Origin of the sequence: Nocardia sp. NPDC050799 (assembly GCF_040654015.1) — a bacterium.
Taxonomy (GTDB): Bacteria; Actinomycetota; Actinomycetes; order Mycobacteriales; family Mycobacteriaceae; genus Nocardia.
On sequence record NZ_JBFAHF010000001.1, the window covers coordinates 113,438 to 170,615 of the forward strand.

Annotated in this window: 54 protein-coding genes and 1 pseudogene (1 of these 55 only partly in view); 31 read left to right on the forward strand and 24 right to left on the reverse strand. The window is 67.8% G+C overall.

Going from position 1 to position 57,178, the window contains the following annotated elements; translation table 11 throughout:
* Positions 1-27: 27 nt before the first annotated feature.
* Together AB0H42_RS00565 and AB0H42_RS00570 are read right to left on the reverse strand one after the other, a co-directional pair.
* On the reverse strand, positions 28-1,596 hold the full coding sequence (locus AB0H42_RS00565) for an alkaline phosphatase D family protein (RefSeq protein ID WP_357048617.1): 1,569 nt from the start codon (positions 1,594-1,596) through the stop codon (positions 28-30).
* A gap of 127 nt (positions 1,597-1,723) precedes the next feature.
* Complete coding sequence (locus AB0H42_RS00570) at positions 1,724-1,909, reverse strand: hypothetical protein (protein ID WP_357047604.1); 186 nt, start codon at positions 1,907-1,909, stop codon at positions 1,724-1,726.
* 440 nt (positions 1,910-2,349) lie between these two features.
* On the opposite strand from AB0H42_RS00570, the gene AB0H42_RS00575 reads away from it, so the two are divergent.
* Positions 2,350-3,303 carry an ATP-dependent DNA ligase gene (locus tag AB0H42_RS00575; RefSeq protein ID WP_357047607.1) on the forward strand — a complete coding sequence of 318 codons (954 nt, stop codon included), beginning with the start codon at positions 2,350-2,352 and terminating at the stop codon, positions 3,301-3,303.
* 163 nt (positions 3,304-3,466) lie between these two features.
* Here the strand turns inward: AB0H42_RS00575 and AB0H42_RS00580 are convergent, their stop codons facing one another.
* Positions 3,467-4,813: an APC family permease gene (locus tag AB0H42_RS00580; RefSeq protein ID WP_357047610.1), complete on the reverse strand. Its 1,347-nt coding sequence runs from the start codon at positions 4,811-4,813 to the stop codon at positions 3,467-3,469.
* 250 nt (positions 4,814-5,063) lie between these two features.
* Between AB0H42_RS00580 and AB0H42_RS00585 the strand changes: the two genes are divergently transcribed.
* Positions 5,064-5,603: an ester cyclase gene (locus AB0H42_RS00585; protein ID WP_357047613.1), complete on the forward strand. Its 540-nt coding sequence runs from the start codon at positions 5,064-5,066 to the stop codon at positions 5,601-5,603.
* 145 nt (positions 5,604-5,748) lie between these two features.
* Here AB0H42_RS00585 and AB0H42_RS00590 read toward each other — a convergent pair whose 3' ends face one another.
* Positions 5,749-6,132, reverse strand: a complete 384-nt coding sequence (locus AB0H42_RS00590; protein ID WP_357047616.1) for a DUF5313 family protein — start codon at positions 6,130-6,132, stop codon at positions 5,749-5,751.
* Between the two features lie 157 nt (positions 6,133-6,289).
* Here AB0H42_RS00590 and AB0H42_RS00595 point away from each other — a divergent pair, with 157 nt between their 5' ends.
* The 4 genes from AB0H42_RS00595 (at position 6,290) to AB0H42_RS00610 (ending at position 7,895) form a co-directional block, all read left to right on the forward strand.
* On the forward strand, positions 6,290-6,730 hold the full coding sequence (locus AB0H42_RS00595) for a MarR family transcriptional regulator (protein ID WP_357047619.1): 441 nt from the start codon (positions 6,290-6,292) through the stop codon (positions 6,728-6,730).
* A gap of 99 nt (positions 6,731-6,829) precedes the next feature.
* Entirely contained in the window at positions 6,830-7,246 is a 417-nt protein-coding gene (locus AB0H42_RS00600; RefSeq protein WP_357047622.1) for a phage holin family protein, read from the forward strand.
* 2 nt (positions 7,247-7,248) lie between these two features.
* The gene (locus AB0H42_RS00605) at positions 7,249-7,641 is read left to right on the forward strand and encodes a DUF3618 domain-containing protein (RefSeq protein ID WP_357047626.1); all 393 of its coding nucleotides are present in this window, start codon (positions 7,249-7,251) and stop codon (positions 7,639-7,641) included.
* On the forward strand, positions 7,638-7,895 hold the full coding sequence (locus tag AB0H42_RS00610; protein WP_357047627.1) for a DUF4235 domain-containing protein: 258 nt from the start codon (positions 7,638-7,640) through the stop codon (positions 7,893-7,895). The genes AB0H42_RS00605 and AB0H42_RS00610 overlap by 4 nt, the downstream gene beginning before the upstream one ends.
* 114 nt (positions 7,896-8,009) lie before the next feature.
* Here AB0H42_RS00610 and AB0H42_RS00615 read toward each other — a convergent pair whose 3' ends face one another.
* The 4 genes from AB0H42_RS00615 to AB0H42_RS00630 all read right to left on the reverse strand — a co-directional run bounded on the left by AB0H42_RS00615 (position 8,010) and on the right by AB0H42_RS00630 (position 11,483).
* The gene (locus AB0H42_RS00615; protein WP_357047630.1) at positions 8,010-9,536 is read right to left on the reverse strand and encodes a sulfatase-like hydrolase/transferase; all 1,527 of its coding nucleotides are present in this window, start codon (positions 9,534-9,536) and stop codon (positions 8,010-8,012) included.
* A gap of 357 nt (positions 9,537-9,893) precedes the next feature.
* Positions 9,894-10,268: a hypothetical protein gene (locus AB0H42_RS00620; protein ID WP_357047633.1), complete on the reverse strand. Its 375-nt coding sequence runs from the start codon at positions 10,266-10,268 to the stop codon at positions 9,894-9,896.
* Positions 10,255-10,710 carry an OB-fold domain-containing protein gene (locus AB0H42_RS00625; RefSeq protein ID WP_357047636.1) on the reverse strand — a complete coding sequence of 152 codons (456 nt, stop codon included), beginning with the start codon at positions 10,708-10,710 and terminating at the stop codon, positions 10,255-10,257. Before AB0H42_RS00625 ends, AB0H42_RS00620 begins: the two co-directional genes overlap by 14 nt.
* Positions 10,711-10,877: 167 nt before the next feature.
* The gene (locus AB0H42_RS00630; RefSeq protein ID WP_357047639.1) at positions 10,878-11,483 is read right to left on the reverse strand and encodes a TetR family transcriptional regulator; all 606 of its coding nucleotides are present in this window, start codon (positions 11,481-11,483) and stop codon (positions 10,878-10,880) included.
* Between the two features lie 169 nt (positions 11,484-11,652).
* On the opposite strand from AB0H42_RS00630, the gene AB0H42_RS00635 reads away from it, so the two are divergent.
* From AB0H42_RS00635 to AB0H42_RS00645, 3 genes are read left to right on the forward strand one after another with little or no spacing between them, the layout of a single operon-like run.
* The gene (locus AB0H42_RS00635; protein WP_357047642.1) at positions 11,653-12,876 is read left to right on the forward strand and encodes an alkane 1-monooxygenase; all 1,224 of its coding nucleotides are present in this window, start codon (positions 11,653-11,655) and stop codon (positions 12,874-12,876) included.
* Entirely contained in the window at positions 12,876-13,055 is a 180-nt protein-coding gene (locus AB0H42_RS00640; RefSeq protein ID WP_357047645.1) for a rubredoxin, read from the forward strand. The genes AB0H42_RS00635 and AB0H42_RS00640 overlap by 1 nt, the downstream gene beginning before the upstream one ends.
* 1 nt (position 13,056) lies before the next feature.
* Positions 13,057-13,242 carry a rubredoxin gene (locus AB0H42_RS00645; protein WP_030525002.1) on the forward strand — a complete coding sequence of 62 codons (186 nt, stop codon included), beginning with the start codon at positions 13,057-13,059 and terminating at the stop codon, positions 13,240-13,242.
* On the opposite strand, the gene AB0H42_RS00650 is transcribed toward AB0H42_RS00645, so the two are convergent.
* Entirely contained in the window at positions 13,217-14,542 is a 1,326-nt protein-coding gene (locus AB0H42_RS00650; RefSeq protein ID WP_357047648.1) for a helix-turn-helix domain-containing protein, read from the reverse strand. The two genes, AB0H42_RS00645 and AB0H42_RS00650, sit on opposite strands and share 26 nt — an antisense overlap.
* Before the next feature lie 166 nt (positions 14,543-14,708).
* Here AB0H42_RS00650 and AB0H42_RS00655 point away from each other — a divergent pair, with 166 nt between their 5' ends.
* The 7 genes and pseudogenes from AB0H42_RS00655 (at position 14,709) to AB0H42_RS00685 (ending at position 20,024) form a co-directional block, all read left to right on the forward strand.
* Positions 14,709-15,707, forward strand: a complete 999-nt coding sequence (locus tag AB0H42_RS00655) for an AMP-binding protein (RefSeq protein ID WP_357047651.1) — start codon at positions 14,709-14,711, stop codon at positions 15,705-15,707.
* Between the two features lie 238 nt (positions 15,708-15,945).
* On the forward strand, positions 15,946-16,836 hold the full coding sequence (locus AB0H42_RS00660; RefSeq protein ID WP_357047654.1) for a manganese catalase family protein: 891 nt from the start codon (positions 15,946-15,948) through the stop codon (positions 16,834-16,836).
* 290 nt (positions 16,837-17,126) lie between these two features.
* On the forward strand, positions 17,127-17,660 hold the full coding sequence (locus AB0H42_RS00665) for an MBL fold metallo-hydrolase (RefSeq protein ID WP_357047657.1): 534 nt from the start codon (positions 17,127-17,129) through the stop codon (positions 17,658-17,660).
* The gene (locus AB0H42_RS00670) at positions 17,657-17,878 is read left to right on the forward strand and encodes a hypothetical protein (protein ID WP_357047660.1); all 222 of its coding nucleotides are present in this window, start codon (positions 17,657-17,659) and stop codon (positions 17,876-17,878) included. Before AB0H42_RS00665 ends, AB0H42_RS00670 begins: the two co-directional genes overlap by 4 nt.
* Positions 17,879-18,091: 213 nt before the next feature.
* On the forward strand, positions 18,092-18,610 hold the full coding sequence (locus AB0H42_RS00675; protein WP_357047663.1) for a hypothetical protein: 519 nt from the start codon (positions 18,092-18,094) through the stop codon (positions 18,608-18,610).
* A gap of 160 nt (positions 18,611-18,770) precedes the next feature.
* A pseudogene (locus AB0H42_RS00680) lies at positions 18,771-19,130 on the forward strand (LLM class F420-dependent oxidoreductase); the annotation flags it as partial.
* Positions 19,131-19,229: 99 nt separating this feature from the next.
* Positions 19,230-20,024 (forward strand): inositol monophosphatase family protein, encoded by a 795-nt coding sequence (locus AB0H42_RS00685; protein ID WP_357047666.1) that lies wholly within the window; start codon positions 19,230-19,232, stop codon positions 20,022-20,024.
* A 67-nt stretch (positions 20,025-20,091) separates the two neighbouring features.
* Here the strand turns inward: AB0H42_RS00685 and AB0H42_RS00690 are convergent, their stop codons facing one another.
* Together AB0H42_RS00690 and AB0H42_RS00695 are read right to left on the reverse strand one after the other, a co-directional pair.
* Complete coding sequence (locus AB0H42_RS00690; RefSeq protein WP_357047669.1) at positions 20,092-20,826, reverse strand: cache domain-containing protein; 735 nt, start codon at positions 20,824-20,826, stop codon at positions 20,092-20,094.
* A complete protein-coding gene (locus AB0H42_RS00695; protein ID WP_357047674.1) occupies positions 20,823-21,575 on the reverse strand; it encodes a GntR family transcriptional regulator in 753 nt (250 codons plus the stop codon). Before AB0H42_RS00695 ends, AB0H42_RS00690 begins: the two co-directional genes overlap by 4 nt.
* 357 nt (positions 21,576-21,932) lie before the next feature.
* Between AB0H42_RS00695 and AB0H42_RS00700 the strand changes: the two genes are divergently transcribed.
* Complete coding sequence (locus AB0H42_RS00700) at positions 21,933-22,190, forward strand: hypothetical protein (RefSeq protein WP_357047677.1); 258 nt, start codon at positions 21,933-21,935, stop codon at positions 22,188-22,190.
* Between the two features lie 60 nt (positions 22,191-22,250).
* On the opposite strand, the gene AB0H42_RS00705 is transcribed toward AB0H42_RS00700, so the two are convergent.
* The gene (locus AB0H42_RS00705; protein WP_357047680.1) at positions 22,251-24,032 is read right to left on the reverse strand and encodes a thiamine pyrophosphate-requiring protein; all 1,782 of its coding nucleotides are present in this window, start codon (positions 24,030-24,032) and stop codon (positions 22,251-22,253) included.
* A 232-nt stretch (positions 24,033-24,264) separates the two neighbouring features.
* Here AB0H42_RS00705 and AB0H42_RS00710 point away from each other — a divergent pair, with 232 nt between their 5' ends.
* Together AB0H42_RS00710 and AB0H42_RS00715 are read left to right on the forward strand one after the other, a co-directional pair.
* Positions 24,265-27,558: a protein kinase gene (locus AB0H42_RS00710; protein WP_357047683.1), complete on the forward strand. Its 3,294-nt coding sequence runs from the start codon at positions 24,265-24,267 to the stop codon at positions 27,556-27,558.
* A gap of 231 nt (positions 27,559-27,789) precedes the next feature.
* The gene (locus AB0H42_RS00715) at positions 27,790-28,494 is read left to right on the forward strand and encodes a hypothetical protein (RefSeq protein ID WP_265807517.1); all 705 of its coding nucleotides are present in this window, start codon (positions 27,790-27,792) and stop codon (positions 28,492-28,494) included.
* A 204-nt stretch (positions 28,495-28,698) separates the two neighbouring features.
* On the opposite strand, the gene ctaD is transcribed toward AB0H42_RS00715, so the two are convergent.
* Positions 28,699-30,468, reverse strand: coding sequence for a cytochrome c oxidase subunit I (ctaD, locus tag AB0H42_RS00720; protein ID WP_357047687.1), 1,770 nt, complete (start codon positions 30,466-30,468; stop codon positions 28,699-28,701).
* A gap of 285 nt (positions 30,469-30,753) precedes the next feature.
* Here ctaD and AB0H42_RS00725 point away from each other — a divergent pair, with 285 nt between their 5' ends.
* A complete protein-coding gene (locus tag AB0H42_RS00725; RefSeq protein WP_357047690.1) occupies positions 30,754-34,026 on the forward strand; it encodes a protein kinase in 3,273 nt (1,090 codons plus the stop codon).
* Positions 34,027-34,506: 480 nt separating this feature from the next.
* Here AB0H42_RS00725 and AB0H42_RS00730 read toward each other — a convergent pair whose 3' ends face one another.
* Positions 34,507-35,025: a helix-turn-helix domain-containing protein gene (locus tag AB0H42_RS00730; protein ID WP_357047692.1), complete on the reverse strand. Its 519-nt coding sequence runs from the start codon at positions 35,023-35,025 to the stop codon at positions 34,507-34,509.
* Between the two features lie 292 nt (positions 35,026-35,317).
* On the opposite strand from AB0H42_RS00730, the gene AB0H42_RS00735 reads away from it, so the two are divergent.
* Positions 35,318-35,986 carry an isochorismatase family cysteine hydrolase gene (locus AB0H42_RS00735; protein ID WP_357047695.1) on the forward strand — a complete coding sequence of 223 codons (669 nt, stop codon included), beginning with the start codon at positions 35,318-35,320 and terminating at the stop codon, positions 35,984-35,986.
* Between the two features lie 92 nt (positions 35,987-36,078).
* Here AB0H42_RS00735 and AB0H42_RS00740 read toward each other — a convergent pair whose 3' ends face one another.
* Entirely contained in the window at positions 36,079-36,204 is a 126-nt protein-coding gene (locus AB0H42_RS00740; protein WP_357047697.1) for a hypothetical protein, read from the reverse strand.
* Positions 36,205-36,400: 196 nt separating this feature from the next.
* On the opposite strand from AB0H42_RS00740, the gene AB0H42_RS00745 reads away from it, so the two are divergent.
* Positions 36,401-37,489: a cytochrome P450 gene (locus AB0H42_RS00745; protein ID WP_357047700.1), complete on the forward strand. Its 1,089-nt coding sequence runs from the start codon at positions 36,401-36,403 to the stop codon at positions 37,487-37,489.
* A 359-nt stretch (positions 37,490-37,848) separates the two neighbouring features.
* Here AB0H42_RS00745 and AB0H42_RS00750 read toward each other — a convergent pair whose 3' ends face one another.
* The 7 genes from AB0H42_RS00750 to AB0H42_RS00780 form a co-directional block, all read right to left on the reverse strand.
* The gene (locus tag AB0H42_RS00750; RefSeq protein WP_357047703.1) at positions 37,849-38,760 is read right to left on the reverse strand and encodes a manganese catalase family protein; all 912 of its coding nucleotides are present in this window, start codon (positions 38,758-38,760) and stop codon (positions 37,849-37,851) included.
* Between the two features lie 136 nt (positions 38,761-38,896).
* Positions 38,897-39,601 carry a hemerythrin domain-containing protein gene (locus tag AB0H42_RS00755; RefSeq protein ID WP_357047706.1) on the reverse strand — a complete coding sequence of 235 codons (705 nt, stop codon included), beginning with the start codon at positions 39,599-39,601 and terminating at the stop codon, positions 38,897-38,899.
* A 335-nt stretch (positions 39,602-39,936) separates the two neighbouring features.
* Positions 39,937-40,500 carry a hypothetical protein gene (locus AB0H42_RS00760; protein ID WP_357047709.1) on the reverse strand — a complete coding sequence of 188 codons (564 nt, stop codon included), beginning with the start codon at positions 40,498-40,500 and terminating at the stop codon, positions 39,937-39,939.
* Between the two features lie 13 nt (positions 40,501-40,513).
* On the reverse strand, positions 40,514-41,662 hold the full coding sequence (locus AB0H42_RS00765) for a zinc-dependent alcohol dehydrogenase (RefSeq protein ID WP_357047712.1): 1,149 nt from the start codon (positions 41,660-41,662) through the stop codon (positions 40,514-40,516).
* Positions 41,663-41,753: 91 nt separating this feature from the next.
* Positions 41,754-42,788 (reverse strand): cytochrome d ubiquinol oxidase subunit II, encoded by a 1,035-nt coding sequence (locus tag AB0H42_RS00770; RefSeq protein WP_357047715.1) that lies wholly within the window; start codon positions 42,786-42,788, stop codon positions 41,754-41,756.
* Between the two features lie 3 nt (positions 42,789-42,791).
* Positions 42,792-44,213 (reverse strand): cytochrome ubiquinol oxidase subunit I, encoded by a 1,422-nt coding sequence (locus AB0H42_RS00775; RefSeq protein ID WP_357047718.1) that lies wholly within the window; start codon positions 44,211-44,213, stop codon positions 42,792-42,794.
* A 377-nt stretch (positions 44,214-44,590) separates the two neighbouring features.
* Positions 44,591-45,037, reverse strand: a complete 447-nt coding sequence (locus AB0H42_RS00780) for a MarR family transcriptional regulator (protein ID WP_357047721.1) — start codon at positions 45,035-45,037, stop codon at positions 44,591-44,593.
* 126 nt (positions 45,038-45,163) lie between these two features.
* Between AB0H42_RS00780 and AB0H42_RS00785 the strand changes: the two genes are divergently transcribed.
* The 7 genes from AB0H42_RS00785 (at position 45,164) to AB0H42_RS00815 (ending at position 52,197) form a co-directional block, all read left to right on the forward strand.
* A complete protein-coding gene (locus tag AB0H42_RS00785) occupies positions 45,164-45,667 on the forward strand; it encodes an SPW repeat protein (protein ID WP_357047724.1) in 504 nt (167 codons plus the stop codon).
* A 514-nt stretch (positions 45,668-46,181) separates the two neighbouring features.
* The gene (locus AB0H42_RS00790; protein WP_357047727.1) at positions 46,182-46,691 is read left to right on the forward strand and encodes a hypothetical protein; all 510 of its coding nucleotides are present in this window, start codon (positions 46,182-46,184) and stop codon (positions 46,689-46,691) included.
* A 284-nt stretch (positions 46,692-46,975) separates the two neighbouring features.
* Positions 46,976-47,326 carry a hypothetical protein gene (locus tag AB0H42_RS00795; RefSeq protein WP_357047730.1) on the forward strand — a complete coding sequence of 117 codons (351 nt, stop codon included), beginning with the start codon at positions 46,976-46,978 and terminating at the stop codon, positions 47,324-47,326.
* Positions 47,327-47,389: 63 nt separating this feature from the next.
* Entirely contained in the window at positions 47,390-48,892 is a 1,503-nt protein-coding gene (locus AB0H42_RS00800) for an EAL domain-containing protein (RefSeq protein WP_357048620.1), read from the forward strand.
* A gap of 183 nt (positions 48,893-49,075) precedes the next feature.
* Positions 49,076-49,402 (forward strand): Lsr2 family protein, encoded by a 327-nt coding sequence (locus tag AB0H42_RS00805; protein WP_357047733.1) that lies wholly within the window; start codon positions 49,076-49,078, stop codon positions 49,400-49,402.
* Between the two features lie 1,041 nt (positions 49,403-50,443).
* Positions 50,444-51,316, forward strand: coding sequence for a zinc-binding dehydrogenase (locus tag AB0H42_RS00810; RefSeq protein WP_357047736.1), 873 nt, complete (start codon positions 50,444-50,446; stop codon positions 51,314-51,316).
* Positions 51,313-52,197: a nuclear transport factor 2 family protein gene (locus tag AB0H42_RS00815; RefSeq protein WP_357047739.1), complete on the forward strand. Its 885-nt coding sequence runs from the start codon at positions 51,313-51,315 to the stop codon at positions 52,195-52,197. Before AB0H42_RS00810 ends, AB0H42_RS00815 begins: the two co-directional genes overlap by 4 nt.
* 4 nt (positions 52,198-52,201) lie before the next feature.
* Here AB0H42_RS00815 and AB0H42_RS00820 read toward each other — a convergent pair whose 3' ends face one another.
* On the reverse strand, positions 52,202-53,179 hold the full coding sequence (locus AB0H42_RS00820; protein WP_357047742.1) for a helix-turn-helix domain-containing protein: 978 nt from the start codon (positions 53,177-53,179) through the stop codon (positions 52,202-52,204).
* A 204-nt stretch (positions 53,180-53,383) separates the two neighbouring features.
* Between AB0H42_RS00820 and AB0H42_RS00825 the strand changes: the two genes are divergently transcribed.
* A complete protein-coding gene (locus AB0H42_RS00825; protein ID WP_357047745.1) occupies positions 53,384-54,853 on the forward strand; it encodes an aldehyde dehydrogenase in 1,470 nt (489 codons plus the stop codon).
* A 2-nt stretch (positions 54,854-54,855) separates the two neighbouring features.
* A complete protein-coding gene (locus AB0H42_RS00830) occupies positions 54,856-55,974 on the forward strand; it encodes an NDMA-dependent alcohol dehydrogenase (RefSeq protein WP_357048623.1) in 1,119 nt (372 codons plus the stop codon).
* A 424-nt stretch (positions 55,975-56,398) separates the two neighbouring features.
* Here the strand turns inward: AB0H42_RS00830 and AB0H42_RS00835 are convergent, their stop codons facing one another.
* Positions 56,399-57,178 carry the 3' portion of an AMP-binding protein gene (locus AB0H42_RS00835; protein ID WP_357047748.1) on the reverse strand. Its footprint extends 837 nt past the window's final position, so the window shows 780 of its 1,617 coding nt (coding positions 838-1,617); the start codon falls outside the window, past its right edge — the gene reads right to left on this strand; the stop codon is at positions 56,399-56,401.

Below are 57,178 nucleotides of genomic sequence, written 5' to 3' on the forward strand. Positions count from 1 at the left end.
GAAGTGACCCTCGATGCTGCCGACGGATCACCCGCCCGGCCGGAGGCGGCCGTCGTGGGGCAGTTCCCAGGCGGCCGCTATTCGGACGCCGGTGCGTGCGTCGGTGACATCACCGACGTAGTACCACTCCATCCGCACCCGGTCAGGTACGAGGTCGACCACGCCGTAGCCGTGGGAATCGAGCTCGGTGTAGTGGATGTGCTTGTTGAGCGCTCGCACCGACTCCGCGAGCGCGACCGAACCCGTGCGCCGCGGGGGTGGCAGCATCTCCCCGATCCCGGTGGAGGTCACCGACGGGACCACGAATTCGGCCCCGGCGGTAGGGCCGCCCGGGTAGCGCGCGGCGTCGAGCGGGACGTCGGAGGCCCAGGAGCTGTGGATATCGCCGGTGAGGAAGACGACATCGCCGACGCCGCGGTCGATCAGGGCCTGGAGGAGGCGGCGGCGGTCGGCAGGGTAGCCGTCCCACTGGTCGGTGTTGAGCGCCGGACCCTCGCGGGGGATACCGAACACTTCGGTGACGGCCGCGGTGGCCTGAGGGTCCAGTGGTGGGAACGCCAGCGGCGCGATCATGACCGAATTACCGACCACCTGCCAGCGCGCGGAGCCGGAAACCAATCCGGCGGTCAGCCATTCCATCTGACGTGACCCGGTGAGCGTACGGGCCGGGTCGTCACCTTCCCGGGTGCCGAGCTCGGGTTGCCGGTCCCGATAGCTGCGTAGATCCAGCATGGACAGCTCGGCCAGCGTGCCGAACCGCAGCCGGCGGTAGATCCGGGTCTCCCCGGCCGTGGTCCGCAGCCGGACCGGCATCCATTCCGTGTACGCGCGGATCGAGGCGGCGCGCCGATCCGCCCAGCTGCCCTGGGACGTGGGGTCGTGGTTCTCCGCGCCGCCGGACCAGGCGTTGTTCGCGGATTCGTGATCGTCCCAGGTGCAGATGAACGGCACCCGCGCGTGCAGGGACATGAGGTCGGGGTCGGTTTTGTACTGTCCGTGCCGGATCCGGTAGTCGGCGAGCGAGACGATCTCGTGCACCGGCTCGTGCCGCCGGACCGTCCCGGCGCGGCCGTCGAACGATCCGGAGCGGTATTCGTAGAGGTAGTCGCCCAGGTGGACGACGGCGTCGAGATCGTCGCGGGCGGCGAGGTGACGGTAGGCGGCGAAATACCCCGCTTCCCAGTTGGCGCAGGAGACCACACCGAAACGCAGGCGGGCGGGGGAGTCGGCCTCGGCCGGGGTGGTGCGGGTACGGCCGGCCGGCGACGTCGCACCGAGGGCATGGAACCGGTAGTGGTAGTCGTGCGCCGGGTCCAGACCGCGTACGTCCACCTTCACCGTGTGATCGGAGTCCGCGTCCGCGGTGAGCGACCCGGCGGCGACCACCGTGGTGAAGCCCGCGTCCTCGGCGATCTCCCACCGGACGGGGGCCGGGGCGCCGAATCCCGATCCCGGCAGGGCCTGCGGCCCGACGGTCACCCGGGTCCAGAGCACGACGCCGTCGGGTAGCGGATCACCGGAGGCGACGCCGTGCCCGAATACCGGGCTCGCCGCATACGCGGCCGGGACGGGTAACGCGGCCGCCGCGGCGGTCACCGCCCCCGCGCGTAGTACGGTCCGGCGGTCCGGTGCGACCCGGACCCCGATGTTCGAAACGCTGCCGTTTCCGCTCACGTTTCCCGATCACAGCCGATCGGGCGGAATTCGGCAAATCGGCGGGACTTCACGCCGCGTCGGCGTCCCGGTAGCGGAGTTCGAGGGTCACCCGGCGCGCCAGATATCCGGCCGCCCAGGGGGCGAATTCGCGGGCGATCCAGGCGCCGTGCCGGTCGTCGAGCCCGAGGAGCCGGCAGGCGTGTCGCAGGTCCTCACGCATCCACAGGGTGTCGCGCTGGGCGGTGTCGCTCATAGCTGCTCCGATGTGCCGGGAAATGGGAAAGCGCGTTGTCCGGACATCGTGATTGCGGCACCGGATGTTTCGCGGACCGGTCGGCCCGCCGTCACCGGCGGGCGTCGGGATCCTGGTGTTTCGAGTGCTTTTGCTTGCGGCGGTACTGCTTACCGGACGGGATCGGCCGGGCGGCGTTCGACGAGCGCCGGGCGTGCCGGCGCCGCCAGCCGGTGAGGCCCGGGCGTTCTTCGGGTAGTCGGGAGCCGGGCGGAGCCGGTATCGGGGTTCGTGGTGGCACAGGGCAACGATCCGGATCGTGCGCGCGATCCGCAACCGAAATATGGTCCCGCGCTGTTGTGGCCGTGGGGTCCGGGAACCGGGAGCGCGGTGTGTCCGGGTTGCCGCCGCGGCGGTGGCCCGTGGTTGACCCCGATGCCGCCGGCGGGCATGGTGAGGCGATGACCAGTGACGAGGTCCGCCGCGGGGTCCCGGTGACGAATCCGGATCAGCCGCTGTTCGACGGCGCCGAGGCGACCAAGCGAGACCTGCTGGACTATCTGGAGGCGGTCGGGGAGCGCCTGGTGCGGGTACTGCGGGACCGCCCGCTGTCGGTGGTCCGCGTCCGGCCGGGGCAGGAGCCGTTCATGCAGAAGAACCTGCCGAAGTACACGCCCGAATGGGTCCGGCGGACGACGGTCTGGGCGGAGAGTTCGCGGCGCGAGATCTCCTATGCGCTGTGCGACGATATGCCGACCCTGCTGTGGTTCGGTAACCAGCGCGCTGTCGAATACCATCCGACTCTGGTCACTTCCGACCCCGCAGCGGGGCCGACGCATCTCGTCCTCGACCTCGACCCGTCACCCGGGCAGTCCTTCCGGCACGCGGCGGAGGCGGCACAGTTGATCCGGACGGCGTTGACGGACGCCGGATTGACCGGCGCGGTGAAGACCAGCGGCGCCAAGGGAGCCCACGTGTTCGTGCCGATCGCGCCGGGTACCCGCCACGAGGACGCGGCCGCGGCGACGCGGGCGATCGCCGCCCGGGCCGAGCGCCTCGACCCCGGGTTCGCCACCACCGCGTTCATCAAGGAGGACCGCGGGGGCAAGGTCTTCCTCGACCCGACCCGTACCGGCGGCGCGACCGTCGTCGCGGCCTACAGCCCGCGGATCCGCCCCGGTGTGCCCGTCTCGTTCCCGCTGGCCTGGGCCGACCTCGACGAGGTGACGCCGGCGGACTTCACGATACGGACGGTGCCCGCCCTGTTGGCGGATACCGACCCCTGGTCGGCGGCGATGCCCGGACCGCAGGTGATTCCGGCCGATCTGGTCGCCGAGGGGCATACGATCCCGGTCCCCCGGGTCCAGGCGATGCACGAGGGTAAACGGCGTGCCCGTGCCCGTCGGGCCACCTGATAACGCCCATCCGCCGGGCCGGAACCGGCGGCGTCGGACCCGAGCCACCGCGGCGTGGCGGATACCGAGCGAGCGCCCGGGCGTTCGTGCGACGATCGACCGGGGCGTAGCGGTATGCCGGCCCGCGGCCGGCAGCGGGTAGGACGGCGCAGCGGCAGCTGGGTTAGCGCTCCTGCCGTGGACTCGGGGCGCCGGCCACTTCGGCACGCACCGGCCCGGATTCGCGGGTCCGGCGCGCGCGGACGAGCTGCGCACCGCCCACCAGCAGACCGAGGCCCAGCAGGATCAGTCCGCGCAGCCACACCGCACCGTCGATCCGCGTGAACAGGAAAAGGCAGGACGCCAGTCCGAGCCAGGGGATCACAGTCGGGACCCGGAACGCGCCCGTGCCGTCCGGTTCCCGGCGCAGCAGGAGCACGGCCGCGTTGACCGCCGTGAACACGACCAGCAGGAGCAGGACCAGGGTTTCGGCGAGGGCCGCGATCTCACCGGTCAGCGCCAGCAGCAGCGAGAGAGCCGTGGTCGCGAGTACGGCCACCCAGGGGGTCCGGCGGCGCGGAAGCAGCCGCGCCAGGGTCCCGGGCAGCAGACCGTCGCGGGCCATCCCGTAGGCGAGCCGGGAGGCCATGATGCCGGTCAACAGTGCGCCGTTGGCGACCGCCACCAGCGCGATCACGGCGAACAGGCGTTCCGGCACCCCGCCGGCCGCCCGGACCACCTCCAGCAGCGGACCGCTCGACTCCGCCAGCACCTCGGTGGGCACAACCGCCCCGGCAACCACCCCGAGCAGCACGTACACCAGACCCGCGGTCAGCAGCGCGCCGAACAGTGCTCGCGGGTAGGCCCGGCGCGGATCTCGTACTTCCTCGGCCAGGTTCACCGAGGTCTCGAACCCGACGAACGAGTAGTAGGCGAGTACCGCGCCCGCAAGGGTCGCCCCGACCGCGCCGTGCTCGGCGGTGCCCAGCTCGACGAGCCGGCCCGGCTCGCCGTCGCCGCGGACGAGAACCCAGGCGCCGAGACCGATGACCAGGAGCAGTCCGCCCACCTCGACGGCCGTGGCCACCACATTCGCGCCGAGCGATTCCTTGACGCCGCGGATGTTGAGCAGTGCGAGTGCGCCCAGGAACAGCACGACGACGGCCGCGGTGGGCAGGGTGATCAGTTCGGCCAGATAATCCGAGGCGAAGCCGCGCGCCAGCGCACCGACCGAGACGATGCCCGCGGCGAGCATGCAGCAGCCGATGAAGGCGCCGGCGGCCGGCCCGAGCGCCCGGGTCACGTAGTGGGCCGAGCCGCCCGCCCGCGGAAACCGGGTCACCAGTTCCGCGTACGAGCCCGCGGTGAGGCAGGCCAGTACGAGCGCGGTGAGCAGCGGCACCCACACCGCACCACCCGACTGCGCGGCGATATCGCCGATCAGTATGTATACCCCGGCGCCCAATACGTCACCGAGAACGAAGAAGTACAGCAGGTGGGTGGGCACAGTGCGCCGCAACGTCGTCGCCATAGCGCCCGTATACCCGCGGCGTGCCGCTCTCACCAGTGGATTCGCCGACCCTGGCGGCTGCCCGGGTTTGCCGAGCGGCAATCGCTGGAAGATATCGCCGAGCCGCTGAGGTCGCAGCGCACCGGCTGAACCGGGGGGGTCCGGCCGGGTATTGCCACGGCAGCGGCGCGGTCGCGGCCTTCCCGAACCCCGTGTGCCCGGGTAACATTCCGGGAATCGGGGCGTCGTCCCGCACCCTGGGGGAGTTGTCATGGCTCATGATCCGTCGGATCTTGCGCAGCTGGCCGCCCGTGCCGTCCTGATCATGGCCGACGGCTCGCGTACCGATTTCGAGGATGTGTTCCACCCGGAGGCGCTCAATCGGGAGAGCGCCGCCGAACCGCCCGAGTGCCGTGCAGCCGGCCCGGCGGGTTTTCACGCGAGCGCGATCTGGCTGCGGCGGACCTACGCCGATCTGCGCTGGAAGATCCACGAGGCCACTGCGTCCCAGGACATCGCGGCCGTGCATACCACCATGTCCGGCCGGCAGATCGACACCTTCGTGGTCTACGACGGGCAGGGCGTTCCCGAACAGGCATTCCCGGCCACCGGCCGATCGTTCGCCGTTACTCAGACACACTGGTTCCGGATCGCCGACGGCACGGTGCGGGAGCACTGGGCGAATCGGGACGATCTCGGTATGGCCCAGCAGTTGGGCTGGGTGCCACCGACACCGGTCTACCTGTTCCGGATGTGGCGGGCCACCAGGGCGGCACGGTGGGCGCCGGTGCCGTCCGCCGTCACCGGTTGACCGCCTCCGGACGTCCGGCGGGCGCCCGGGAGTGCGGTGCGGTGGCGGTGGGTGTGGTCGCCCGGTGCGCGAACTCGACACGGCACCGGTCCCGCTTCACCACAGGTGATCAGCCCTTGCCGGGCCTGCCACGCGGTCTCCGTCGCTAGGCCGCTCTGCCGTAGCGGCGCTCGTAGGCCAGGCGGTCCCCGGCGCGCCGGCGTCGGTCTGCCACGTCCGCGAGGTCGGGGTCGAGACCGTGCTGGATCAGGCGGTGGCGACGGTAGACGTAGAGCAGCGCGACGGTGAAGTAGACGAGCGGAATGTAGAGCAGCCCCATCATGGACAGGTGCATCCACAGCGGCCCGGGCAGCAGGAGGAGCAGGCACAGCGGCGCGATCACCGGCACCAGGAAGCGCAGCAGATAGCGCCGGGTGGCTCCGGGGCCGGTGAGGTCCTCCAGCACCCAGTCCGTCAGCGGGGCCGGTAAGGATTCGCCGCAGATATAGCGGATCCGCTGCACGGGGGTCGGTGTTGTTCGTGCGGGCATCGGCAGCTCCTCGACTCCGGGTGGTCGATCGGACGACCCACCCGATCCAGTTGTCCGATAATGTATCGTACACTAACGATTAGCTCACGACTTATTTGTCGGCCCCGGCCCGCCTCGGCGGGCACGCACGTATCATCCGATCTCCGAGGAGGTGTCCATGGACGGCACGATCGAGGATCCGCTGCGGCTGGAGCGGCAGGTGTGCTTCGCTCTGGCGTTGGCCAACCGCGCCGTGCTGGCGATCTACCGCCCGCTGCTGGAGCCGATGAAGCTCACCCATCCGCAGTACCTGGTGATGCTCGCCCTCTGGGGCGGTGCCCCGCTGTCGGTCAAGGAGATCGGCGAACTGCTCCAACTGGATTCGCCGACGCTGTCCCCGTTGCTCAAGCGTCTCGAGGCGCTGGACTACCTCACCCGCACTCGCGACCTTCGTGACGAACGCAACCTCGTCATCGACCTCACGCCCGCCGGCCGGGCACTGCGTGCCGAGGCCGAGAAGATCCCGCCGGCAGTGGTCGAACGGCTGGGTGTCGGCCTCGACGACCTCGAGGAACTGCATGCGGTCCTGACTCGCGTGAACCGGGCGGCCCGCGGCTAGGGGGCGCCCGGCCGCGGGCCCGACCGAATTCCGCCCGATGGCGGTGTCCGTTTGGCCCGGGGTCCGGCGGGTATCCGCCCGGCGGACAGGAGGTAGCACATGACTCGGACGGCACAGCCGCCTACGCGGCAGTCAGGGGACGACCGGTCGGTCGGCGAACTCGTCGATGTGGCCACCATCCAGGTGAGCAGGCTGGTGCGTGACGAAATGCGCCTGGCCCGGCTGGAGATGAAGGAAAAGACGAGCGCCGTGGCCAAAGGTGCCGGGCTCGCGGGCGCGGGTGGCCTGCTGATCTTCTATGGCGGTGCGGCAGTGATCGCGGCCGTGGTCCTGGCGCTGGCGCTGGCTCTGCCGGGGTGGGCCGCGGCCCTGATCGTCGGCGCCGTATTGCTCGCCGGTGGGGCCGCCCTCACCTGGCTCGGGAAGCGGAATATCACGGCGAGCGCGCCGCCTGTGCCCACGGACGCCCTGGCGGGGGCGCGCGCCGATATCGAGACCGTCACCCACCGGAGGTAGCGATGACCGAGAACGGAGGACGATCCGTCGACGACGACCGGGACGCATTGCGACGCGACCGCGACCAGGTCCGGGAGGAACTTCGGGAGACGGTGGACGAACTCGCCGGGAAGTTCGATGTGCGGGCGCGTGCGCAGGACACCGCCCACCACGCCGCCGAGGAGGTACGGCACCGGGCCGGGGAGGTGGAGCGTACGGTCCGCGATCGCGCCGGTCAGGTGCAGGCGCAGGCGCATAAGCTCCTCGAACGGGCCGAAGCCGGGACACCCGAGCCGGTGGCGGCGGGTGGCCGGAAGACGGCGGAACTGCTGCGCGGCTACCCGGTACCCGCCGTGACCGCGGCCCTCGCCGCCGCGCTGGTGGCGTGGCTGCTCGTGCGAGGCAGGAAATCATGAACCTGCTGTACAAGCCGATCGGCACCGTGGCCGGGGTACTCGGCGGGATCGCGGCGCACGCGGTGTTCCGTCAGCTCTGGCGCCGGGCCGCCGGCCAGGACGAGGCTCCGGCGGCGACCTCTCCCGACTACGGCTGGCGCGAGGTCCTGTTCGCGGCCGCGTTCCAGGGCGCGGTGTTCGGTCTGGTCAAAGCATCCGTCGACCGTGCCGGGGTACTCGCGTACCACCGCATGACCGGGAAGTGGCCGACCTGAGAAATCCGGAACGGTGGATGCGTCGCGGCCACTGGCCACTACGGACCTGCAGTGTGGCCGGGCCTGATGCAAAGCTGAGTGATCCGATCGATCGAGGCCACCGTTATCCGGCCGTCAGCGGCACGTCACCCCCGCGCAGGCGGTGAGGGCGGCCAGGCGCCGGTCCAGGGTGGCGACCAGGTCGGCGTGCGCGGCGCGTCCTTCGGCGGTCTTGATGAGATTGGTCAGCTGGTACGGGTCCGTGCGCAGGTCGTACAGCTCGTATTCGCGCTGGTCGAGCGGGCGTTCCCGTTCGTACCAGCGGGCGTACAGGTAGCGGTCGGTGCGGACGGCGCTCCAGGACGGCATATCGAGTGTGTAGATGAGCGGAGTGTCGGTGCCCGGGATCTGTTCCTGGGCGATGCCGTCGCGGCCCTCGCCGCCCGGGCCCCCGTACTCGGCGACGAAATCGCTACGCCACCCGGCGGTCTCGCCGGCCAGCACGGGGGTGAGCGAGCGGCCGTCGACCCGCTCGGGGATCGAGAGGCCGGCCCAGTCGAAGATGGTCGGTGCAAGATCTATGGACAGGGCCATGGCGCCGCCGCGGCCGGGCCGGATTCCGGGCCCGGTGACGGCGAGCGGCACCCGCATGGATTCCTCGTAGGGCGCCATCTTCTGGGTCAGCCGGTGCGCGCCGAGACTGTAACCGTTGTCGGAGGTGAAGATCAGATAGGTGTTGTCGAGTTCGCCGGTGCGGTCGAGGGTTTCGACGATCCCGGCGACCATTTCGTCGAGGGATTTCAGCGCCCCGAGCCGATTGGTGTAGTCGGGATCGTTGGTCACGGTGATGGTCGCCGCCCGCGGGTTCGCGGTATCGATCAGCCACGACGGCTTGTCCGATACATCGGGCTCCTGATAGTTCGGTGACCGCGGCGCGGCTGTCGGCCGGGTCTCGGCCAGGTGCCGGGGCGCGGGCGGAATCGGGAAGTGCGGAGTGGTGGAGGCGGCGTACCAGAAGAACGGCTGTCCCGCGGCGGCGGCGTCGGTGATGAACCGCTCGGATTTGGCGCGGATCACGTCGGTTTCGTAATCCTGCGGCGCCACACCGTATTTCACGAAGGTACCGTTTTCGTTCAGTGTGTAGTTGTAGCCGGAGTACAGGAAATTGTCGACTCCGGCGTGCCAGTCGTCCCAGCCTGGCGGGATGTGCGCGGGGTCGTCCTCCAACCCGTTGAGGTACTTGCCGGCCATCCCGGTTCGGTAGCCCGCGCCGTGCAGCGCGGTGGCGATGGTGTGGGATTCGTTGCCCCGGGCACGGAAGGTCTCGAAGCCGCCGACTTCGCCGGCATTGGTGAGGACACCGGTGTTGTGCCCGTACTCGCCGGTCAGTATGGAGGCACGGGCCGCGCAGCAGATCGGCATCGGCGCGAACGCGTCGGTGAACTCCATCCCGCGGTCACGGATGAGGGTGGCGGTCCGCGGCATCGCCTGCCACACCGGCGTGGTCGCCGAATCCAGGTCGTCGGCGAGGATCACGACCACGTTCGGCCGCTGATCGACGGGTTCCGGGGCGGCGGACACCACGGACACACACCCGGTCGCACCCAGCAGCACCGCGACCATCGCGGACAGAGAATCGCGCACCGACCGAGCAGAACCCATGAGCACTCCTCGCGAGCGTTGTCGACGGCCGTCCGGGCGGCGCCCGGTATCCAGCGGCCCCAACCCTAGCGCGGCGAGCCGGCCGGATGCCTCGGCGCCACCGAGATCCGCGCAGGTCACTGCTCGAGATCCACCGCCACCGACACCTTCCTCGGCCGATGGCGTCTCGGCGCGTGGCCGGATCGCGGAGTCCGGTGACGACGTCGACCGTGGGGGTTGCGCAGCACGAAAATCACGGCCGCGAAGATCGTCGTTCCGATTACCACCGGAAAATCGCCCTCCAGGGCGGAATTGCCGGCGAGGCGGCGGTGGAGAGGCCACTATCGACGGCGGTACCGCGGCGCCGGGCGGCCGGGTTCACGACAGGTGATCTCCGTTCGGCCTCGCGGTCACCGGCGTCGATCCCGCGTCGCGGTCCGGTCGCCAGGCCTGGGTCTGCAACATCAGCAGGTGCTGTTTCAGCTGAGACGTTCGCGGGTCGTCGGACCGTCGAGCGGCCAGCGCCGCACCGATCATCCGCAGGAACTGCTGCCGGGTGACTCCGAAATTCACGAAGAGTTCCTCGGCGGTGGCGCCGCCGAACGGAGCCCAGCGGATCGCGAAGACGAGCATCGGCTTCGTCCCCGGAAGCAAGGATTTCGTGGCGTCCAGGGCAGCGCACTGCCGTAGTGCGGTCCGGACCCAGGGGGTGGCAACGGAGAAGTCGGTATGCGGCCGGTCAGGTGCGGGCATGTTCGCCTCCCGAGCGGTCGGCGGTGCGGTGGCCCTGGGTATGGGTCTCGGTGGCGACCGTGAAAACCGGGAATCTGCCGTCCCGGGGCCGCGGCCGGAAACGCACCCGCACCGGGCCGACGGCGACCAGTGGAATGTTGCCTTCGATCGAGGTGTAGACCCACGGTCCTTCGTCGAGTTCGACCACGGCGACCGTCAGCGGCGTCGTCTCCCCGCGCCCGCCGATGACGCCGCGGTCGACCACCCGCCACGACAGGATCGAACCGGCGCCGTTGGACGGCACCCATTCCAGGCTGTCGGACGCGCACGCCGCGCAGTCGACGGTCAGCGGTGCGTACAGTCTGTCGCACCGTGCGCATCTGCGGATCATCAGTATGTCTTCCGAGGGCGGAACGCCCACGTCGCCGCTGGTGCCGGTGTGGTTCGGATCGGAGGGGTACATGGAGACCTTCGCGGAGTGAGACGTCGGATTTCTCCAGCGTGCTCGGCGCGGGTGGTCTCGACCACGGTCGAATGACCGGGGGTATACCTGTTTGTGATGTGGACCCCGTCACTTCCGCGGCACCGGCGCCGCCGGGCCGGGTCGTTCGGCGAGGGTCGGCTTCGTCCCTAGGGCTCGTGGTGGAACAGTGGCCCCGCGACCAGGGCTATCTGGGCGACGGCGCGGTCGATGGTCCCGGCGGGCTGGAAGAGGTGGCTCAGTACCAGCCGCACCACCGCTTCGACCCGGGTGTCGATCTCCGGCTCGCCGAACGCGTCGAGGGCGTACCGGGCGCGGAGGATGGCGGCGAACGCGGCGGTGGCCCGGCCCAGGACGGGTTCGGGCTCGGTCATCAGGGTGGGGAGCAAGGTCGTGTCGGCCCCGGAGCGGCCGGCCAGTACCGCTTTGAGCAAGGTGTTGTCGGCCGCGGTGCGCAGGGTGTATTCGGCGGCGGCGGTGATTCCGGCGAGTAGGTCGCCGGGCTCGGCGGTGACGGTTTCGGTGACGCCGGCGAGGAAGGAGTCGAGTTCTCCCGCGATGACGACCTCGGCCAGATCCTGTTTGGTGCCGATCTCCTTGTAGAGCACCGGGCGGCTCACCCCGACTTCCTTGGCGACCCGGGACATGTTGACCGCGCCCCACCCCTCGGTGCAGACCAACTCGCGCGCGGTATCGATCACCCGCTCCCGCAGTAGTCGGCGCATCTCGTTCTGGAAGTTCGGCGCGTCAGCCACGGCAATCACCTTACATCACGCGCGTGAATGCTCCTCTATTGACAGAAGCAGATGCTGTGTATGTAATTAATACACTTATCGAGAAAGTGTAAAGGCCGGTGCCGGTGAGCTACGCGCCGACCGAGCGCCCGTCCGGAGCGGCGGCCGCATGGAAGTGAGGAGGGCGACGATGACGACGTCCGAGCAGAGTTCGCACGGCGAGGTGACACCGCAGTGGCGTGACCGGAAGCGGTACCTGTGGTTGTTCGGTCTGGTGGCGCCCACCTCGCTCGGCCTGGCCGCGGTACTGGTGTGGGCGTGTCACCAGTTGGGCTGGGATCGGCCGGCGGCGGTGTGGTGGTGGATCGGACCGCTGCTGGTTTATGTGCTGCTGCCGATCCTGGACCGGTTCTTCGGGCCGGACGGCCAGAACCCGCCCGAGGAGGTGATGGAGCAGCTGGAGCACGATCGCTACTACCGCTGGTGCGTCTACGCCTTCATCCCTTGTCAGCTGACGAGCCTGGTGTTCGCCGCCTACCTGTGGACGGCACCGGATCTGTCCTGGCTGGGTATCGAGGGCGGGCTCGGATTGTGGCCGAAGATCGGGGTCGCGTTCACCGTCGGCGTCATGGGTGGCGTGGGTATCAACACCGCCCATGAGCTCGGCCACAAGAAGGACGAACTCGAACGCTGGCTGTCCAAGATCACGCTGGCGCAGACCGGTTACGGGCATTTCTACATCGAGCACAACCGCGGTCATCACGTCCGGGTCGCCACCCCGGAGGACCCGGCCAGCGCCCGGTTCGCGGAATCCTTCTGGAGTTTCCTGCCGCGCAGCGTATGGGGCGGGCTGCGGTCGGCGTGGGCGCTGGAGCGCACGCGGTTGCAGCGGATGGGTAAGGGCCCGTGGACTGTTCGCAACGATGTGCTCAATGCCTGGGCGATGACCGTGGTGTTGTGGGGTGCGCTGGCCGTGCTGTTCGGGCCGGGCGTGCTACCGTTCCTGCTGCTCCAGGCCGTATACGGATTCTCGCTACTGGAGACCGTGAACTACCTCGAGCACTACGGCCTGCTCCGGCAGCGCACGGAGTCGGGCCGCTACGTCCGGTGCACGCCGGAGCACAGCTGGAACTCCGATCACCTCGTCACCAATATCTTCCTCTTCCACCTGCAGCGGCACAGCGACCATCATGCGGCGCCCACCCGCCGCTACCAGACCCTGCGCAGTATGGACGGTGCGCCCGAACTGCCTGCCGGCTACGCCGGCATGATCACCCTGGCCTACTTCCCGCCGCTGTGGCGGAAAGTGATGGACCACCGCGTGCTGGCCCACTACCGGGGCGATATCACGCGCGTGAACATCCAGCCGAGCAAGCGGCACCGCGTGCTCGCCCGCTACGGGGTGGCGGGCTGATGGCCGTCTTCTCCTGCCCGGTGTGCGATTACCGCTACGACGAGACCACCGGCGCACCGCGCGAAGGTTTCCCCGCGGGCACGGCGTGGTCGGCGGTTCCCGACGACTGGTGCTGCCCGGACTGCGGGGTGCGGGAAAAGGTCGATTTCGAACCGGCCGTACCGAGGAAAGGACAGTGATATGACCACCGGATACAAAGTGTTCCAGTGCGTGCAATGCGGTTTCGAATACGACGAAGCGCTCGGCTGGCCCGAGGACGGTATCGCGCCCGGTACCCGCTGGGACGATATTCCCGACGACTGGTCATGCCCCGATTGTGGAGCGGCGAAAGCCGATTTCTTCATGGTCGAGGTGGACCGCGCCTGATCGGCTCCGGAAGTTGCCGGGTCGGTTCCGGCCGCAAGACCGGCGGGCCGTACCAGTAGCACACCAGGAGGGCCAGCTCGACATCGAGCCGGTCGGCGGCGATCGGGCGGCCGCGTCGCGCGATGGCGCGCCCGACCCGGTATTTGACGGAGTTGGAATGCAGATTCAGCTCGGTGGCGGCGGCCTTGTAACTGGATCCGGCGCGCAGGAACACCCGGAGCGTGTCGCGCAGTCGCGCGTCGTGCTCGTTGTCGCCGGCCAGGTCGCCGAGTACCTCGCTCACCCAGTAGCGCGCCTCGTCGACGCTGCCGCCGAGCAGTGCCGCAGTTGTCAGGCCGGGGTCGTCGGCGGCGATGACGCTGGGAGTGGGCAGCCCGTGTGCCAGGGCGACGGAGCAGGCGCGTTGCGCGCTGCGGTGGGAGCGGCGGAAGCCGTCGATACCGGCGGCGAGGATGCCGATCGCGATATCCGGGGTGTCGCGGCGGCCGGATACGTAATTCCGTATCGCCGCTACCAGGCCCGTCCGCTCGGACCGGTAGGGCAGCCACGCCCAGACGCTGATCCGGTCGGCGGCGATGACCAGTGGGTTCGCCGCGGTATCGAGGGCGTCGGCCAGTTCGCGGACGAACCGCTGCGAATCCGAGACCGTCTCGCTGTCGACCTCACCGGCGGGGCACCGAAGTATGAGAGCGAGGTGGTGCCAGCGCAGCGGGTAGCGGATCGCCTCGGTGACCGCGTCGACGTCGATGGTCTTGCGACTGTCCAGCACCTCACGTGCTCGCACCGCGCGAATATTGTTCTGACCTTCCAGCCATTGTTCGCGCTCGTCGCTGTAGATGTCGAGGACCTGTTCGGTGATGTGGTCGATGTATTCGAACAAGGTCGGGGTGATGCGTTCGACCACGCTGATCCGTTCGGCGAGCGGGATAGCCATCGTGTCCAATTCGGCGAACACCATCTCGGTCAGCCGGCGCTGTCCGATCCGGTAGGCGCGCGCCAGGGCGTTGGCCGGAACGCGTTGCTGGGCCAAGCGTCTGGCGTAGTCCACGACGGCGGGCGCCGGCTGGATATCGGCGACGGAGAGGCGGTAGCGCAGGGCGTGCAGCACAGTGGCGATATTCGCTTCGACGCTTTCACCGAGCAGGTCGCCGGTCTGCGGATCATGGCGCAGATCGGCGATATCGTCCTCGATATAGGTGCGGATGGCCGCGCTGATCTCGCTCACCCGTTCGTTCATCCGGGCAGCTGTCGCCGCGATGAAGCGGTCTGCGTACGCGGTGTAGTGACGTGCGGTCGTCACACCGTCAACCGTACCTCCGGCACCGCCGCTCGCAGGAGCCGTCCATCCGCTTGTTCTTTGGAGACAAAGACCGCTGTGTACTTCATCGGCGCGCGACGGCGACCCGGCGGCCGCAAATTCCTACCGTGGACGCACGACACCTGGACCACTGCCCTGAGGATCGCCTGTGAACCTTGCAGTACTCCCGGACTGCCGTGCGGTACTCGCTCCCTACGCCGCGGCCGTCTCCGACGTCAGCACCGAACTGAACAATGCCGCGTTCCTGGACGTCGTGCGGCGGGCGACGACGTCGCTGCGCGCCGCCGGTGTATCGACCGGTGACGTGCTCGCGGTCATGCTGCCCGATACCGCCGACTTCGTCGTCACCCTCTTCGCCGCGTGGCGGGTGGGTGCCGCTGTCGCCCCGCTCGATCCGGCGTTACCCGCCGGAGAAGCCGGCCGTCGCATGGCCCGCGCGGGCGCCCGGGTTCTGATCGTTGCGCACGACTCGGCCCCTGCCGACCCGGTGCGCTCCGTCGTTTCCGCCGACAGGCTCACCGCAGCCGATCTCGACACTGCCGAGCCGGCGCGGGTGAGTGACGACGCACCGGCACTGCTGGTGCCCGTCGGGGGATCCGGGGACGGTTCGACGATTGCCGTGCTCGACCATATGAACCTCAACGCGCTGTGCCGATTGGCGATCGAGATCTTCGCGATCACCGGCACCGACCACAGTCTGTCGATCCAGCCGCTGTCTCATGTCGACGGCATCGTCCTGGGGGTCTTGGCGCCGCTGCTCGCCGACGGTCGTGCCACCATTGCCGGCCCGTTCGATCCCACGACATTCTTCGACCGGATCGAGTCCAGCGGCGCCACCTGTTTCGCGGCGGCCCCGGCGGTGTACCGGCAGCTGTCGGAGCTGCCCGCCGGGATACGACCGCATATCTCGTCGGTGCGGATCGCCATCTGCAGTACCGCGCAAATCGGCCCGGAACTGCGAACCGCTTTCGAGCACCGCTACGGCATACCGATCGTGCACGATTACGGGCTGACCGACTTCCCGCCACGACCACGGCCCGTTCGCATACCGGCCCCCGAGACCCCGGTCACTCTCGTGCCGCGTTCGATGACTCACCCGGGGCCGCAACCCTCGCACGCGGCGGCGGAGCCGAACACGCACCCGTGATGTCCCGGCCGGATGGTCGGAGTTCGCCTACCGTGAGCATCGGGCTCAGGGATGCGATGCGGCCGAGTTCGACGGTGCGCACCGGTCCGGCGACCGGGCGACTCGGATCGTGTCTTGCGCGTGTCGATCCTCCGAGTGCGCACCGGCGCCTTTTTCGCCGACCTTCCTTCCTTGCTGTTTCCCCGCCACGGTCCCGGGTAGACGTCACGGACCACGGCGCCGACCATGAGGAGCGCGTGTGTTCATCCACCACAAGGATTTGCAATTCGAGGTGCGGGTGGAGCGCCCGGACCCGCGGTTCGCCACCCTGCTGCAGGAGCAGTTCGGCGGTGCCAACGGGGAGCTCAAGGCCGCGATGCAGTACTTCAGCCAGGCCTTCGTGCTGCGCCGCAAACATCCGAAGATGTACGACCTGTTCATGGATATCGCCACCGAAGAGTTCAGCCACCTCGAAATCGTCGGCAATATGATCACGATGCTCCTCGACGGCCTCAACGACGACCTCAAACAGGCCAACGAGCATTGCGACTGGATGCCGGTGGTCGCCTCGGCCGATGGGAAAGAACACGCGATCCACCAGGTGGCGACCGATCCGCTGTTCCTCGCGCTGCGCGGTGGCGGCCCCGATGTCGGCAACTCCGCCGGCGTCCCCTGGACCGGGGCCTATGTCAACTCCAACGGCGAGCCGTCGGTGGATCTGCGCAGCAACCTCGCGGCGGAATCGCGCGCCAAGATCGTTTACGAATACCTGAAACAGTTCACCGACGACCCCGGTGTGCAGGACACCCTGTCGTTCCTGATGTCCCGGGAGGTGGCGCACTTCCAACAGTTCACCGCCGCCCTCAACGAACTCCCGGTCAACTTCCCGCCCGGCGCGCTGCCCGGCGACGACCGTTTCCAGAACGTGGCGTTCAACATGTCCAACGGTGACGGCAGCGCCCGCGGACCGTGGAACGAAGGGCAGGGGCCGTGGCCGGCAGGCGTGGAATGGGAATACGTCGCCGACCCGGTGCGGGACTGGCTGGGTACCGGTCACCGCGAGAACCAGGGCTCGGCCACCAACCCCGAGGGCAGCCCCGCGGTAGCGGGCAGCAAACCGTTCACCCACGAACAACACGGTCCCGCCTGAACCTCACCGGTGGGGCCAGGGAGTACCCGCCCCCACCCGCACACCCCGTCCGGCCCGGGAGGCCAGAAGACCGCCGGGTTGGCGGCCGCGGCCACGGGCAAAGTCCGCGATATGGCCGGTGGACGGAAATCGGACGAATCGGCCGACTCGCACACTCCGTGAACTCCCGTCGGCCGCCGGCTCCTCCGGCGGCCGACGGGCCCGGTCGCCGTCAGGAGCGTCGCGGACCGGAAGGTCCGACGGTGACCGGACGGCGGTTTGCGCCGCGACCGGCCGGGTAGGCCGGCCGGATGGTGAGACGCGAGGTCGCCGACGGGATACACCGGATCGAGCACGCCGATGTCAATGTGTATCTGATCGAGGACGAGGACGGTGTCACGCTGGTCGACACCGGACTGCCCGCGACCTTCCACCACATCACCGCCGCGTTGCGGGATATCGGGCGCACCCCGGCCGAGGTGCGCGCCGTCCTGCTCACGCACGCGCACTTCGACCACGTGGGCTCGGCCAAACGTGCCCGCGACAGGTGGAGTGTGCTCGTGTTCGCTCATGACGGTGATCGCGCGCTGGCAGCATATCCGCACCGGTACAAGCGTGAACGCAATCCGCTCCGATATCCGCTCCGATACCCGCGCTCGCTGGCGGTGCTGGGGAAAATGGCCCTGGCCGGGGCGCTCGTCGTGCGGGGGCTCGACGACATCCTGTCCCTGGAGGCCGGCTCGCGGCTTCCGGTCCCGGGCAGGCCGCGGGTGGTGTTCACGCCCGGCCATACCCTCGGTCACTCGGTCACTGCGCCCTGCACCTGCCCGAGCGCGATGTGGTGATCTCCGGTGATGCGCTGGTCACCCTGGATCCCTATATCGGCGGCAAGGGGCCGCAGATCGTGGCGGGCGCGGCCACCGCCGACAGTCCCATGGCCTTGGCTTCGCTGGCCGCGCTGGCCGATACAGGAGCGCGGTCGGTGCTGCCGAGCCACGGGGAGCCCTGGACCGATGGCGTGGCGACCGCGGTGGAGCTTGCGGTGCGGACCGGGCCGCACTGAGTGTCGCGCGCTACGGCACTGCGTTCCGTCGGGCGTTTCGGCCCGGTGACCGCGAGGGCCGGGGCGCAGCCGGTCGACGATTGCCGCGGCGCCAGGAAGCGGGACAGCCCTCCTTCTGGTCACGGTTTAGTAACAGGAGGGGCGGGTAGCACGGCCGGTGTCGGCGCTCCGGGGCACTACAGGAGCGGAGCAGCGCAGCAGTGAGGAGCCGTGATGGCGAACGGATACCACGAGTCGAATCTCGAGTCGGAAGTGCTACCGCTGTCGGGGATGCGATTACAGTGGCGCGGCACCGACCGCTGTTTCCGGGTCACACAGCCGCAGCCGGGCGGCGAGATCGTGACCGAGGCCGGCGCGGACGAGCTGCTGTGGCGGCCGTGGTCGGGGCGCGCGGATATGGCCGTCGGCGTGTCGGGTCCGATCGCCTCGAACACTCCGGGCCGGTGGTGGGTGGTGTGGGGTGAATACGTGGGCGATCCGGTGATGGTCACACTCGCCGATGGCGCTACACCCCCGGTGTGGATCGTGGGCGGGTTGTGGGTCAGCGAATGGAGCGGCCCCGAACAGGCCGCTGTGGTCACCACGGCGACGCAGCGCACCGACGTGCGATTCGCGCCGCCGTCGTTCCTGCCCCCGCCGCTGGCCGCCCTGGGCGACGGCGCGAGCGGCTGCTGGGTGCACGTGGAGACCCCGGCCGCTTTCCGGCACCGCGGCACCGTCGCCCCCGCGTAGCCTGCCCCGGCCCGGCATGCCCGGGCGGAACCCGTTTCGATGACTCGTATTTCGTGTACCCGGGCAGTCGGCGTCGGCCGCCGCCGGTTTCCCCGCGGTCGTCGCGGGTAGTCAGGGACTCGATGAGCGGTGCCCCGGACACAGTGTGTGAGGAGACGGGCCCGCACCGCTCCGGGAATCCGGTGTCCCGCTGTACATCGGGGGTCACAGTGCCCCGGCTGCCCGGCTGCCCGGCGGGGCCGGCGGGCCGGCCGGCTGGGCGACGGGTTCCAGCCGTTGGGTACGGCCGGCGAGGAACTGGATACGGCGATCGGCGTGATGCGTGCCGCGGCCGCTCGGGCCGAGCGGGACACGGCGTAGATCTCCCTGGTGCTCGGAGCCGCGTTGCGGCGCTTGGACGAGGCGGAGCTCGACCGGGCCCGCGGACTGGGCGCCGACCGGATCGTGCTGTCGGCGCGCCACCTCCGTGGATCTCGTGATCGAGGAGATGGCCGAGTGTTCGAAGCGGCTGGGTCGCTGAACATTTCGAGGTCGCAGCCACAGCGGAGGTAGCGGGTGCGCCGCTCGCGGCGGGTGCGGCCCGCTGGCACTGTCCGTTCGGTGCGGATAGCTTCGTTATATGCAGGACCATCTCGACGACCTCCGCTTCGCCCATGTGCTCGTGGACACCGCCGACGCGGCGAGTATGGACCGCTTCAAGGCTCTCGACCTCGATATCGAGACCAAGCCGGATATGGCCCGATGGAGCGATACCCAGGCCGCGGTGGAAAAGCTGGTCCGTGGTCAGCTCCAGCGTGCCCGCCCCCGCGACGCGGTGCTCGGTGCGGGGCAGGGCCTGGACGGCACCGGCCCCCGTTGCTGGGTGGTCGATGCCATCGACGGCCTCGAGAACTATGCGCGCGGTGTCCCGGTGTGGGCCACGCAGATCTCCCTGCTGGAGGTGTCGGGGGGTGATTACCGGCCCGTCGTCGGCGTCGTCTCGGCGCCGGCGCTGGGCCGCCGCTGGTGGGCCGTACAGGGCCATGGTGCCTTCACCGGCCGTAGTCTTTCCTCGGCATCCCGCCTGGGTGTGTCCCGGGTGTCGAAACTGCCGGACGCGTCCTTCGCGTACTCCACCCTCACGGGCTGGGAGGAGCACGGCCGGCTGAACGGCTTGCTGCAGCTGTCCCGCGCGGTCTGGCGCACGCGCGCCTACGGCGATTTCTGGCCCTACATGATGGTCGCCGAGGGGGTGGTCGACGTCTGCGCCGACCCGGCGCTCTCCCCGGGCGATATGGCCGCCGGCGCCGTCATCGTCACCGAGGCGGGTGGAAGCTTCACCGGTCTCGACGGCAATCCGAGCCCCCTCGGTGGCAGCGCGGCCGCGTCGAACGGCTTGCTCCACGAGCAGCTGCTGGAGTATCTGAACGTCTGAACGAGCGCTGACGCCTACGTCCGGATCCCGGTCACCGCTTCGTTGCCGGTCCGCAGCGAGGACCGTCTCAGTGCGCGGTGGTGCCCTCCAACCGGCACAGCGACCACGGAAGCGCGTCGATCGGCACCCCGGTGCCGGTCCAGCCGACGCGGCCGGTCCTGGATCCAGGGGGGAGCCCGGGATCGGTGGCGAGCAGGACGCGACCCTCGTCGTTGACGAGCACGAGAGCGGGGCCCGAGGCGCGGAACCGGGGAAGCAGGACCTCCTGCATCGCGCCGACCGGCACATCGGCCCCGGCTATTCCGAGGAACTGTCCCGGCGCGGCGGTGACCGGCACCGCGAACGTGCACACGTATTGGTCGGTGCACGCGAAATCGATATAGGGTCCGTGCACCCAGCGGCGCCGCTCGTCACGCGGGATCACATACCAGTCCATCTGGGTGTAGTCGTAGAAGTATTCGCTGAGCGGGTTCAGCTCGGGGTTCAGCCGCTGGGGTCGGTGTGCCGAATGCACCTGCCACCACTCCAGGAACCGCGGCCGGTCGGCCAGTACACCGTCGGCGATGACCACACCTGCCCCGTCGAACAGGTCGCCGGCCTGCTCGAGCTCATGGGCGATGGGTTCGCGCAGCCGCGCCAGATCGGTTGAACGGGGGGTGGATCGCCGGTTCGCGGTGACCTCGTCCCATACGCGCGTCAGCGCGGTTCCTATCGTGGTCAGCGACAGAAAAATCTGCTCGGCCAGCTCTGCCACGACAGAAGCGAGCGACTCGATGGTCGGAGGTCTTGGATTGTCCGTCATCGATCACTGAGCTCCATACGTAGGGCGACGAGTCGACGGATGCGGGATTCACTATGCGATTCTGCCAGTTCCCGGGCCTCGGCATCATCCTCCCGTTCGATGGCACGTACCAGGTCGCTGTGGACGGACGCCTCGGCGACCGGATCCAGCTCCAGTCGCGGCAGCCAGATCAGTGCGGAGAGCTCGGCCTGGAGGTCGACTTGGGCGCGGGTCAGCCTGGTGGACTGCGCACACACGGCCATCTCGATATGGAAACGGCTGTCGGCCCGCCGGGCCGCGACCGGCTCGGTGCTCGCCCGCAACCGATCGGTCAGGGTGTGGAGCCGGGCGATATCGGCCCGGCCGCCGCGGCGGGCGGCGAATACCGCGGCCGCGCCGGCGATGGCGAACTGCGCATCCCCGAGGTCACGTAATTCCGCGAGACTCATCTGCTGCAACCGTGCCGACGCGGTGTGTTCCAGGACCTCCGCGGACGAACAGATGAAACTGCCGCCCCCGCGTCCTCGCTTGGTGCGGACGATGCCCTGCTCCCGGAGGACGGCCAGTGCTTCCCGCAATGTCATCGTCGATACACCCAGCTGATCGGCGAGGGTCAACTCGCTCGGCAACTGCTGGCCGTCCACCATCACCCCGAGGCTGATCGCCGCGGACAACCGCTGGACCACGGCCTCCGTCTTCGGACCACTGCCCTCCAGTGGTGACAGAACAGCGCTGAGCGCGGTCAGGCCCGCGCGTTCCTGCTGGGGCAACGCGACTCCTCTGGTGCGCGGATATGCAATCGATTCTAGGACTCGGAACTTGAAATATGAACTATGGAGTCAATAGCAAGGCGGCTCCACTGCCGGCCCTTCGACACCGAATTCAACGCTCCAGGTTGCTCTAAGCCATTGAACTATGAATTCAGAGGTATTAGATTATCGGGTGGTGCCGGCTCGGGCGCCATCGGTCGGATGACGATCAGGAGAGGGAACGACATGCATGAACACCCGGCTCGCTGTGTCGAGGCTCCTCACCGGCAGCGTCGTCGCGGTGCAGAGTCACCCACCGGCCCGGCAGCGACCACCGAACAGGTCGTATTCTCCGACGGCGCATCGGCGAGGGAAGGCATGTGCCGAACGGAGGCCGACGGGCTCCGCGCCAGCTGGCGCATGCTGCGGGATCACGCCATCGCCATCGTCGTCGTCGAGAAGCTCTGCGATGCCTCCCCGGTGGTCTGCTTCCCCTCCGGCAGTTATCCGGATCTCGCGCGAGCGCGGGAACTCCATCCGGAACTGGCCGGGCTCTGGGATGCGATCCGGCACGAATTCTGGGGGCGGCTCATGTCGCCGCTGTCACCGAGCCCGGGGGCTCACGCCTGGGCATGAGGCCGCCGCAGCCGTAGCGGCTCCGTACCGGAGGGGCCGGCGGTCGGCGCTCCCCGCCGGTCAGGGCCGGAACTCCTGCGCCTTGGTCTTGGCGCCCTGCACCATCAGATGCCAGGCATCCGGGTCGCCGCGCAGTACCGAGGCGGCCATCTCCTTCAGTTGCTCGTAGCTGGCATGCGGGGGAATCGGTGGCACCTCCGGGTCGCATCGGACGTCGAGTAACACCGGGCCATCCGCGGCGAGCGCGTAATCCCAGGCGCCGCCGATCGCGTCCGGCTTCTCGACCGCGACCGCCTCGATGCCCATCGCCCGCGCGATCTCGGCATAGGAGACATCGGGAAGGCTTTGCGATTCCTCGAATTTCGGCGCGCCGCCCATGGCGCGCAACTCCCAGGTGACCTGGTTGAGGTCGTTGTTGTGGAAGACACAGACGATCAGCCGGCGGTCCTGCCACAGATGCTGATAGCGCGCGACGGTCATGAGCTCGGCCAGCCCGTTCATCTGCATGGCGCCGTCGCCGACCAGGGCGATGGCGGGGCGGTCGGGATGAGCGAACTTCGCGCCGATGGCATAGGGGACGCCGGGGCCCATCGTGGCGAGAGTGCCCGACAGTGACCCGCGCATCTGATCGCGGAAGCGTAGGCAGCGGGCATACCAGTTGGTGGAGGATCCGGAATCCGCGGTTACGATGGCGTTGCCGGGGATCCGTTCGGACAGCTCCCACACCACCCGCATCGGATTGATCGGGTGGGCGTCGAGCATGCTCTGCCGCTCGATGGTGGTCCACCAGCGGTCCACGTTCTGTTCGATCTCCTCGCGCCAGGAGCGATCCTCCTTGCGGTTCAGCAGCGGGATCAGGTGGCGCAGGGTGGTCCGTGCGTCGCCGACCAGACTGGCCTCGGTGGGGTAGCGCATGCCGATCATCGCGCCGTCCAGGTCGATCTGCACCGCCCGCGCCTGATCGAGATCGGGCAGGAACTGGGTATAGGGGAAATTCGAACCCACGATCAGCAGGGTGTCGCAGTCACGCATCAACTCGTAGCTGGGCCGGGTGCCCAGCAGCCCGATCGATCCGGTGACGAACGGGAGGTCATCGGGCAGCACGTCCTTGCCCAGGAGGGCTTTCGCGATACCCGCGCCGGTCAGGTCGGCGACCTCGAGTACCTCCGCCGCGGCCGCCCGGGCGCCCTGGCCGATCAGGATGGCGACCTTCGACCCGGCATTGAGCACGTCGGCGGCGTGCCGGATCTCGTTGTCGGCCGGATCGGAACTCGTCACCAGCGCCGCGGGCGGGCTGGACGGTACCTGTTTGAACTCGTGCTGCGGCGGCTCGTAGGGCTCCTCCTGGAGATCCGCCGGGATGATGACCGCGGTGGGGGAGCGGCGGGTGATCGCGGTGCGGAAGGCCCGGTCGAGGGCATTCGGCAGCTGACTGGAGACGTTCACCTCGACCAGATAGTCCGCGGCGACGTCCTTGTACAGCGACTGCAGGTCGACCTCCTGCTGGTAGCTGCCGCCCATCGCGCTACGCGCGGTCTGACCCACCACCGCCACGACCGGGACATGGTCGAGTTTGGCGTCGTAGAGCCCGTTGAGCAGGTGGATCGCACCGGGCCCCGAGGTCGCGGTACAGACGCCCACCTTGCCGCTGAACTTGGCATATCCGGTCGCCTGGAACGCCGCCATCTCCTCGTGCCGGGCCTGGACGAACCGCGGTGAATTGTCGGCGCGGCCGAACGCGGCCACCAACCCGTTGATACCGTCACCGGGGTAACCGAATACCTGCTCGACTCCCCATTCGCGGAGGCGCCGCAGGACATAGTCGGAGACTTGCTGGGCCATAGCTTCTCCTCGCTGACTCGCGGAGCGGATGTCGGCCGTCGTGCTACCCGCTGCGGTCGAGGCCAATCCTTGTTCCCGTGCACCCGGGATGTACCGGAGGAGCCCGCCGTATGCCCGAGGGACCGGTCGGCGGCCTCGGATGCGGGGATTCCGGCGGTAAACTCGTCCCAGCGAAAGGTGAGCGCATGGTGCGTGGTTTCCGAGAAATTTCCGGTAGCGCGCTCGGCGGCTGATGACCGGCGAGGATCCGCTGCGAACACAGCGTGGGGTGGTCACTCCCGTCACGGCAGATCTGCGCGGGTCGGGCTTCGACGACGCGGTGGAGATCGGACGCGGTGGTTTCGGGGTGGTGTACCGCTGCACCCAGTCGGCATTGGACCGGACTGTCGCGGTGAAGGTACTACCCGCAGACCTGGATCAGGAAGATCGTGCGCGTTTCTTTCGCGAACAGCGAGCTATGGGGCGATTGACCGGGCACCCGCACATCGTCACCCTGCTGGAGGCGGGGACCACGGAGGCGGGACGCCTCTACCTGGTGATGCCGTACTATCCCCTGGACTCGCTCGAGGCGAGGATCCGCCGGTACGGTCCGCTTCCGGTCGCGGACACGCTGGAGATCGGGGTGAAGATAGCCGGTGCCCTCGCGGGCGCCCACGAGCTGTCCATCGTGCATCGGGACGTGAAACCGGGAAATGTTCTGCTCGCCCCCCACCGGGAGGCCGCGTTGACCGATTTCGGCATCGCGCATATCGCCGACGGATATCGGACCGCCGCGGGGAAGGTCACCGGATCGCCTGCGTTCACGGCGCCGGAAGTGCTCGAGGGCGACCCATCCACCCCGGCTGCCGATGTCTACGGGCTCGGCGCCACCATTTTCTGCGCGCTCACCGGTCACGCCGCCTTCGAACGGCACAGCGGTGAGCACGTGGTGGCGCAGTTTCTGCGGGTAGCGGCCGACAAGCGGGTGCCGGGCCCGGGGCAGGCGACCGTACCCGACGACGTATCCGTGCTGGTGTCGGCCGCGATGAGCCGTGATCCCGACGCGCGGCCGACAGCCGCGGCACTGGGTGAGGCCATCGTGCAGATCCGGCGACGCCACCGGTCGTCGACGGAGGCACCGGCGCCGCCCGTCACTACTCGGACGGAGGCTCGGGTGGATCGTCCGGCGGTGTGGGAGATGCGCCCGTCGCTGGCCTCGGTCGGCCGGGGGAGCGAGGGAAATCTGCCGCTCGAGTTGACCAGTTTCATCGACAGACGAGCCGAGGTGGCGGAGGTCAAGAGCCTGCTGGCGGCCGGAAGGCTGGTCACACTGACCGGAATCGGCGGCGTGGGGAAGACACGGCTGGCCCTGCGGGCCGCGGCGCAGCTACAACGCGGTTTCGCCGATGGCGTGTGGCTGGTCGAGTTGGCCGATGTCGCGGATGATTCGCGGCTGGTCGACGTGGTGGCGGCGACCATCGGTGTCCGCGACGAATCACCGACACCGTTGTTGAAGGCCGTCTTGGAGCTGCTGAGCGGTCTGGAGGTACTGCTGGTTCTGGACGGGTGCGAAGGCGTGGTGGACGGGGTGGCCGAGCTGGTCGATACGTTGCTGCGGACGTGCCCGGATCTGCACATCCTGGTGACGAGCCGGGAACGGCTCAATGGTGCGGGGGAGGCGGTGCTGCAGGTTCCCCCGCTCCAGGCGCCGGACCGGGATGCCGATCCCCCACTGGGGGAGATGGCACGGTTCGACGGTGTGTCGTTGTTCGTCACCCGCGCCGCGGCGGCGGTACCGGGCTTCGAACTCGACGAGGAGAACAAGGTCGATATCGCGCGCATCTGCGCGCAGCTCGACGGTCTACCGCTGGCGATAGAACTGGCCGCGGCACGGATGGGCGCGCTGTCGACCGCGCAGATCCGCCGGCGGCTCACGGATCAATACGCACTGCTGACCCGCGGTAGTCGCTCGGCACCGACCCGGCAGCAGACGTTACGGGGCTGCATGGACTGGAGTTACTCGCTGTGCACCGAGATCGAACAACGGATGTGGGCTCGGCTCTCGGTCTTCGCCGGCAGTTTCGCGCTCGACGCTGCCGAAGAGGTGTGCGGCGCCGGTATGGCCGGCGCCGAACCCCCTCTCGAGGCGAGCACTCCGCTCGACGTGATCTCGTCGCTGGTGGACAAGTCGATCGTAATCCGCGAGGACTCGAAGATCCGCGTGCGGTTCCGGATGCTGGACGCGGTACGGAACTACGGCCGGGAAAAGCTGTCGGAATCGGGCGAGAACGCGGAACTGCGCCGACGCCATCGCGACTGGTATCAGCGGCTGGCACTGAATGCGGAGGCGGACTGGCTGAGCCCCCGCCAGCCCGAATGGCAGGATCGGCTCGAGCGTGAACAGCCCAACCTACGCGACGCGCTCGAATCCTTCCTCGCGGCGAACACGGTGGAAGCCACCGAGGCGGGGCTGCGCACCGCCGCCGCCTTGTCCGAGTTCTGGATTTTCCGCGGCCTGCACGGCGAAGGGCGCTCCTGGCTCGAGCGCCTCCTCGGACGCCCCGGTGCCGATCAGACCTCCGCGAGTGTCGAAGCCCTCCGCGTCAGTAGCCAGTTGATCTCGGCCCAGGGCGATTTCGAGCTCGCGGCGGCCCGGCTGGACGCGGCGCGGGCGCTCGCGGATGCCGAGGGTTCTTCCGCGCTCCGGGCGCAGGTGGCCTATGGGGAGGGTGCGTTCGCGCTGACCCGCGGCGAGCCCGTTCGTGCGGCAGCGGCGCTCACGCGTACCGTCGAGCTACTCCGCGCGACCGAGCCGCCGAACCTGTATGTGAGTGCGTTGACTCTGCTCGGCTGGGCCGGCGAAGTGTCCGACGATATCGACACCGCCGACTCGTGCTATCGCGAAGTACTGGCGATCGCCGAAAAGTATGGAGAGTTCATCTATCGCGCTGCCGCCCTACGGGGTATCGGGGTCGTCGCGTGGCGGCGCGGCGACCGCGACCGTGCGCGGGAATCGCTGGAATCGGCCCTCCGCTTCACCCGGATGATGCGCAGCCCGCTGCTGACCGCGCTCAGTCTCGAGGCGCTGGCATGGACAGTCGATGACCGGCGCGGCGCCGAACGCGCGGCGGTTTTGATGGGGGCCGCAGCGGGGCGCTGGCCCGCCGGCGGCAGCGTGACGACGGTCTTCTCGAACATGTCGCGCTTCCACGAGGTATGCAATGATAGTTCTCGTGGCGTGCTCGGCGAACGCCGATTCGCCGCCGCCCGTCGCCGCGGTCGCGCGATGGGCCTGGACGCTGCCGTCGCCTACGCTCTCCGGGAGGAACCGACCGGCGCGCCCGGCTCCGATCCCGCTGCGCCACAGCTGACCAAGCGCGAGCATCAGGTCGCCGAACTCGTGGCGCAGGGACTCAGCAATCGGCAGATAGCTGCCAAGTTGGTGATCTCCCAGCGCACCGCGCAGGGGCATGTCGAGCACATTCTTTCCAAACTCGCCTTCACCTCGCGCGCGCAGATCGCCGCGTGGGTCGTCGGCCGGGGGTGATCCTTCCCGCGGCCCCCGACCGCCGGAACGTGCGGGGGCCTCTCGCTGCGGAAACGGCGGCTGCGTCCGGCCCGCGGGTCGTCGCCGACTCCTGCCGTGCGGGCGCCGGGGCGTGCGGTGCGGGCTCATACGGTCCCCGGGTTTCGTTGCGCGAGGGTGTATCCCGTTCCTGCCTCGGTGTGGAGCCCGTACGCTGGTCCGGCAAGCAAGGGTCAGTGTGGGAGGAATGCGTTGGGTCGCAGAGAGTCGCGGGAAGAACGAGATGTTTCGCCGGAGAACCGCGAAGCCGTCCGCAACAACATCAAGGAGGAACTCGGCATTCCGCGCACCTTCGAGGGCGTCACACCGGACGAGGTCGCGGCGTGGCTGTCCCGGGTCGAGAACATGATGGAGACCGTCCCCCGGCAGAATCGGCAACCGTTCGAGATCACCGACAGCAACGGCGTGACCGATGTGGTCGGCGAGGGATACATGCTGCGCCGGCTCGCCGATATCCGCAAAGAACTCCAGGCGGGGCTGCGGAATACCACGGCACGACGTGAGCTCGACCAGATCCAGCATGTAGCCGAATCCGCGATCCACGACCCGGTGGCGAGGCAGATGGTCGCGGCTCAGATCCAGCGGGCACAGGACGTGGTGGCGAAATCCTCGGTGACCGAGGACGCGCGGGACGCTGCATTGGAGACCGAATTGCAGAATGTGGTCCGCGACCTGAACGAGCGCCGCTCACGGATGCGGTGGTCGCTGTTCCAGCGTGAGCCCATCGCCGTCCTCATCGGCGCGGTCCTGCTGGTCGGGTTCAGTCTCGTGATGGTGGTCGCGATGTTCACCGATACGAAGGTCCCGGAGATCGTGATGAACATGATCCTGCTGATCCTCGGCTTCTTCTTCGGGCAGTCGGCCGCGAGCGGGCGGAGCGGTCGCGGGGAGAGTTGATCCGAGCCCGGGTGGACCGTACCCATTCCTCGCACGAGCGACCGCTCGCCGAGAGGCGCTCGCCGGGCGCCGGCCTTCCGACCGGACGCCGCCTGGCCTCCACCCGGCGGGTGCGGTTGCTCGCGAGGGGGGCAGTCCCGGCCACGACGGTGGCGAGGTCCGGGTGGGCGCCACCCTCCACACCGGGTGCCCCGGGAGCCGGTGTCAGCGGTCGGGTCCGTCGGCGGCGGCGGCACCGGTGGTGGGGCTGGGGGGCTGGGAAAGTTCCGCGCCGGCGCCGTGGCTGCTGCGGCCGATGTGGGATTCTTTGCGGATGCGCTCGGACATGTGCGGGTAGTGCAGTTCGAAGGCGGGGCGCTCGCTGCGGATCTTGGGCAGTTCGTAGAAGTTGTGCCGCGGCGGCGGGCAGCTGGTGGCCCATTCCAGGGAGTTGCCGTACCCCCAGGGGTCGTCCACGGTGACCACCTCGCCGTAGCGGTAGCTCTTGAAGACATTCCACACGAACGTGATCATCGAGACGCCGAGCACGAACGAGCCGATGGTGGACACGGTGTGCAGGGCGGTGAAACCGTCATCGGCCTGGTAGTCGGCGTAACGCCGGGGCATGCCTTCGGCGCCGAGCCAGTGCTGGACCAGGAAGGTGGTGTGGAAGCCGAGGAAGGTGGTCCAGAAGTGGAGGCGGCCGAGACGTTCGTCCATGAGCCGGCCGGTCATCTTCGGGAACCAGAAGTAGATACCGGCGAAGGTCGCGAACACGATGGTGCCGAAGAGTACGTAGTGGAAGTGCGCCACCACGAAATAGCTGTCGTGCACGTGCCAGTCCAGGGGCGGGCTGGCCAGGATGACACCGGACAGCCCACCGAACAGGAACGTGACGAGGAATCCCACGGAGAACAGCATCGGTGTTTCAAACGTGAGTTGTCCCTTCCACATGGTGCCGATCCAGTTGAAGAATTTTACGCCGGTCGGCACGGCGATGAGGAAGGTCATGAACGAGAAGAAGGGGAGCAGCACCGCGCCGGTGGCGTACATATGGTGGGCCCACACCGCCATCGACAGGCCACCGATGCCGATGGTCGCGAAGACCAGCGCGGTGTAGCCGAAAATGGGTTTGCGGCTGAAAACCGGGAAGATCTCGGTGACGATGCCGAAGAACGGCAACGCGATGATGTAGACCTCCGGATGGCCGAAGAACCAGAACAGGTGCTGCCACAGCAGGACACCGCCGACACCGGGATCATAGATATGACCGCCCAGGCGCCGGTCGTAGGCCAGCGCCATGAGCGCCGCCGTGAGGATAGGGAACGCCAGCAGCACGAGGATGCTGGTCACCACGATATTCCAGGTGAAGATCGGCATCCGGAACATCGTCATGCCCGGGGCCCGTAGGCATACCACCGTGGTGAGCATATTGACCGCACCGAGAATGGTGCCCAAACCGGATACGGCCAGACCCATGATCCACAGATCGGCGCCGACACCCGGTGAGTGCAGCATATCGGTGAGCGGCGAATATGCCGTCCAGCCGAAATCGGCGGCGCCGCCCGGAGTCACGAATCCGGCGGTCGCCATGGTGGCACCGAACAGATACAGCCAGTAGCTCAGGGCATTGAGGCGAGGAAACGCCACATCCGGCGCCCCGATCTGGAGCGGTAGGACCGCATTGGCGAAACCGAACACCACCGGCGTGGCATAGAACAGCAGCATGATCGTGCCGTGCATGGTGAACAGCTGGTTGTACTGTTCCGGCGACAGGAACTGCAGCCCGGGGCGGGCCAATTCCCCGCGCAGCAGCAGCGCCATCAACCCGCCGATCAGGAAGAACGCCGTCGCCGAGGCCAGGTACATGATGCCCAGCAGTTTCGGGTCGGTCGTGGTCACCAGTTTCCGGATGGCCGAACCCTTCGGGCCCACCCGCGCCGGAAACGGGCGGGTGGGGGTGAGTTCTGCGGGTCGAGACGGTGTCACTGCCATGCGCTCTCCTTCGTCCGAGCCACCGCTTGCGTTCGAACCACTGGTGCCCGCGCCGGTACCCACGCCGCGTCCGGCTAAACCTTGCCCGAACGGCTCGAATAAGTCGGGCAGCGACACCCGGGAATGAGGTGCGGCGGGTGGGTGCGAGTAAGCGCTGAGCGCTATTTTCCGTATATCGAACCGGGCAGCGGGGGTCTTCTCCGGCCGGGCATATAGTGGAGTGGGCAAGAGGTGAGCCTATGGTTTCTTTCGCTTCGCACAACACTGCCCGGGGCAAATACACCGATGAGCGGTGACGACCCACTTCGCACGCAGCGCGAGACGAGATCGTTTCGCGCCGAATTGGCTGCGGCCGGTTACCTGGATGCTGTGGAAGTCGGGCGGGGTGGATTCGGGATGGTGTATCGCTGCCGGCAGCCGGAGCTGGACCGGACCGTGGCGGTGAAGGTTTTCACCGCGGGATTGGACGAGGACAACCGGGCCCGATTCCTGCGGGAGCAGCGGGCGATGGGCCGCTCGACCGGGCACCCGAATATCGTGACCGTGCTGGAGGTGGGCACACTTTCCGGCGACTGCCCCTATCTGGTGATGCCCTATCACCCCTCGGGGTCTCTCGATATGTGGATTCGCCGGCACGGCCCGCTTTCGTCGGAGAATGCGCTGCGGATCGGATGGAAGATCGCCGGCGCGCTCGAGGCAGCTCACCGGCTCGGGATAGTGCATCGGGATGTGAAACCGGGCAATATTCTGCTCACCGATTTCGGCGAGCCGGCATTGACCGATTTCGGCATCGCCCATATCGGTGGCGGGTTCGAGACGGCCACCGGCACAGTGACCGGCTCTCCCGCGTACACCGCACCCGAAGTGCTCGGAGGGCAGCCGTCGACGCCGGAAGCCGATGTCTACGGGCTCGGCGCGACCCTGTTCTGCGCGTTGACCGGGCATGCCGCCTTCGAGCGGCGCAAGGGCGAGAAGATGGTGACGCAGTTCCTGCGGATCACCACCCATGACCTGCCGGACCTGCGGCAGAGCGGTATCGACGACGAGGTATCGACGCTGGTGGAAACGGCGATGAGGCGGGATCGCCGCGAACGCCCCACCGCCGCGGAGTTCGGCGAAGCCGTTCGGCGGGTGCAGCGGCGCCGGGGGAGTTCGACGGGCGAATTGGTCCTGCTGACCAATCCCGGTCCCGAACGTTCCCCGTCCAGCGCCGCGGCACAGGGTGGGCGGCAGGCGGAGCCGGTCGGCGAGAATGCCGGTGGGAATTTGCCACTGGAGCTGACCGGCCTCGTCGATCGGCGTGCCGAGTTGACCGAGGTCAAGAATCATCTGTCGAGGTCACGCTCGCTCACACTCGTCGGTACCGGCGGCGTGGGCAAAACGCGGTTGGCGCTGAAGGCTGCGTCGCAGGTTCAGCGCGATTTCGCCGACGGGGTGTGGCTGGTCGATCTGGCTCTCGTGTCCGATCCCGGGCTGCTGGTCGACACCGTGGCGGCAACGCTCGGTGTCCGGGACGACTCGACGAGGCCGTTGCTCGAGACTCTGATGCACTACCTGTGGTCCCGCGAAACGCTGCTCGTCCTGGACAACTGTGAGCAGATCGTGGATGCGGTCGCCGAGCTGACCGAGGCGCTGCTGGCCTCGTGCCCGGGGGTGCGGACCATCATCACCAGCCGCGAGCCGTTGAAGATCGCCGGCGAAGTGACCCAGCGGGTGATGCCGTTGACAGTCCCGGATCCGGATCATCGACCGTCGCTGAAGGGGCTGCCCCGCTTCGACGGGGTGACGCTGTTCGTCGAGCGTGCCGCGGCGGTGGTACCGGGATTCGAGCTGACCGAGGACAACATGGTCGCGGTGACCAGGATCTGTGCCAGATTGGACGGCGTGCCGCTGGCGATCGAGCTCGCCGCCGCGCGCATCCGTACGCTGTCGCCGGACCAGATCCTGGCCCGGCTGACGGACCGATACGAGCTGCTCACCGGTTCCTTCCGCACCGCGCCGACCCGGCAACAGTCGATGAAGCTGTGCCTGGATTGGAGCTACGATCTGTGTTCGCGGGCCGAACAGCGGGCGTGGGCCCGCTTGTCGGTGTTCGCCGGTAGCTGCGGCCTGGATGCGGTCGAGCAGGTGTGCCCTGTCGACTCGGCACCTGTCGAGATCGTCGATGCGCTTTCCGGACTGGTGGACAAGTCGATACTGATCCGGGAAGAGTCGGGTTCCGTCGTGCGGTTCCGGATGCTGGAGACCCTGCGCGACTACGGTCGGTACAAGCTGCGGGAATCCGGCGAGTACCAGGAGCTGCGCCGACGGCACCGGGCCTGGTACCAGCGGCTGGCGCTGGACGCGGAGGCGGGATGGATCGGCCGTGCGCAGCCCGGCTGGATCGCCCGGCTCGAGCGCGAGCACCCCAATTTGCGCGAGGCCCTCGAATCCTCGCTGTCCGAGGACACCGAGGAAGCAGCGGAAGCGGGCCTGCAAACGGCGTCCGCGCTGTGGGAGTTCTGGGTGTTCCGCGGCTTCTACGGTGAAGGACGGTCCTGGATAGAACGGGTTCTCGCCCACCCCGGCGCTACCTCGATCCCCGACCGGGTGACGGCACTGCGCGTCGCCATCGACATGGCGGCGGCGCAGGGCGATTTCCGGTCCGCGGCGACACTGCTCCAGGAGGGCCGGGTGCTGGCCGAACGTGACCCGACGCCGATGTTGCAGGCGCAGATGAACAACGCGGCAGCAGGCTTGGCCCTGCTCAGTGGTGACCCTTCGCGTGCCGCACCGCTCCTGGAGGCCGCCATCGACGTCTACCGGTCGGACCTCACCGGTCATCTCCATATCCATGCCCTGACCCTGCTGGGTCTGACGTACGAAATGCGCGGCGATACGGAGAAAGCGATCGAGCACCAGCAGCGGCTGATCGCTATCACCGAAGGGTGCGGGGGGATACTGTATCGCGCGCTGGCCATGCGGGGACTGGCCGTCGCCGAATTGCGCCGCGGCAACGTCGACCGTGCGCAAGAGTTGATCGAGGACGCTCTGCGCGTCGACCGTCCGCTCAACAGCCCCATGGTGGTGACCTTCTGCCTCGAAGCGCTGTCCTGGGTCGCCTGCCACCGCCGGGATGCGGAGCGGGCCGCGGTGCTCATGGGAGCCGCTCGTCACCTCTGGCCGGCCGGAGGCAGCCGCGGCCGTGTCTTCGACACGCTGTCGTACTTCCACGAGGAGTGCGAGCAGTCGGCGCGAAAGACTCTCGGCGACACCAAGTTCGATGTGGCATTCGAGCGAGGCCGCACGATGAGCGTTTCCGCGGCGCAGGCCTACGCACTGCGCGAGCAATCCACCGGCCCGACCGCCGACCCCGACCGGACGGCCCGATTGACCAAACGTGAGCGGCAGGTCGCCGCACTGGTCGCCCGGGGCCTCAGCAACAGGCAGATCGCCACCGAACTCGTTGTCTCACCACGCACTGCCCAGGGGCACGTCGAGAAGATACTCACCAAGCTGGGGTTTACCTCCCGTGCCCAGATCGCCGCGTGGATAGTGGACGAAACCAACCAGGGCTGATTGCCCCTCCACACCCGCTCCGAGCCGAGCGGTCCGCGTGCCGCGCCGTCCGCGTGCCGCGCTGATCAGGGCGACCGTCAGCCCGGGGTGCGCCTCGGCGATCTCGGCGGCCGCTTCGATGCCGGTGAGTCCGCCCCCGCAGACGGTGACCGGGATGCCGCAGACTCGGCTGTGGAGCTTCGAGACGACCACCGTCCACGCCGCGGGTGAATCCCTGCGCACCCTGGTTGCCGACGTCCGCGCCTTCCTCGACGCCGCGTCCTGAGTGAAGTTCGTCGAAGCCTCCTGTCGCCCTGTCCGAAGGAGTGCTCCAGCCGGGGTAGCACGCTATCCGGTCGGCCGGGAATTCTCAGCTCCCACCGTGGAAACGGAGTTCAGTCCCCGGCGGTGACCGGGCTCTTCGGTGCCAGTTGGACACCGGCCAGGCCGGACCAGCACAAACCGGCGGTCGTGGCGACAGCTTCGTTCTTGGGCAATCGCTTACCGGTCATCCACCCAGTCGCGCGCGCATGACTGAGCGATCCCGACCATCTCCGCCGCGATCAGCCATCCCCGCTCGGCCCGCAGCGAGGCGGACGGTGCGAGCGCCTGCAACAGGGCCTCGGTGCAGATCGTGGTGGCCTGGCGCGCCATCCGCTGCGCCGACGGCTCCTCCGCGTCGGCCGCTCCGGCCAGCAGGGCAGCGCTGCGCGCATGGTTGTCGGCGAAGTCGAACACCGCGGTCACCGTCGCCACCACAATCGATCGCATATCTCGGGCGGAGGCCAATGCCGCGGTGAGCGTGGCACGCAATACCTGTACTGCCTCGTGCAGAACCGCCAGATAGAGTTCGAGCTTGCTCGAAAACGATTTGTACAGAACTGGTTTGCTGATTCCGACCCGGCAGGCGATCTCGTCCATACTCGCCGCCCGATAACCGCAGGCGGCGAACAACCCGGATGCCGCGGCCACGATCACGCGCCGCCGTTCCTGCCTCGCCCGGATTATTTTCGTGTTCACCGCACCGAACACCTCCTCGAACACTGACGTTACCGATGTCCGGGTCCGCCGGCTGCACTGCCCGGACGGTCTCCTGCCGGGCCCTGGGCGAGTTGTCGTCACATCTCCGCGCAACCGAGGTGGCACAGGTGTCGAATCCCCGTACCGGCCACGGGTCATGCCCGAAGATCCGCGCCCCGGCTCCGCCGATGAGCCCGGATGTGCGCCGCCGGTCCGATCAGCAGCCCATAATGGAGGGTCGCCTGCTGTAGGCGTTTGAGGTACAGCAGCTTTCGATACATAAGGGGTGTTTGTGGGGTCGTTGGTATTGCTCGTGGTGGACGTGCAGAACTCGTATCTGGTGCAGGATGTCCGGGACGCCTACGGGTGGCCACCGCTGTGGAGGCGGGACGAGGTGGTGGCCGAATGCCGGTCGTTGATCCACCAGGCGAGGACGCAGAGGATTCCGGTGATCTATTCGCGCCAGGTGTCCTCTCCGGCGATGACACCGCGGTCGGCCCGGCACCGCGCGAGCCGCGCGGATCGGCTGCCGGTGCTGTCCGAGCAGGAGAAGCTGTGGCGTTCACAGATCATGGATGCCGTCGCACCGGACCCGGGGGAGCTGGTACTCGACAAAACCCGGCACAGCTTCTTCGCCTACACCGAACTCGAACCCGCCCTGCGCACGCTCGGCGCCGATCGTCTGATCGTGTGCGGACTGCAGACCAACGTCTGTGTGGAGGCGACGGTCCGCGCCGCCCTGGAACGAAATTTCGATGTCGCCGTCGCCGAGGACGCGGTCACCACCGACGGACCCGATCTGCACATCGGGTCGTTGAACTCGATGCGGGTCATGTATGTCGAGGTCGCACCGTGGCGCGAGCTCATCGCCGCCGGCGCGACATGGGACCGCGCGTATGCGACGCCGCACTACGGCCGCAGCCCACAGTATTGGGTCGACCCACTGCATGTTCCGGGCTGAGGTCTCGCTCCTGTCATTGCGGCGGCCGTGATCGCCCGACCGGGAAGGGCAATCCGCACTCCGGTATCCGGCAGGGACTCGACCTCCGGCGATCACCCGGCCTGCTTCCGCAACAGCCGGAGTACCGCTCGTTTCTTGATGTCGGTGCGGTCCTGGTCAGGCCCACCCCGGCTCCGGATCACGGTGATCATCGCCGCGATCCGTACCGGTCTGGACACGCTGGATAAAATTGGAAGGCTACGTTCGGCCTGCGGTTGTACGCAGGTCCAGTGGATAGGCGCAGCTCGAAAGCACCTGATGAACCGCTCACCCTCTCCGTGAGAGGACCGTTCGATGGGTTTCGCAGAGATGCTCCGGTTCCGGCACGATCCGTTGGATTTTTTAGAGAATCTCCGCCGAACCAGCTCGGGGGAGGTGTTCAGGCTGCCATGGGGCGGGTGGTGTGTCGGCGATACGGGCCTGGCGCTGACGGTGTTGCATGACCGCGCGTTCAATGCGGGGCTGTCCGAGTTCTTCGGCTCCATGCTGCCTTCGCGGTCTGTCCAGGTCGAATTCGGCCGCGCTGCGCGCGGGATCCTGCGGGCGCATACGCCTCGGTACCGCGAGTCCCTGGCGGCCGCGGCGACCGAAATGCCCCCCGTCACCCGCTGGCCGGCGGCCGGGGTCGAGCTGGTGTATCGGTGCACCGCGGACGTACTGCTGCACCCCGATGGTTCTCCCGAATTGCGGCGGTTACTGGAACGGAACGCCCGCGTGGGCGCACTTCGCCCGGCCCGGATGGGGCAGCGGGCGCGGGCTCAGCTGCTGCGAGCGAAACTGTCGACCGTGCTGACCGAGCAGGTGAGGGCCCGGCGCGGCGACGCCGGCCGCATTGCGAAGTCCGGACCACGGGATCTGCTCGACGCGGTGATCGGTGCCTGCCCCGACGAGGTCGCCGATAGCACGGTGACGGAGCTGTATGTGCTGATGTTCCGTTCCATTGTGGGACCGCTGGGCTACTCGATCGCCTGGTCGGTGCTGCTGGGCAGTCTCCACTCTCCAGGCTCACCATGGCCGTGGCCCGTCGACCGGGTCGTACGTGAGGCAGCGCGGCATCGGCCGGTCTCCTGGATGGTCAGCCGTCCCGTCCCGCAGCCCACCGAGTTCGGTGGGATCGCTTTCCGGGCCGGTGACCAGCTGTCGGTCAGCCCCTACCTGCTCCATCACGATGAACAACACTGGTCCAGACCGGAGGCGTTCCAACCCGACCGCTGGGCCCGCCCGAGCGCGAACGGCCCCTACGTACCTTTCAGTTCCGGCCCGTTCACCTGCGCCGGCGCCGCGGTCGCCCACGAACTGGTCACCGAAGCAGTCGCCACCCTCACCGAGAACACGTCGCTGTCCGTCATCGGCGGCGGTGACACCCGCCCGATAGTGACCAATGCGGCGATCCCCAGGCCGTTCACCCTGCGTCGCACCCCACAGACCCTGTCCGCGGACGCCAGAGCCCCAGGAAGGAGGTGACATCATGATCAAGGCATTGCGGTTCATCTTCACCAACAAGCCGACCCGCACCTGGAACCCCGCTGAGTACGGATGATCGGCGACCGGCTGGATGGCTCCGATACCGCGCAGAAAGGTAGACGAGCCACCCGGCCACCGCCTACTGGCGTCATCATTTCGACAACGTGACCGGATTGGACACCGAGGTCGGGCCCGGGGGCTGTACGGGTCTTCCTGCCCGAACCCAGCCCTGGAGGGGTTCCGGCTCGCCGGAGTCGGCTCCAACTCCAGGACGACGACCTCCGGCGGCGCTGCGCTCCAGCGCGGCCTGGTTCTGCCCGCGACGCCCCGCGGCGATCCGGTCCTTGCCCGGTCGAGGTTCAAGGCTTGTCGGGATCCAGTGCGTCCTTCACCTTGCCGACGAGTCCGGCCTGGGTGCCCAGCGCGGTGGAGCGCGGTTTGCCCTGGGAGCCGTCGTAGGTGGCATACAGTTTGGGGTCCGGGGGCGGGGCCGAGGCCTTGTCGCCCAGGGGTTGGGGGTCGGCGAGGAAACCGTTCTCGTGTACGCCGTCGGGTGCGGGGCCCGATGCCCACATGCCTTGGTCGGCCTCGGTCCCGTCGGACAGGTGCCACAGGCTGGTGGCGTGTTCGGAGTGTTCTTGGTCGAACAGCGCGTTCGGGGCGACGGTGCCTTCCAGGCCGTCGGCTTTGAGTTGTTCGATGCCGGACAGCCACATGTTCTGGTGGTAGGTGTCGCGGGCGAGGTTGAACTTCAACATGTCCTTGACGCCGGGATCGTCGGTCATGTGATAAAGCCGTGCGGTCTGGACCCGTCCTTGGGCTTCGGCGGTGACATTGGCGTAGAAGTCGGCGAGCAGGTTGCCGCTGGCCACGATGTAGCGCCCGTTCCAGGGCACACCGTTGCTGTCGGCGAGTACCGGCCCGCCGCCGGAAATGATCGCCTGCTGGGGGTCCATTCCGCCCAGAACCGCGCCGATCACCGGGTCGGCGGCGGCTTCCTGGGTCGCGCGGGTAGCGGGGGCGCCTTCGAGGAGCCGGGCGACCATGGTGGCGATCATTTCGACGTGACCGATCTCCTCGGTGGCGATGTCCATGATCATGTCCTTGTATTTGCCGGGCATCCGGCAGTTCCAGCCCTGGAACAGGTACTGCATGGTGACTGTCATCTCCCCGTACGCGCCGCCCAGCAATTCCTGCAGTTTGCGGGCGTAGACCGAATCGGGCTTTTCGGGCTTGACGTCGAATTGCAGGTAATCGGTATGGCGGAACATTGTGCCTCCACTACTGGTCGGATCGGTCCTTTCTCGTCCCCTATCACGCCCCGCATACCGCCACAGGCGCACGGCAAACACGCTTGGAGGTGGCGAGGACGCGCCGGGCCGAATCCGATCGGCGGTGGTCGTGGGTTCACATTCGGGTGGTGGGGTCCTCACCGCGGCGTAGCGGGGGCACGTGCTCGACGGCTGCTGCGGCGCCGGCCAGTAGGTGACCGGTGCGCCGCCAAACTGTGGCCAGGCGCGCCGGGGCGCGGCGAGCGGCGTGGTCGAGGCGGTCCCGGGAACGATCGATCGGTGATAGCGGCAGCGCCGCCAGGGCATTGCCGGGTGGCCGGCGCGCCACGGTGGGGTGTGCTCGGGTCGGGGCGGTGATCCGCACGGTCCACCATGCCCATCCGATCCGGCGCAGCGTCTCGTGGGAGACAGCTTCCTGCAGTTTCGGCAGCAGGACGTCTTCTTCGTCGCGGACATCCTCACGCAACAGGTCCGCGATTCGCTCGAACAGGCGGCGGTGGTCGAGGCTGTCGGGATCGAGGTTTTCCAGCTCGGTGAACAGTTCGTTGATCTGCTGATGCTCCTGCTCGACGCGCAAGGTCAGCTCGTGGCCGTCGGGCAGCAGACGCCGCACCATCGGCCACAACACCGCCTCTTCGGCGAACGCGTGCGGGAACACCAGCCTGCACAGCTGTGTCAGCGCCTCTTGACGGTCGGTACCTGTGGTGGCGGCGATGCGCTGCAGCAGTGTGTCGAGATACTGGTGATCGCGACGCTGTCGCACCAGCACGCTGTGTTCCCCGCCCAGTTCGGTTTCACTCAGTTCCGCAATCGATCGCACAGTCCGCACCTCCTCACGACCACCCCTTGCGTCGCTGCCTACCCCGGCCGTGGCAGGGCAAACGCCGATCGGATGCCGCCGCCGTGCCTTTCCTGGCCCGGCGGCCCGGCCGCTGGTCGATGGTCTGCACGCGGTTCCGCGATCGGTGCGAGGTCAGGAGGGTGGATATCGTGGGTGGGGTGCTCGCCGACCGGGTCTGCCATCGATACACCCCCGCGCCGAGCGCGCAGGGCAGTCTCGGAGCCTTACCCACTCACCTCATAGCAAACAGGCCGGACCGTTCGCACGCCCGCCGCCCGGTTCGGATGAGGCCGCGCCGTGGTGGATCGCTCCAGCTATCGGCCGTGCCGGAGGACGGCTCGGATGACTCCCAGCCCGATCGCCCCCGCCACAAGCCATGGCCCGGCGACGATGATCGGATCCATCCATTGGTGCGCGCGGTCGGCCCGGGTGTCGTGGATGCGGGACCGCAGCCCGTGGTAGGTGAGCTCGGCGTGTACCCCGGTCTCGGTGATCGGGTTGTCGGGTCGGCGAGTCGCGAACGAACGCGCGTTGCTCTCCCAGGCGTCGACACGGTCGCCGAGCAGCAGAAGCAGCCAGTGCGCGGCCCTGGCTTCGCTGTATCGCTCGTAGGCGTGGCGGCGGATTCGGCCGGACAGCCCGCGTAATGGTGTCGAGGTGCCGAATACGGGGGTGAGGAACGCGTGCTCGATCGAGCGTTCACGCGGCTTGGTCTCGGGTTGGCGCTCCGGGAAATCCCAATGCGCGCCCGTGTCCTCCGGACGAAGTTTCGGTACCGAGGGTCGGTCCGCGGGATCGAGGTCGGCACCCCAACCCGGTATACGGGCCCGTAATTCTTCGGCGCTCGGGACGGGCGGATGCTCGCTGGTATAGGTCATGGCGCGCGCTCCTTCAGGCGGGGTCGAGCACGATCACCGGTTTGATGCAGTGGTCGAGTTTGGCGGAGAACATGTGATAGCCCTCGGCGATATGTTCGAGCGGAATGCGGTGGGTGATGATTTCCTTCGGCTTCAGGTAGCCGTTGCGGATATGGGAGAAAAGCCGCGGCCACTGGCGTTTGACCGGGCACTGGTTGGTGTTGATGGTCAGCCCTTTGTTCATCGCGTCGCCGAATTTCACCGCACTGAACATCGGGCCGTAGGCGCCCATCACCGAAATGGTGCCGCCCTTGCGTACCGAATCGATGGCCCAATTCAGCGCGACGGGAGACCCTCCTTGTAGCTTCAACTTCGCGGAGGTCACGTGCATCAGCAGATTGCCGTCCGCTTCGGCGCCCACCGCGTCGATCGCCACGTCGGCACCCAGGTGGCCGGTCATCCGCTTCATCTGGACGACGACGTCAGCGCAGTCGGTCAGGTTCACCGTCTCGGCGTGGGCGATCTCGCGCGCTTTCGCCAACCGGTACTCGAGATGGTCGACCACGATCACCCGGCCCGCGCCCATCAACCACGCCGACTGCGCGGCGAACAACCCCACCGGACCCGCGCCGAAGACCACGACGACATCGCCCTCGACGATGTCACCCAGTTGTGCGCCGAAGTAGCCGGTGGCCAGGGCGTCGGTGCACATCAACGCGTCCTCGTCGTCGAGCCAGTCGGGGATTTTGGCCGGCCCGACGTCGGCGAAGGGCACCCGTACGTATTCCGCCTGCCCACCGTCGTAACCGCCGCAGGTGTGGGAGTAGCCGTAGATTCCGCCGACGGCTGTGGCGTTGGGGTTGACGTTGTGACAGTTGGAGTACAGCCCGCGGGCACAGAAGTAACACGACCCGCAGTAGATGTTGAACGGCACCATCACCCGGTCGCCGGGTACGAGGTTGCGCACCGATCCGCCCACGCGCTCGACGACGCCGATGAACTCGTGACCGAACGTCGTGCCGACCCGGGTATCGGGCATCATTCCGTGGTACAGGTGCAGATCGGACCCGCAGATCGCGGCCCGCTGCACTCGTACGACGGCGTCGTTGGGGTGCTCGATCGGCGGGATGTCCTTCTCCTCCACCCGTATCTTGTACGGGCCGCGATACACCATCGCTCGCATGGCTACCTCCTCCGCGCCCGCCATACCCCGGGCCATAGCCACGAAACGCCCGTGGGCCGGCTCGCCGTTCCACCGAAGACGAAGCCGCCCATCACGGACTATGGGTCCCGCGGGTAGGGGCGGCCTCGTCACGAACCCAGGCGTCGGACTGAGTGAGCCAGAACAGGTAGGTGAGTGCGGGTAACACCGTCACCGCCGCGATAACGACAACGGCGAGTAGAGCGAGGAGAGTGGCGCGGGCGCCTGCGGCGTCGGCGATCAGCATTTCGTCGACCAGCATCCAGGGCGTCTGGGCCACGGCCCACCCGATGACGATCGCCGCTACTGCGACCAGCGCCGAGAGTCGTGCCCACCCGAACCTGCGGCGGAACACCAGGCCCAGGGTAAGCGCACCTGCCGTCGCGGACAGGGCGATCAGGGGCAGCGCCCGCCCGAGAAGTTCGTCGCCGAGGGTCGGTGCGTCGCGCCGGATCGGTGCGATCGCCGCGATCGCGATCACACCGGTCACGCCACCGACCACCAGGGTGCGAGGCCGCAGATATTCCGCTAGTCGGTGGTCGCCGGACCGTGCGGCGTCTGCGGTGAGGAACACTCCGGCCAGAAACGCCGAGGTTCCTACTGCCAGGGTGCCGCCGAGGAGTGAGGTCGGGTTCACCCAGGAACTCACCCGGTCGCCGTATCCTCGCGCCGGAACGCGGCCCGAGGCGATCGCGCCGACGACGGTGCCGAAGAAGAACGGGGCGATCAGGGACGCTCCGGCGAACAATGCGCCGAACAGGCGTGCCTGGGTCATCGTCGCGGAGTACTTACGGAACGCGAAGTTCGCCCCGCGAAGGACGATTCCCAGTAGGGCGAGGCTCATCGGAACGAACAGAGTCGTCATGATGGCGGCGAAGGCGGTGGGATAGGCGGTCCACAGGAAGACCAGTATGTAGATCAGCCACACGTGGTTGGCCTCCCAGACGGGCCCGATGCTGTGGTCGATCAGCACCCGCAGTCGTCCGCCGCGGCGCGGCCCGCCCGCGGTCAGGTCCCAGAACCCGGATCCGAAGTCCGCCCCGGCGAACAGCGCATACAGAACCACCCCGGTGAACATCGCGGTCGCGACCACATCCGACAGGTCCATCGGTCACCGCCCTCCGGCGTCATATACCCGTTGTGCCTGGTCGACGGGTGCGGCTCCGGGACCGTAGGGAGCCGCGATCGTCTCGCTGCCGGCGCGCCAGCGCCGGGTCATCGAACGCAACACGACCACCGCCCCCGCCGTCATACCCAGGTAGACGAGCAGCACACCGGTGTAGCTCCACCACAGTCCGGTACTCGTGCTGGCGGCATCGTCGGTGCGCAGCACGTGCCATACGGTCCACGGTTGCCGGCCCACTTCGGTGGCGATCCAGCCGCATTCGAGCGCGAGGACCGCCAGTGGTCCCGCGACGACGGCTGCCCGCAGAAACCACCGGTGACCCAGCAGATCACGCCGCCGCCACCGCATCAGCCAGAACACGGTCACCCCGAGCGCCAGCAGAGTGCCGACGCCGACCATGGTCTGGAACGCCAGGTGGGTGATGTTGACCGGCGGCCGATCTCCCACCGGGACCGAGTCCAGACCGGGAACAGGCGCGGTCAACGAGTTGCGGGCAATGATCGAACCCAAGCGGGGGATATCGAGCGCCCAGCGGACCTCGCCGTCCACCAGCACTCCGCCCACACGCAGCGGCGCCGGGCCCTCGGCGGTAGGGGCCAGTTCGAACGCGGCCAACTTCGCCGGCTGCGTGTCGTGCACGCGCATCCCGAGAACGTGCCCGATGACGGGCTGTAGCAGCGCGGCGACGGTCGCGAAGACGAAGGGCACCGTGAAGCCCAGCCGATGGTGGGCATTGTGGCGGCCGCGCAGCAGACCGGCGGCATAAACGCCCGACACCACGAACCCGACCACCATGAACGCCCCGACCCACATGTGGGCGAATTGCAGAAACGCCCCGCCGTTGAACATCGCCCGCCACGGGTCGACGTCGGTGACCTCGCCGTCGACGATCCGGAAGCCGGTCGGGTTGTTCATCCACGCGTTGACGCTGACGACACAGAATGTGCCCACCACGCCCGCCACCCCCATCGGGATGAGCATCGCGAGATGGCGCCGCGGCGGCATACGCCCCCAGCCGTACAGATAGATCCCGAGGAATATGGCCTCGATGAAGAACGACAATCCTTCGAAGGCGAACGGCAGACCCAGTACGTCGCCGTAGCGCCCCATCAACCCCGGCCACAACAGCCCCATTTCGAAGCTGAGCACCGTCCCGGAGACAGCGCCGATGGCGAACAGGATCGCCGAGACCGTCGCCCATCGCTTGGCCAGCCCCAGCGCAACGGGATCCTCGCGGGTCAGACCGCGCCGATGGACGACATAGATCATGGCGGGGAAGGCGACACCGAAGCAGGCCAGCACGATATGCCAGCCCAGCGAGAACGCCATCTGCTGACGGGCGGGCAACAAACCCGGCGGGCTCTCCCCACTCGCCCCGAGCAGCGCGACCACTGTGCTCGACACCATCACAGCCCCTTCCCTCACCGGCTGAACGACCGGTTCGCCCGCTCGGCCCTGCCCAGTTGACCCTTGCCCCCGCGACGCTAACCGTTGTGCGCGTTCCGGTGCCTTCACCTCGCCGACACTCGCCCCGAGGAGCGGAACTGCGGAGCGCTACGTCGTCGAGCGCTGCCGTGGCATGGGTTCGTGCGGCACGACCGGCCTCCGAATATTTCAGCGAGTTCTGCCGACGGCAGTGGGATCCCCGGGCAGCGCCATCGTGGGCCGGCGGGTGTCGACGACCTAAGGGTTGAAGCCGCGGGAGGTGCTGCGCCGGATCGGGCGGGCATGGTGGGGTCGCCGGCATGGGCGGCTCGTCCGGGCATGTCCCCCGAGGGGTGACTTCAGCCCGCGTGCGGCATGGTGGTGTCGTATTTGAGGGCGCCGCCCAGGGGGGTCAGTCGCTGAAGCTCTTCCAGGTGTGCGGCGCCGAGCGAAGCGAGGGCTTCCTTGCCCGCATCGGTCAGTGTGAGGCGCACGACCCGGCGGTCGGTGCCCTCTCCTCGCTTGCGGGCGACGAGGCCGAGTTGCTCGGTGCGGTCGATCAGCTGCACCACACTGTGGTGGCGGGCGGACAGGTATCGGGCGGTCTCGCCGATGCTGGGCCCCTCCGGGGCGGAATGCCCACGGATCGCCAGCAGTAATTGGTGTTGGGTGTCGGTGAGCCCGGCTTCGGCCGCCCGGCGCTCGCTCCAGCGCAGCAGCTGGCGCAGCCCGCTCCGGAACGCCAGCAACTCCGCGTAGTCCTGGTCGGTAAGGGAGGTAGACGAGGGTATCGACCGTTCCATCATGGAGTGATAGTATCACGATATGATATATAAGTGAGTGGCGAGCACCCCGGGCCATTTTCCCGACCGAGCGCAGGCCGTCCGGCTCGAGATTTCGATTCGCCACGACGTCCGAAGGTGGTGGAGAGCATGAGTAGTGAAACCATGATGAGTCGGCATCCCGACATCGTGGAATTGCGGGAAAAATACGAACGCGCCGCAGAGGCGCCAGGCGCCCAGGCGGTCACCGGCCTGCTGTTTCTGACCGGGCTGTACATCGCGATCTCGCCGTGGGTCGTCGGGTTCAACGGCTTGACGACCTTGACGGTCAACAACCTCGTCTGCGGTATCGCCCTGGCGATGCTCGCCCTTGGATTCGCCTCGGTCTACGGCCGCACTCACGGCATTGTCTGGGCTGCTCCGCTGATCGGCCTGTGGATGATCCTCGCCCCGTGGATTGTCAGCGGGAATGTCGATACCACATCGACGATCTGGAACAACGTCGTCACAGGCGCGCTCGCGCTGCTGCTCGGGCTGGGGTCGATGTTCCTCGGGATGAGCCGGACCGGACGACCCACCGGCGAGGCGACTTCCGTCAGTGCGACTGGAACCCACCGGCCCTCCGCCCGCCCGCCGGAAGCGCCTACGCGGTAAAAGGGCTCATGTCCGTCCCTCACTCGTTGCGGTGACGGACGGGATTCGGCGGCCGGTTCGCCACAGGAGTCCTGAGTGGGTTGGAATCGAGCCCAAAAATCTGTAGTAACAACAGTAGACATTCGACAGGGTGTGGGGTAGATTCTGTGGGTTTGAAGTGAAAGAAGTATCCATACGGCTCATCGACCACGGCGCTCCCTGGAAGCGGCGTGCCGGATCATCGTCCTCGAAGACGAACTCGCCGAAGCCCGCGAAATCAACGCCGCACTCACCGAAAAGGATTGACCGCCGGCGCCGACGCGCGTCGCGTTGCGCGCAGGCCGATCGGATCACCGCAATAGGTCACTGTTCGGTCAACGCTGCAGCGCGACGGTGTCCGGCTCCTAACGGTTTTCCCGCCCTCTGGTGGGTGGCCTGGCGGCCGGCGTAGCCTGGGTTCGTCCTCGATGCCGCCCGAGGCGCGGGCCCGGATCGTAATGCTGTCCAACCTTTCGACTGGATCGGGGGTGTCCCGGTGAATCCCACTTCGAGTTCTTTCCTGTCGTGCACGCTGCGCTCACGGGACCCGGGTGTTCAGTTGTCGTTCCGGACCCACCGCCGCGGCGATTTCGTCGTACTGTCGGCGCGTGGCGAGGCCGATGCGTTCACGCTGCCGTGGTGGCGGCACAGTGTGCGCGCCGCTGCCGAGGTAGCGGCTACCGCGGGTGGCGTGCTGATCATCGATGCGACCAGGCTGGATTTCCTGTCCCTGCGCACACTGGCTGCGGTGGCCTGGGACGCGGACCGCTACCGCCGCGTCGGTGTGCAGATCTGCCTGGTCAGCTCCGACTCGCGTCTCACCCGCCTCGCCGGCCGCCATCAGCAGACCGCGCGTCTGCTGATGTGCTCGTCCATCGTCAGCGCGTTCAGTGTGCTCCAACTGCACAAGCGGGCCGAGCCGCGCTCGTACCCGCTGCCTGCGGTCGCTGCGGAAACCGAACACGATCATCACCCGGCCCGCGGCAGCGCTCCCGACCTCCCCTGAACCCCAGCAGCACCACCGATAGTGGCCGGCGCCGCAGTGCGGCCCCTGGGATCAGGTTGTCCGTTCGGTCGTTGCGGACGGGTGAGGAAATACAAAGTGGGCGTGAGTCCGGCGGGCGGTGGCCAAAGCCTTGCCCGCCCCCGCGCCGTTACCTGTAACCGATTGTGCGGGTGGGCATTCGGTCGAGCCGGGTCTTCGCAGGGTTCGAGGATCATTTGGACATGGCTGGATGGGCGGTCGGCGTATGGTGCAGAGACCGGGGGATGCGCGGCGGAAGGGGCTCAGTGCGTAACGAACTCAGGTTGTCGGTCGCCGCTGACGACGGGGAGCAGGTGGAGTCACTTCTGCGGTGGCTCGGACAGGAACCGGAACTGAGGGGCCTCGTCGACGCTGTGGTCCGGACTCCGGAAAAAGGGGAGATGGGTTCCTGGGTGGATGTCGCCACGGTGACAGTGGGTGGTGGTGGGGTGCTGTCAGTCCTGGCGGTGTCGTTGAAAACATGGCTGGCGCAACCCCGTCGGTCTGATGTCGAGATAACTGTTAAAGGCTCAGCGGGGCGTTCGATCACGGTCAACGCCAAGCGGGTCGACGACGTCTCCGCGTTGTTGCAGAGTGTCTTGGACGCGCAGCGCTGAACCGCATTACTTCGACTGGGGGTGTCGGTGGCTCGATTGCCGGATCGTGGTGCCTCGCATGCGGTGCTGATCGGAATAGATGCTTACGCCCATCTGCCCGACTTGACCGGGGTCCACGCGGGAGCCGGCGCGTTGCGGAAGGTCCTGGCGGACCCCGTGTACGGGTCATTGGATACCGAGCAGTGTGTGCTGTTGCCGAAACAGGCTTCGCCGGCCGAGATCGGCGAGGCGATCGCGTGCGCTTCGCGCCGAGCCCGGGATCTGCTGTTGGTCTACTACGCAGGGCACGGGGTTCTCGGTCCTCGCCGTGGCGAGTTGCATCTGGCGGTTGCCGATACTCATCCCAGCAGACCTGGGATCGGTGGCCTGCCGTTCGACGCAGTCCGGGATCTGTATCTCGATAGCGCCGCTGCCGCGCGGGTGGTGATTCTGGATTGTTGCTACTCCGGACGAGCGTTGGGCCTGAACCAGTCCGCCGGTGCACGAGACCTGTTGATGGAAGTCGCGGCCGAAGGCACCGCTGTACTCACCTCGGCGCCTCCGAACGGCGTATCGAAGAAGCTGGATGCCGAAACCTATCCCGCTTACACGGGACGGTTCATCCGACTCCTGCAAGAGGGTATAGCCGGTGAAGGTGCTCTACTGACCTTGCCGGTACTGCATCGTCAACTGTGCCGAGAACTCGCTGCCGCAGGGCTGCGACAGCCGCAAGCCGACCTCAACCCCCTACTCGACCAACTCGCCCTGATACGGAACCGGGCAGGACAGCCGGCCGCCCCACCATTCGATGCCCAGGTACTCCGTGCTCTCAGGTCGGACGAGATGGAACTGCATTATCAACCCGAGATCGATCTTCGCACGGGCGAGATACTCGGCGTCGAAGCGCTGGTCCGATGGAATCACCCGATCCGAGGGTTTCTTTCTGCGCATACTTTTGTTTCTGCCGCGGAGGAGGCGGGATTGGCCGGCGAACTCGGCTGGTGGGTGATCCGTCGCGCCTGTGCGGACTTCGCCGGTTGGAGAGGGGAGGGTTTGGGCGCCGGCCTGACACTGCGGATCAATGTGTCACCGATACTTCTCGACGAGCTGGGCTTCGTCGAGAAGTTGGCGGGTGTGCTGCGCCGCAGCGGTGTGGAGCGCCATGCTGTCTGTGTCGAGATCACCGAACGTCAAGACACCGATTTCGACGCGGTCGTGGCTACTGTGCACGCCTTGAAGAAGCTGGGTGTGCAGGTGAGCATCGACAGCTTCGGCACCTACAACAGTTCCATCAAGATGGTTCAGCGGCTCCCGGTCGACGGTCTGGAAATCGATCGCACTTTCGTGCAACGACTCGATGCCGGTTCCGAGGACGTCGCGATCGTCAAAGCGATCATCGGGCTGGCTGCGGGGTTCGGTCTGAGCGTGTCGGCAGCCGGTGTAGAAACGGTCCAAGCCGCAGCGACCCTCCTCGAGTTGGGGTGTTACCGAGCTCAGGGCTTTCTCCTCGCGCGGCCGATGCCTTTCGAAGCTGCGCGCGAGTTCATCGCACGCAAAGTAGTCGAGACACCCACGCGCCGGGACTGATCCGTACCGTCTCGGCCTGCGTGTCCAGGCGCCGATCCGGGCACGCAGGCTTGGGCGTATCCATCGGTTGCCGTCCCGGCAGGGAACCGTTTTCGTCGGTGTTTTGCGCGGAGGCCGATCGGACGCTGCTACTGTGCCGGGAAACGTAACAAGTCGTGGGTTCGGTCAGTGGAGGTGTGGCGAGTGGCGCGCAAGGTTGTGGTGACAGTGATCGACGATCTGGATGGCGCGTCCGCCGCCGCTGAGACCGTCTCGTTCGGAATCGACGGGGTGGGTTATGAGATCGACCTGTCGGAAGCGAATGCGCGGGAACTCCGTGCCGGCCTCGAGAAGTGGACCCCGTTCGCACGCAAAGTCGGGGGACGAAGCCGGGTCAAGGCTCCTGCGGTGGGTCGGCAGAAGGACGCGAAAGCGGTGCGGGAGTGGGCACGTCGCAATGGGCATGACGTGCCCGAGCGTGGCCGGATCCCCTCCACAGTGCTGCAGGCGTACCAGCGGGCGGCGAGCTGACTCGACTCGGGCCCTACCCCGGCCGGACCAGGTAGGCGCGGAGACTGTCGTCGGGCTGTGAGGTGTTGTGGCGGCCCGTTCGGGCATGAATCGCTGCCCGCGGCCACGACCTGGTGTGGTGAGAGGCGTTGTATGAGGTCTCCGTCGCTGGAGCCATCCGATGTCTCGGTCAGAGCTCAGCTCGATGCACGCTCGTCCTGATGGGCTGGCTCGCGGTGCAGCCGTTTCGGGCTCGAGGGTATGTCGTCGATCGGGCTGATACCGGCCGCCCCGCTTGCGGATTCGAGCTTGGGCGGAAGGTTCGATGGAGCGGGCGGGTTGTGATCGCTGTCGACCCGCACAGGGCATCCTGGACCGCAGCTATCGTCGATGGACGATGCCAACCCCTGGATTCAGTGCGTGTCGAGGTCAACCGCACCGGCTTCGACGGCTGCGCCGCTTCGCGAAAATGCTGTGGAGACAGAGACTCTCAGGGGAAGCCCTTTGAGGGGGTGTGAGACAGGTGGTCACCACTGATCCAGTTCTGGCGAGATGGTGAGGACGCGGGCGTTGTGCTCGGTCGGGTTGGGTGTTGTCTGCGCCGAGCCCATTGCAATAGATGTCGTTGACACTGCGGGCCGAGCGACGGATCGGCTACTTCGCGGCGCGCACCATATCCCCGCTGCATGCTGTAGCGGAGGACGGTGTCGCCCCACTTGCCCGCACCGGCTACTCCGCTGTATGGCGGAGGCGGTTGGACCACCGCCTCCAGAACATCAAGACTGTTCCGCGGGCTCGTCGAGGTCGGCGGTAGCCCGGTGGGGCTTGTGTGGACACGGGAGGCGCGGTCGTGCGCGCAACAAACTGCCGGGTGGATGCAACCACTAACCTACCAAACGGCCGTATGTTAGATTCGTCCTCGAGGCACTGGATCGGCGAGTGCTGTGACTGGAAAGGCTGCCCACATTGCAAGCTGTCGTCGCCGCTCGACTCGATGCCGGCCACCCACTGTCCGGCATCGAAATCACCGGAATCGATGAGCCTCGCCCGGGGCCGGGAGAGGTGGTTGTGCACGTGCGGGCATGCTCACTGAACCACCACGACCTGTGGTCTCTGCGCGGAGTCGGAGTCGACGCGAGCCGGTTGCCCATGGTGCTCGGTTCGGATGTCGCGGGAGTATGCGACGACGGCCGCGAGGTCGTCGTCCATTCCCTCGTCGCCGAATCGGGCCGCGGCGGCGGCAACGAACTGTTCGACCCGCAGCGGGCGATGCTGGCAGAGAGTGGCCGGGGCGGTCTCACCGAGCGCATCGCCGTGCCGGAGCGGAACCTGGTACGAAAGCCGAGTGCGCTGAGTTTCGAGGATGCCGCCTGCCTGCCCACCGCGTGGCTCACCGCCTATCGCATGCTCTTCGTCCGTGCTGCTGCCCGGCCGGGCCAGACGGTGCTGGTCCAGGGCGCGAGCGGGGGGGTGGCGACGGCGGCGATCACCCTGGGGCGCGCCGCGGGCCTGCGGATGTGGGTGACCGGGCGCAGCGCCGAAAAGCTGGAGCGGGCGCGCGCGCTCGGCGCGGACGCCGGGTATCCGACCGGCGAGCGTATCCCGGAACGGGTCGATATCGTCCTGGACACGGTCGGATCGGCGACCTGGAAGCATTCGATCAACTCCGTCCGGACCGGCGGGGTGGTCGTGGTGGCCGGCGGGACCTCGGGCTCGTTCGCGCAGACGGATCTGTCCCGGGTTTTTCTGCACCACATCTCGATCCTGGGTTCTGCGGTCGGCCGGGTCGAGGAGTTGGAGGCGTTGGTGGCGTTCTGTCGTGACCGCGGCATCCGGCCGCATATCGACTCGGTGCATTCTTTCGATGACGCGAGGGCGGCATTCACCCGGCTCGAGTCCGGTAGCGCCTTCGGAAAGGTTGTGGTGACCCTGTGAACGAGCTCCGCCGTACCGAGAACGCCGAGGTGAGCACCACCGAGGCAATGGCACTGGAGATGGCCGGCAATGAGCCTCGGGTGCCGGCGCCCGGATATCTGCACCCGCTGTCCATCCTGCTGCGTCGCTATACGCACGCCTACACCAACTGCCACGACTTCGAGGTGTGTCGGCAATTGATGACCGAGGACTACACCCTGCGTATGGGCGAGAATGTCTTCCGGGGCCGCGAACTGCACTATATTCCGGCGACCGAGAAACAGTTCCGCCAGTACCCCGGCCTCGGCATCACGGTGCACGATGTCGTGGTAGGGACCGACCGGATCGCCATGTCGTTCAGCGAACACGGCCGCTCCACGCTGACGGGCAAGTCGTCGCGCTGGAGCGGCGTGAGCATGTACCGCTGGGACGGCAGGCGACTCACCGAATGCCGGGTGGAGCAGGATTATCATGCCCGCCGCGAGCAGATGCGCACCGGCCACCCCGAGCAGTTGCCGCAGCCGGCGTTGGATCCGTGGACCACCGAGCCCCTGGCGCCGGAACCGCGCACCGAACGGGTGCTGCGGGAGTGGCTGGCCGGCGGCGGGCTGTTCGAGGCCCCCATCGGTTCGCTGGACAACGAGCCGACGGCCATGCCGCGGCGGGTGCTGCTGAGTTGCGCGTCCGTGACAGTTCTCGATCTGTTCACCGCCGGTCCGCGAGCGGCGTTCCATATCCGGGTCCAGGGCCGGTACGCCGGCGGGATCGGCATCGACGACTACCGCAACCGCCCGGTGGAGGTGTATGCGACGGGACTCGCCACGGTCGCCGGGGAATCCGTCTCGATCCAGGCGGTCACCGACCGCCTCGCGGTGGAACGCCGCCTGCTGCACGGAGCCTGAACCGCTACCGGGAATCGGCAGCCGAACCGGCGTCGGCCCGCTCTGCGAGCGCCTGCCGCACATCGCGTGGTGAGTGGCCGTAATGGGCCTTGAACAGCCGCGACAGGTGCGCGGGGTCAGAGATTCCCCACCGCGCGCCGATCGCGGCGATCGTCCGGTTGCGCAACCGGCGGTCACCCAGGTCGTGCCGGATGTGGCGCAGGCGCTCGCTGCGGATATAGGCCGACACGGTCACGCCGGAATCCGCGAAGAGGCGGTGCAGATAGCGCACCGACAGTCCGGTGGCGCGGGCAACCGCCGCCGGGTCGAGATCCGCGTCGTCGAGGTGCCTGCCGATCCAAGAGATCGCGGCGGACCGGAGCGCGCCCCCGGACAGGGATTCTGCCGCGATGTCACCGAGCGCGGCGGTGAGGAGTTCGACCAGTACCGACAGGCACCGCGCACCGGCTTCCTCCGAGCACTGCGGGAGTTGGGTCCACAGCGATTTCAGGTAGGAATCGAGGATCGCGCCGGGGCCGCTGGACAGCGACAGCGGCGCGGACTGCACGGCGCGTAGGACGTCCGGGCACAGGGGCAGCCGCGCCCGCGGCACGAAGATCGCATCCGCGACGAATGTCTCGAACTGCACCACCCGATAGGGCAGGGCGGTGTCGTAGACCACCAGTGAACCTGCCGGGAGCAGGCCGTCGTCGTCGAACTGGGCCACCCCCGCGTGGCCGTCGCGCTCGATGAGCACCTTGAAGACATCCGCTGGGCCGTTGCGGATACCCGCGCGGGTGCGCCGGACGTCCTGCGCGACCGAGGAGACGCGGAGGATCGAGATGTCGTCGAAGGTGAAAGCGCGCAGGCTGCTGTAGAAATCGGCGTCGCCGGCCTGTGGATCGACCTCCAGTGCGATCGCATGGGTCAGCAGCTCGCGATACTCGGCAGGGTCGTGGATCATCGTGCCGAGCGGGGCGAGGGGAGTGGTGAGGGTGGACATACAGCCTCCAACTACCGACCGATTGTTTGATAGATCAGGATACTCGACCGACCGGTCTCTCATGTCCACTTCTGTGCGGTTCCCGTGCTGGACGCTCACGTCCAAGTCATCGAGCGCAACGATCCAATTCGGGAGCTGTGATCGCCGTTACATTGCGCTCGGTTGATGGGTCGCCATCGCTGAACTGTGGACGAAGAGGATTTCATGACCACGACGACATCCGAGACCACTCGCGGCTATGACCGGTTCTACATCGGCGGGAGGTGGGTGGAACCGTCCGGCAGGGAACGAATCGAGGTCATCTCCCCGGCATCCGAAGAAGTGATCGGCCACGTTCCGGATCCGGTGGCCGCCGACATCGACCGCGCGGTCGCCGCCGCTCGCGCGGCCTTCGACGGCCCGTGGCGGCACAGCCCACCCGCGGAACGGGGCGCGGCGCTGACCCGTCTCGCTGATGCGATCGAGAGCCGGATACCCGACTTCGCCGAGCTGTTCGCGCTCGAGGTGGGGGCTCCGCTCGCGGTGGGCACCGGTTTCCACACTCTGGCCGTGAACATGCTGCGACAGTTCGCCGCCATGCACGAAACCTACCCCTTCGAAGAGACCAGGGCCGAGGGTGCGGATCGGATCCGCATCGTCCGCGAGCCGGTGGGGGTCGTCGGTGCGATCATCCCGTGGAACGGGCCGGTCGCCGCGGCGGCGTTCAAGCTCGGCCCCGCCCTCGCCGCGGGCTGCACCGTCGTGCTCAAACCCGCACCCGAGGGGCCGCTGACCGCCTACCTGCTCGCGGAATGTGTCGAACGGGCCGAGATCCCGGCCGGGGTGGTGAATATCGTGGCGGGCGGTCGTGCGGTCGGGGAGCATCTGGTGACGCACCCGGGTGTCGACAAGATCGCTTTCACCGGCAGCACCGCCGCCGGGAAACGGATCGCGAGCTTGTGCGGGCAGCGCATCGCGCGGGTGACACTGGAACTCGGCGGGAAATCGGCGGCGATAATCGCGGCGGACGTGGACCCCGGCGATGTGGTTCCCACGCTGGTACCCGCGGGGATCGGCCATACCGGCCAGGTGTGCGCCGCGATCACCCGGGTGGTCGTGCCGCGGGCCCGGCACGACGAATACGCCCGGGCGATCGCGGAAGCGCTCGCCGGGATCGCCGTCGGCGACCCGTTCGATCCGGGTACCGCCCTGGGGCCGCTGGCCATGGAACGGCAGCGCGATCGGGTCGAGAGCTACGTGGCGACAGGGCTGGCCGAGGGCGCGGAACTCGTCACCGGCGGTCGCAGACCGGAGAAGTTCGACCGCGGCTGGTATTTCGAGCCCACCTTGTTCGCGAACGTGCGCAACGACATGACGATCGCCCGGGAGGAGATCTTCGGCCCGGTGATCTCGCTGATTCCCTACGACGGCGGGATCGACAACGCCATCGCCATCGCCAACGACTCGCCCTACGGCCTCGCCGGCGCGGTCTACACCACGGACCGGCAGGTGGCCGAACGCGTGGTCCGCGAGGTGCGCACCGGGCAGATGTACGTCAACAACGCCGGTATGTGCGTGACCCAGCCATTCGGCGGTTTCAAGGAGTCCGGCATCGGCCGTGAAGGAGGGCCGGAAGGGCTCGCCGGCTACGTCGAGACCAAAATGATCAACTTCGGCGAGGAGACCGTGGCATGACTTTGACGACCCGTGGTGCGCTGCTGTGGGAGCCGGGCACCAACTCCGGATGGAGCATCGAGGACATCGAAATCGACCCGCCGAAGGCCGACGAGGTTCTCATCGAACTCACCGCCTCCGGGTTGTGTCACTCCGACGCCCACCTCGACACCGGCGACATCCCGCTGCCGTTCGCGCCCGTTCTCGGCGGGCACGAAGGAGCAGGTGTCGTCCAGGAGGTCGGCTCGGAAGTACACGACCTGCGCGTGGGAGACCACGTCGTCACCACCTTCCTGCCGTCCTGCGGCCGGTGCCGATGGTGTGCGTCGGGAATGGGGAATCTCTGTGACATCGGAGCGGGCGTACTCGGCGGCAAAGCGCCGGACGGCACCAACCGGATCCACATCGACGGCAAACCGGTCGGGGCGATGTCGTTCCTCGGGACGTTCGCCCGGTATGTCGTCGCGCCGATCAGCGGCGTGGTGAAAATCGACAAGGACATACCACTGGAGAAAGCGGCGCTCATCGGCTGCGGCGTGCCCACCGGCTGGGGGTCGGCGGTGAACGCCGCCGCGACCGAGGTCGGCGATACCGTGGTCGTGGTCGGCACCGGGGGCGTCGGCATCAATGCGGTCCAGGGCGCGCGGCACGCTGGGGCGAGCGCCATCGTGGCCATCGACCCGGTGGCGTACAAGCGCGAGATGGCCGAGCAACTGGGCGCCACCCACTCCGTGGCGGATTTCGACAAAGGCATCGAGCTCGTCCGCTCGCTGACCCGCGGAGTCATGGCCGACCGCGTCATCCTGACCGCCGGAGTCGCCACCGGTGATCTGATCGCACCGTGCCTCGAGCTGACCCGCAAGGCCGGGACACTGGTGATCACCGCGGCCGCGCCGGCGCTCCAACAACAGGTGAACCTGAATCTGCTCGACCTCACCATGGCAGGCAAACGGATCCAGGGATCGCTGTACGGCAGTTGCAACGCCCGAGTCGAGGTGCCCAAACTGCTGGACCTGTATCGCGCGGGGGTGCTCCGGCTCGACGAGTTGGTCACCCGGACCTATCGGCTCGACGAGATCAACGACGGCTACCGGGATATGAACGAGGGACGCAACCTTCGCGGTGTGATCCTGTTCGACTGAGCACGGCCGCCGTGCCGTGGGCCGGTTCGCGGGGATGGCGGCCTACGATCGATGGTGTAGGTGGCACCGCTGACGGTTCCATCCGGTTCGTCCGGATGGAACCGTTGCCGCAGGAGTATGCGCGCGCTCCGGTGCATCGAGCCCGTTACCGCACCTGTTCTGTCTGACCTGATCACCGAATGGTGCTGCGTCCTGCGTTGTCGAACGGCGCCTTGTTCTCGCAGGCAGCGCGGCCGGCTTGGACGCCGCGCAGTTCCCTCATCGAACTGCGGGTCCGACCGTATCGACCACGTCGTCAGCGAGGCGGTGCCGCACCGGCTGTGCTGGTGGCGATTCCGCGTGCGGCGACCAAGTACGCGGCGGCTGTTCGTCCTCGGTGAGCAGCGAGTCGCGGTACTCACCGGCGCCGGTGAGTACCGCGGCGTCAGCCGACCGGCGGTTTCAGCCGCTCCAGCAGCCGGCCCTTCTGGATCTTGGTCGCCGACATCGGCCATTCGGTGATCATCTCGACCTGCCGGGGCACCTTGTACTTCGCCATCCCCTTCGCGCAGTATTCGATGAGCTCCGCGGCCGTTACTGCGGCGCCGGATCTCAGTTCGACAAAGGCAGCGGGTACCTCCCCGTACTTCGGGTCGGGCATGCCGACAACGGCCGACATGATCACGTCCGGGTGGCCGAGCAGGAAGGTCTCGACCTCTAGACAACCCACGTTCTCACCCCCGACCTTCAGCATGTCCTTGGCCCTGCCCTGGAAGGTCAGGTTGCCCTCCTCGTCCACCGATCCCAGATCCCCGGTGGCGAACCATCCGGCCGCGTCGATACTGGCCGCCGTCTTCTGCGGGTCGTTGTGATAGCCGAGGAACAGGTTGTAGCCGCGCACATGAATCTCCCCGGTCACCCCCGCGGGGACCTGGACGCGGTCCACAAGGTCGCGAATCGAGATCTCGACCCCGGTGAAGGGCCGGCCGCAGGTGAGGCGCTGTTCGAGCGGCGCGTCGAGCCGTCCCATCACCGCGACGCCGCCGGTCTCGGTGGATCCGTAACAGCTGACGTGGCTGGTGTAGGGCAGCAGCGCCTGGTATCTGCGCAGGACGTCCGGCGGGCCGACGGTCAGCAGGGCGCGCACCTTCGCGAAGGTCTCCGGCCGGTAGCTGTCACTCTCGAGCATCGGCCCGGTCAGCGTGGGGTAGGCAGGGTAGGCGAT

Coding starts and splice junctions, on each gene's coding strand:
- AB0H42_RS00690 (WP_357047669.1), bottom strand. CDS start 20,826: ATGACGGACAATCCAAGACCTCCGACCATCGAGTCGCTCGCTTCTGTC.
- AB0H42_RS00700 (WP_357047677.1), top strand. CDS start 21,933: ATGTGCCGAACGGAGGCCGACGGGCTCCGCGCCAGCTGGCGCATGCTG.
- AB0H42_RS00785 (WP_357047724.1), top strand. CDS start 45,164: ATGAGTAGTGAAACCATGATGAGTCGGCATCCCGACATCGTGGAATTG.
- AB0H42_RS00780 (WP_357047721.1), bottom strand. CDS start 45,037: ATGATGGAACGGTCGATACCCTCGTCTACCTCCCTTACCGACCAGGAC.
- AB0H42_RS00620 (WP_357047633.1), bottom strand. CDS start 10,268: ATGCCCGCACCTGACCGGCCGCATACCGACTTCTCCGTTGCCACCCCC.
- AB0H42_RS00575 (WP_357047607.1), top strand. CDS start 2,350: ATGACCAGTGACGAGGTCCGCCGCGGGGTCCCGGTGACGAATCCGGAT.
- AB0H42_RS00825 (WP_357047745.1), top strand. CDS start 53,384: ATGACCACGACGACATCCGAGACCACTCGCGGCTATGACCGGTTCTAC.
- AB0H42_RS00585 (WP_357047613.1), top strand. CDS start 5,064: ATGGCTCATGATCCGTCGGATCTTGCGCAGCTGGCCGCCCGTGCCGTC.
- AB0H42_RS00645 (WP_030525002.1), top strand. CDS start 13,057: ATGACCACCGGATACAAAGTGTTCCAGTGCGTGCAATGCGGTTTCGAA.
- ctaD (WP_357047687.1), bottom strand. CDS start 30,468: ATGGCAGTGACACCGTCTCGACCCGCAGAACTCACCCCCACCCGCCCG.
- AB0H42_RS00775 (WP_357047718.1), bottom strand. CDS start 44,213: ATGGTGTCGAGCACAGTGGTCGCGCTGCTCGGGGCGAGTGGGGAGAGC.
- AB0H42_RS00605 (WP_357047626.1), top strand. CDS start 7,249: ATGACCGAGAACGGAGGACGATCCGTCGACGACGACCGGGACGCATTG.
- AB0H42_RS00765 (WP_357047712.1), bottom strand. CDS start 41,662: ATGCGAGCGATGGTGTATCGCGGCCCGTACAAGATACGGGTGGAGGAG.
- AB0H42_RS00570 (WP_357047604.1), bottom strand. CDS start 1,909: ATGAGCGACACCGCCCAGCGCGACACCCTGTGGATGCGTGAGGACCTG.
- AB0H42_RS00600 (WP_357047622.1), top strand. CDS start 6,830: ATGACTCGGACGGCACAGCCGCCTACGCGGCAGTCAGGGGACGACCGG.
- AB0H42_RS00610 (WP_357047627.1), top strand. CDS start 7,638: ATGAACCTGCTGTACAAGCCGATCGGCACCGTGGCCGGGGTACTCGGC.
- AB0H42_RS00615 (WP_357047630.1), bottom strand. CDS start 9,536: ATGGGTTCTGCTCGGTCGGTGCGCGATTCTCTGTCCGCGATGGTCGCG.
- AB0H42_RS00640 (WP_357047645.1), top strand. CDS start 12,876: ATGGCCGTCTTCTCCTGCCCGGTGTGCGATTACCGCTACGACGAGACC.
- AB0H42_RS00580 (WP_357047610.1), bottom strand. CDS start 4,813: ATGGCGACGACGTTGCGGCGCACTGTGCCCACCCACCTGCTGTACTTC.
- AB0H42_RS00725 (WP_357047690.1), top strand. CDS start 30,754: ATGAGCGGTGACGACCCACTTCGCACGCAGCGCGAGACGAGATCGTTT.
- AB0H42_RS00770 (WP_357047715.1), bottom strand. CDS start 42,788: ATGGACCTGTCGGATGTGGTCGCGACCGCGATGTTCACCGGGGTGGTT.
- AB0H42_RS00675 (WP_357047663.1), top strand. CDS start 18,092: ATGGCGAACGGATACCACGAGTCGAATCTCGAGTCGGAAGTGCTACCG.
- AB0H42_RS00705 (WP_357047680.1), bottom strand. CDS start 24,032: ATGGCCCAGCAAGTCTCCGACTATGTCCTGCGGCGCCTCCGCGAATGG.
- AB0H42_RS00635 (WP_357047642.1), top strand. CDS start 11,653: ATGACGACGTCCGAGCAGAGTTCGCACGGCGAGGTGACACCGCAGTGG.
- AB0H42_RS00665 (WP_357047657.1), top strand. CDS start 17,127: ATGGTGAGACGCGAGGTCGCCGACGGGATACACCGGATCGAGCACGCC.
- AB0H42_RS00750 (WP_357047703.1), bottom strand. CDS start 38,760: ATGTTCCGCCATACCGATTACCTGCAATTCGACGTCAAGCCCGAAAAG.
- AB0H42_RS00625 (WP_357047636.1), bottom strand. CDS start 10,710: ATGTACCCCTCCGATCCGAACCACACCGGCACCAGCGGCGACGTGGGC.
- AB0H42_RS00595 (WP_357047619.1), top strand. CDS start 6,290: ATGGACGGCACGATCGAGGATCCGCTGCGGCTGGAGCGGCAGGTGTGC.
- AB0H42_RS00590 (WP_357047616.1), bottom strand. CDS start 6,132: ATGCCCGCACGAACAACACCGACCCCCGTGCAGCGGATCCGCTATATC.
- AB0H42_RS00820 (WP_357047742.1), bottom strand. CDS start 53,179: ATGTCCACCCTCACCACTCCCCTCGCCCCGCTCGGCACGATGATCCAC.
- AB0H42_RS00760 (WP_357047709.1), bottom strand. CDS start 40,500: ATGACCTATACCAGCGAGCATCCGCCCGTCCCGAGCGCCGAAGAATTA.
- AB0H42_RS00710 (WP_357047683.1), top strand. CDS start 24,265: ATGACCGGCGAGGATCCGCTGCGAACACAGCGTGGGGTGGTCACTCCC.
- AB0H42_RS00685 (WP_357047666.1), top strand. CDS start 19,230: ATGCAGGACCATCTCGACGACCTCCGCTTCGCCCATGTGCTCGTGGAC.